Consider the following 52,936-nt stretch of genomic DNA (forward strand, 5'->3'; position numbering starts at 1 on the left):
AGGGTTAACAGCAGATTACCCCTTTCAAGAGATAGCGTTAAAGGATCATCGAAATCGCATTGCCGAAGTTGTGCAGCAGGATCGGCAGCAACAGGCTTCCGGTCCGCAGACGAAGCCACACGGCGACGAAAGATGGCAGCGCGGTCAGCGCCATTGTCATCGGATCAAACGAGAAGGCACCGTGTGAAAAGCTGAACGCGTGCGCCATTCCAAACAGCAGGCAGGACAGGACGGCGCCCCAGCTCCAGTCGACGCCGAGAAAGCGCTTCGTGCCGGTGAAGGCTTGGCAGAGAGCGAAGAGCAGGATCCCGCGGTAGAACAGCTCTTCTTCCAGACCTGGCATGGTCAGTTGAAAGGCGATATCCTCGCCTGTCGTCGGCCCACCCGGAAAGGCCAGGGCGATCACCACGAAGAGGGCGCAATAGAGCAGGGCGACCGGCAGGGCGGACTTCAGACTGCCTGGCGTCTGAAGCAGCGTGAAACCGCTGCGACGCCATCCGAAGCCGGCGAGGCCGCAATGGCCAGTGTGGCGGCCAGAGCCAGCAGCTTGCCCTGCCAGTTCCACGAACCGCCGATCACATCCGGCAGCAATCCATATAGGCGCGTCAGCAGAGCATCGTTGATCGCCACCAGCAGGGCCGCCGCCATCAGCCATCGCCATGAAAAGCGTCGACGGTCCATCGCCCCGACGCAAGCTCCGACCACGAGGAGGAGCGACAGAACGCCTCCCAAGCCAATCAATCCGTTCATCCGCATCTCCTCAACCTGTTGATGGCGAAGGTGCTATTTTTGAATGGATCGAGGCGTCTTCTCAGAACTCGGCTTTTCGCTCCTCAGAACCTGTCATCGCAGATTCCGAAGCAGGCGCGGTCTGCCTGGCGGCAGTTCGATACTGGCTGGGCGCACAGCCTTCGATCGCCCGAAACGCGCGGTTGAAGCTGGGCAATGAAGCGAACCCGCTGTCCAATGCGATGGCGATCAGCTTGTCATCAGCGCGGCCTGGCTCGCCCAGCAACCGGCGCGCTTCGGCGACACGGTAGTGGTTCAGAAAACTGCGGAAATGATCGTGACCCAGTTCGTGATTGATGCGGACGGCGCGCTCCGGCGCGTCCATGCGTGCGACGAACCCCGCAAATGTCAGTTTGGGATCTAGGAACACGCGCTCGATCTCCATCAGGGTCTTAAGCCGGCGACGAAGGCCGTCATCCCGCGCTCGGCTTGATTGGATGGCGACGAGCGACACGCCTCTGTCAGCGACGCCGAAGGTGAGCAGGTCCGTCCGCACGGTCACAAGCTCACCCGCCAACCACAAGCCGAACGCCAGAACAGCCCCATTCTGGCTCATCGAAAAGGCGAGCGGACGCCATGAGAAACCGAACAACAAATCCGCCGACAGATCGACGAACAGCATCCCGCCGAGAAGGACCGCCACCATCAGGCGCGCGTCGTGACGTTTCTGGATCAGGTCGTCCGATCGTTCGGCCAGCAGCCGCCAGACGAGATGACCGATGATCGCAAAGCCCAGCGGTACCAGCAGACGCGACCATTCGATTTGCGCCAGAGCTTTGCCGAAAAGTCCGCGATCAAGCCCGGCGATCAGTCCCCATGCCAGACCAATGGCCAGCACGCCCCCCTTCAGCCGAAACCGGCTGTCGAAACACGACAGGCAAAACCACCACAGAAAGATGACCGTGAAGCCGCTGACCAGATTGGCGACCGCGCCGACCCCGCCATCGGGCGATAGATCACCGAGGGGCGTATTGCCGATGACGAAACCGGAAACGCAAACCGCCATCGGCGCGAACAGAATGGCGGGCAGGCCGATCCGCCGTCGCTGGCGTAGCAGCAGCCCTGCCAGAAGAAGGATCGTCACCACCGCGCCGGCCCGGATGGCGACGTCGATCTGGGCGAGGATCATCGCGTCACGCCGATGGACGGCGAGGCGTCAGCCTCACTCCGCGCCCGTCCGCCGCGCGTTCGGATCGACCGCGACCGACACGGGTGCGCCGACGCTGATGATGACGCCCTCGTGGCCTTCCTTGGCGATGGAATAGGTGGCGGCGTCCTTCAGCAGTTGCTCCTCGCACTGGCGATCGCCCGCCCGGCCCAGTTCGGCGCAGCCGCGCTTGGCCGCGTCGGTCCAGCCCAGGACGCGGCGCGTCGCCGCCTCGGCCCGCTTGATCGCCGCCTCGTCTTCTGCAGCGGCCTGCGCGATCAGGGCCTGGCGCGCGCCCTGCTGGTATTGCAGCTCGGCCTGGCCCGCCATCTTGCGCTCCCAGACCTTGTAATAGGGACAGCCCACCAGCCCGCCGCCGATCAGCAGCACGAACAGCAGGATCGTGACGATCACCGCGCTGGCGGACATCTTGTAGGTTTCTGCGGCCATGACGTTTTCCCCCTCGTTGGTGCGATCCTAGCCGGCGGTCCCGCCGGCCGCCAGCCACGGCGTGACCTTCTCGACCAGACCCTTCGAGGGGCGTCGCGGCCGCCCGTCCAGATGGATGCACACCGCCGTCACCTCGGCCCGGCACAACACCTCGCCGGCCCGCTCCACGCTCTGGCGGATGATCAGCCGCACGCCTTTCACCTGCTCATAGACGGTGCGCACCACCAGGGCGTCGTCGATCCGCGCCGGTTTCAGATATTTGATGTTCAACTCCGACACCACGAAGGCCAGCGGCTCGGCCTCCTCCAGCAGATCGGCGTGCCCCACCCCGATGGCGCGCAGGAAATCGGACCGCCCCCGCTCGAAATAGCGCACATAGTTGGCGTGATAGACCAAGCCGGTGAAATCGGTGTCCTCGTAATAAACGCGCACCGGCAACAGGTGATCGCGCCCCTCGAAGCGGCCGGCGGTGGGTTGGTCGGAGATTGCGGTCACTGAAACCTCGTGCGTCGTGCAGTCGCCATAGCCAGTCCGATCGCGACAAGCCATCCGATCACGGGCGAAGCGCCATATCCCACCACCGGCGCCGGATAGGCACCCAGCAGATTGGCCGCCGACAGACCGATCCAGAATCCGGCCATGGCCAGTCCGACGGCGGCTCCGATACCGCGCGCCCGCCAGCCCATCCACAGCAACGGGGCCGACAGCACGACCAACGCCAAGCCCGCCGCCACGCCGAGGATCGGCGACATGGCCCAAACCGTCGGTACGACATCCTCGACATAGGGAACGCGCGGCAGGGCCTGCGAACGCGTCAGGCTCCAGAGCGCCAAAATCCAGGACAGGGCCGCCAGCGGCGCCAGCGTCTTCCACGACCCTCTCGCCGCCGCTAGCAGCCCGATCGTCCCCAAAGCGAAGGCCAGGCTGACGGCCCCGTCGAAGCCGAGACCGAACGTCAGGATCGTCAGGCCAGCGGCGCCTGCCGTCCACACATCGTCTGCATCCTGCGCCACGAGCCAGAGCAGCGGCGCGCCCAGCAGCGAAGCGGGGTGAATCAGAACCGGCCCCAGCGCCAGCCAGCGATGCGCGCCCTGCATCTCCACGCCCGTCGTAAGCATCAGGACGGCGACGACCAGGATCGCCGCCGCCGAGATCAGCCTCGGACCCCGGCCCGGCCGCGCCGTCCGCGACGCCGCCCAAAGCGCCACCGCCCCGATCAGAAACGCCGCGCCCTGGACCACGACCGACGCCGTCCCCGCCCCGGCCGCCCGGATCGCCAGCAGGCTGATCGCCGCCGTCGCCGTGATTTGTGCGATCAGGGCGAGTGCTGACCGCTTCAACCGCCGACGGATCACGGCTGGCGGTTCGGCGCGGCCATGAAGCCGGGGCAGTAGCTTTGGCGCATTTCGCGAAACTCGGTCGGCAGGGGGTCGTCGCTGAACAGAATGCGATTGGGGATGGAGACGAAGCCCACCGCCGGCCCGCCCGCGAGCCGTCCGACATAGCCGCACACCGATCGCCTTTGTCCGTTCTCGGCGTAGCGCAGCTCGGCGCCGCGCCCCGCCTGCGTGCGGATCTGGCGCATCACCCGCGCATCGGCCGGCTCGGGCGACGGGGTGTGCGCCGGCTGCATCAGCATCCAGACGCCGACCGCGCACAGAGCCAGAACCAGCGCCGCCGCGATCATCACACGCTGCTGAAGCGGGCTGCGATGGCGCATCACCCTCATGCGGCGGGCGTTTCCAGGGTGAAGTCCAGCGGCGTGTCGGCGGCGGGCAGGCAGGTCCGATCCACCGGCTTGGACGGATCACGCAGGAAGTCGCGCGCCATCTTGCGCGTGCAGGGGCTGGCGTTGATGACGCCGTGGGTCGCGTTGGTCACGATCACCACCTGGCTGTTCGAATAGCCCTTGGCGGCGGCCTCGGTCAGCGGCGGCGGGCAGCCTGGATCGATCTCGGCGGCGACGAACAGGGTCGGGATGTCGGTCCGGACCGGCAGATTCTCGATCGGCAGCGCCGGCCGCTCGCCCACCGCCGCGCAGACGTCGAACAGCCGCGACAGCGACGGGACCAGCACCTCGGCGACCGGATCACCGGCCGCCCCGGCCGCCAGCCGCGCCTTGGACTCGAACGGCAGTTCTTCCTTGCACAGATGGGCCATGTGCTGGCCCTCGAAATAATAGGTGCGGTCCTCGGCGATCTCCGCGACCGGCGTCAGGTCGCCGGCGATGATCTTGTCCAGATCGACCGGCAGGCTGCGCACGCCTGTCGCGCTATAGGTCGTGTCCATCAGAAAGGCCGACAGGTCGTCGACGTTGAAGGTGCGCCCGTCCTTGCCCTTCACCGGCCCGGCCAGCCATTTGCGCGCCTCGGCCTCGAACCGCGCCTGAAGGTCCGGATGCTGCGCCGCGCAGGCCGCCTGGGCCGCGCATTTGGCCAGGATGATCTTAACCGCCGCCGACACCTGTTCGGGCGTGCCGACGGCCCAGTTGCCCTCGGGCGGCCAGGGGCTGTCCATCACGGCGGCGCGCACGATCTGGGGCTGGTGGGTGATGACCGCCGCCTCGATGCGCGGCCCGTACGATCCGCCCCACAGGTCGATCTTGGCCAGACCCAGGGCCTGGACCATGTCCTTCACATCGTCTGCGATGGCGGCGGCGTTGTACTGGTTCAGGTCGATCCCTTGCGCCTGATAGCCCTTCAGACAGGCGATCAGCCCGTCGCGATCCTTGTCGGACGGCGGCCCCGCATCGGTCAGTTCGACGCCTGGACAGTCCATCGACGGGTTGCTCGCGCCGCCGCCGCGCTGGTCGAACAGGATCACGTCCTGATCCACCGCAAAGGCTTCCGGATTGCGACGAAGCGCCGCCAGCATCCGTCCCGCTCCCGGGGTCAGGGCCCCGCCCGGTCCGCCGTGGAACATCACCATCGGCGGCAGCGCTTGGCCCGCGGCGTCCTTGTAGGGCGCGCTGGCCTTGAAGATGACGACGGCGATGTCGATGCGTCGATCGCTGACCGAGCCGTCGCGCGCCTCGTCCACCGTCAGGGTCCCGCACCGCACCTCGCGCAGGCCCGTCGGCCAATCACTGGGACAGGCCTTGTCGGTGAAGACGGGGGCCGCCGCTCGCGCAGGCGGCGCCAGACTGGTCAGGCCGGCCGCAAACGCCATCACGGCCAGGGTGCGCAGGATCATGGGACGACGGCTCCGGTTCGCCCCCAGCAAACCCCCGCCCGCCCCGCTTGGCAACGCCTATTCGAACAGGTCGCCCGGCACGGGGCCGGCGGCCGGTTGCGCCGGCGCGCTGAGGCCCAGATGCGCATAGGCCTTGGCGCAGGCCATGCGGCCGCGCGGGGTCCGCATGATGAAGCCCTGTTGCAGCAGATAGGGTTCGATCACGTCCTCGACCGCGTCGCGCGCCTCGGCGATGGCGGCCGCCAGGGTGTCCATCCCGACCGGCCCGCCGCCATAGTTCTCGATCAAAGCCTTCAGGAACCGCCGGTCCAGGCTGTCCAGCCCGGCCTCGTCCACCTCCAGCCGCGCCAACGCCCGCGCCGCCACCAGTTTCGAGATCATCTCGGCCCCTTCCGCCGAGGCGAAATCCCGCACCCGGCGCAGCAGGCGCCCGGCGATGCGCGGCGTGCCGCGCGCCCGCGACGCGATCTCGCGCGCCCCCGCCTCGTCGATGGCTGCGCCCATTTTGCGCGCCGTGCCGCGCACCACCGCCGTCAGTTCGTCGGGGGTGTAGAACTCCAGTCGCAGCGGAATGCCGAACCGGTCCCTGAGCGGCGTAGCCAACAGGCCCGCCCGCGTCGTCGCCCCCACCAGCGTGAACGGCGCCAGGTCGATCCGCACCGAGCGCGCCGACGGCCCCTCGCCGATGATCAGGTCCAGCACATGATCCTCCATGGCCGGATACAGGATCTCCTCGACCTGGGGGCTTAAGCGATGGATCTCGTCGATGAACAGGACGTCGCGCGGCTCGAGGTTGGTCAGGATCGCCGCCAGATCGCCCGCCTTGGCCAGGATCGGCCCCGAGGTCGCCCGAAATCCCACGCCCAGCTCGCGCGACACGATCTGCGCCAGCGTCGTCTTGCCCAGTCCCGGCGGTCCGAACAGCAGCACATGGTCCAGCGCCTCGGCCCGCCCGCGCGCCGCATCGATGAAGACCTTCAGATTACCCTTGGCCTGCGACTGGCCGACGAATTCCGACAACGTCTGCGGCCGCAGCGCGCGGTCGAAGGATTCGCCGGTCTCGGCCTCGGGGGAGATGACGCGGGTCATGTCGATGCGGCTCTCATCGGCCCAACTCCTGCAGCGCCGCGCGGATCACCGCCGACAGCTCCGCCTCTTCGCCCAGACGGATCAACGCCTGATCCACGGCCCGGCGCGCATTGACCTCGGCGACGCCCAGTCCAAGCAGGGCCGACACGGCCTCGCCGGTGATGGACGGAACGGGCGGTGCGATCTCGACGTGCATGCCGGGTGCGACCGGCGCAAAACTGACGTCGCCCAAGGGCTTGCCCTTCAGCTCGGTCACGATCCGCAACGCCAGCTTCGGCCCCACGCCGTTGGCCCGCGCCACCGCCGCCTTGTCCTCGCGCGCCACCGCCGACGCCAGTTCGCCGGGCGGCAGAACGTCCAGCACCGCCAGCGCCGCCTTGGGCCCCACGCCCTGAATAGCCAGCAGGGTCGTGAAGGCCCGCCGCTCGTCGCGCGTCAGAAATCCATACAGGCGCGGCCCCGCATCCTCGCTCCACTGCGAATGGACATGCACCGTCGCCTCGTCGCCCGGCGCCGGCAGCCGCCCCAGCGTCCGCGCCCCGCACGACACGACATAGCCCACGCCGGCGCAGTCGATCAGGCATTCCGCCTCGCCGACCTCGGCCAGCACGCCTCTCAACCGCCCGATCACGCCGCCCCCCGGTGCATCGCTTCCAGCAGGGACCGCTTCCGGAGTTGCGCATGGGTGATCGCGACGGCCAGGGCGTCGGCCGCATCCGCCTTCACGTCGCCCGCGGTCGGCAGCAGCCGTTTGACCATGAAGGCGATCTGGCTCTTGTCCGCATGGCCCGCGCCCACCACCGCCTTCTTGATCAGGTTCGGCGAATATTCCGCCACCGTCAGACCCGCCTTGGCCGGCGCCAGCATCACCGCCGCCCGCGCATGACCCAGCTTCAGCGTCGAGGACGGGTTCACATTGACGAACACCTCTTCCACCGCCGCCTCCTCGCAGCCGTGGTCGGCGCAGATCGTCCCCAGCGCCTCGAACAGATGCAGCAGCCGCTCGCTGAACGGCGCGGTCTCAGGCGGGGCCACCACCCCGTGCGCCACCCACCTCAGGCGCGCGCCATCCGACACCACGACGCCCCAGCCGGTGCGTCGCAGACCGGGGTCCAGGCCGATGATTCTGACAGGTTCGTTCGCCATCCGTTCCCCTCATGCCGCAAAGAGGGTTATCGGGCAATGAACGGTTTCAGTCGTCGCGCGGGTCTAGGCTGTAGGCGACCACGCCCGGTATGGCGCACAGCTGTTCCGCCAGCCGCTTCAGCTGGCCTTCCTCGGCAGCCTTCAATCGCCAAGTCCGTCGAACGGTCTGTCCATCGATCAGCTCGAACCGGTCGTGTCGCGCGTCCGCGTCTATGGCTTTCAGCGCCGCCTCGATCGCCGGCTCCGGCGACGCCTCGCGCCGCTCCCAACACACTTCGGCGTCCACCACCGTGCGCGCGGGCAAACGCCCGTTGATCAGCCTGAGCCCAATCAGGATCAGCGCCGTGACCACCGTCGCCGCCGTCCCCAGCGCATAAAGGCCTGCCCCGAACAGAATGCCGATCGCCGATGTGATCCACAGCGACGCCGCCGTGGTCAGCCCATGGATCGAAAATCCGGTGCGGAAGATCACGCCTGCGCACAGGAACCCGATCCCCGTCAGCACGCCGTGCGCCATCCGCGTCGGGTCGGTGACGATGTTCTCGTCGGGCAGGGCGCGGAACGCCCAGTCGGCCTGCGACATGGCCGCCAGCATCAGCAGGGCCGACGCCAAGCTGACCAGGATATGCGTTCTCAGGCCCGCCGCCCGGCCCCGCCATTCGCGCTCGAAGCCGATGACCCCGCCCGCGATCACCGCGCCGAGGATCGGCAGGACGGCGCCTTCCAGACTACCCAGATTCATCCGCGCTCAACGACGGGCCGAGCGCGGATGTTCCTTGGACGGACGATGCTGCGACATCGTGGTCGCAGCGCCCGCCTCAGCCGTGCTTTTCGATATAGGTCTCGGGGTCCTTGTTCACCGGCTTGACGCCGGTGATGTACTCGGCCTCGAAGGCGGCGAACTTCACCGCCAGCTCATGGCGCGTCTCGACGTCGGCGTTCATGCGGAAGTCGGTCAGCCCCTGCCGCTCTTCCTCGCCCATGTGTTTGGAGTTGACGACGTTCGCCTCGCCCACCGCGTCGAACCAGGCCTTGGTGCCGACCTTGTGCTTTTCGACCGCCTTGACCGCGTCGCGCAGCTTGTTGTGATCCTCGATGGCGTCTTCGGTCTCGCCCTCGACCGAGCCGTCCTCGGCGTCGTTGGCGCCCTCGCCCTGCTTCAGCAGCTCGGGATAGAAGAACCGTTCCTCGGCCTCGGCGTGCACATCCAGGAACGCCGACAACCGCGACCAGACGGCGCTCAGCGCATCGGTGTCCTTGGGGTCGATCTGTTCGATGATCGCAAACAGCCGACGCTGTTCGGCATGGTCGTCGAGGATCAGCTGGGTGATGTCCATAGGGGGCTCCAGGCGTAACGGTGAAGCCTCGTTACGCCCGGCGCACGACCCGGTTCCGTGCGAACGACTCGCGGTCGTTCGGGATCAGCCCGCGTACTTAGCCGCGTCCTCGTCGGAGATGTCCTCGTTGGAATAGACCGCCGACACGTCGTCCTCGGCGTCCAGCGCGTCCAGCAGCTTGAACAGGGTGCCGACGGCCTCACCGGTCACCGGCACTTCGGACTGCGGCTTCCAGACGATGGCGGTGGACTTGGGATCGCCCAGCACCTTGGACATGGCCTCGGCGACGTCGTTCAGATCCTCGAAGGCGGTCCAGATCGTGTGGCCCGGCGCGTCCTCATAGATGTCGGGCTTGACCAGGTCGCTCTCGACGTCCTGGGCGCCGGCCTCGATGGCGGCCTCCATCACGGCGTCTTCCGAACCGGCCTCTGCGGCGTAGGTGATCTTGCCCACCTTGTCCCACATGAAGGCGACCGAGTTCATCTCACTCAGCGCGCCGCCGTTCTTCTTAAAGGCCGCGCCGATGTTGGACGCCGCGCGATTGCGGTTGTCGGTCAAGGCCTCGACGATGATGCCCACGCCGCCCGGACCCCGGCCCTCGTAGCGGACCTCTTCCATCGTATCGACGTCGCCGCCGGCGGCCTTGTTGATGGCGCGCTGGATCACGTCCTTGGGCAGGCTTTCGGCCTTGGCGTTGTTGACCGCCAGGCGCAGGCGCGGGTTCGCCGCCGGATCCGGCAGGCCCGACTTGGCCGCCACGGTGATGTCGCGCGACAGTTTGGAGAACAGCTTGGAGCGCTGCGCATCGGCGCGCCCCTTGCGGTGCATGATGTTCTTGAATTTCGAGTGGCCGGCCATGGGATCGTCTTTGAGCGTTCTGAACCTGAGCCGCGCCTCCTAAACGAAGAGCGGCATCCTGTCACGATACGCCGATCGGGGGCGACAGGGGTGGAACCTGTACCGTTTGGGCGTATTGATCCGGGCAAGACAGACGGAGCGTAAAGCCATGACCGCAGACGACACCATCTATGAAGCCGAAGGCTATATGGACGAGGACCTGCACGAGGCCGACATTGTCGAGTGGTACGAAGCCCGCCCGGTCACCGTCTCCACCGCCGTCGCCACCGGCGCCATCGTCACCGCCTTCACCCTGGGCGCCCTGACCGCCGTCGGCGCCCTGTTCCTGATCGGCCGTCTGGACGACTGAGGCCCTAGACGCTCAAGCGTAAGGCCAGGGCCGCCAGGGCGACGCCCAGGACCGGCAGGGTGAGGACCACGCCCACCTTGAAATAATAGCCCCACCCGATCTTCACACCCTTCCGCGCCAGGACGTGCAGCCACAGCAATGTGGCCAATGAGCCGATGGGCGTCATCTTCGGCCCCAGGTCGCTGCCGATGACATTGGCGTAGATCATCGCCTCCCTCGCCGCGCCCGTCGCGCCCGAGGCGTCGATCGACAGGGCGCCGATCAGGACCGTCGGCATATTGTTGGCGATGGCCGACAGGAAGGCGGTCAGGAACCCGGTTCCGAAGGCCGCGCCCCAGACCCCGCCTTGCGAGAATCCGTCCAGCAGGCCCGCGATCTGGCGCGTCAGACCGGCGTTGCCCAGCCCATAGACGACCAGATACATCCCCAGAGAGAAGATCACGACCTGCCACGGCGCCTCGCGCAGCACCTTCGTCGTACTGATGACCGCGCCGCGCCCCGCCACGAAGAGCAGGACGACCGCCCCCGTCGCGGCGACGGCGGACACCGGCACCCCTCGCGGCTCCAGCACGAAGAAGGCGATCAGAAGAAACGCCAGGATGATCCAGCCCCAGAGGAAGGTCGCGCGGTCCTTGATCGCGCTGGACGGCGCGGCTAACCGCTCCACGTCATAGGCCTTGGGAACATCGCGCCCGAACACCGCGAACAGCACCATCAGCGTCGCCGCGATGCTCGCCAGGTTCACCGGCGCCATGACCGCCGCATAGCGGTCGAAGCCGATGTCGAAGAAGTCGGCCGAGACGATATTGACCAGGTTGGACACTACCAGCGGCAGGCTGGCCGCGTCGGCGATGAAGCCCGCCGCCATCACGAAGGCCAGCGTCGCCTTGGGGCCATAGCCGAGCGCCAGCAGCATGGCGATGACGATGGGCGTCAGGATCAGCGCCGCCCCGTCGTTGGCGAAGACCGCCGACACCGCCGCGCCCAGCAGGACGAACAGGACGAACAGCCTGCGCCCATGGCCGCCGCCCCATCGCCCGACATGCAGCGCCGCCCATTCGAAGAAGCCGGCCTCGTCCAGCAACAGGCTGATGATGATGATCGCGACGAAGGTCGCCGTGGCGTTCCAGACGATGTCCCAGACCACAGGGATGTCGGCCAGGGTGACGAAGCCCAGCAACAGCGCCGCCGCCGCACCGCCCATTGCGCTCCAGCCGATCTGCAGGCCCTTCGGCTGCCAGATCACCAGGGTGATGGTGACCGCGAAGATCAGAAAGGCGACGATCATGGGCGGCTCCATCCCGGCCGACCGACGACCGCAGCGCCCCCTCTAGCTTGCATGACACCATATTTCCAGTATCTTGGAATAATGGAATCCGAACCGGCCATTCTCGCGCTCGCCGCCCTGGCGCAATCCACGCGACTGGACGCCTTCCGGCTGCTGGTCCGCCATGCGCCGGACGGCCTGCCGGCCGGAGAGATTGCGGACCGGCTCGCCGTTCCGACCAATACGATGTCGGCGCATCTGGGCGTGCTGTCGCGCGCCGGGCTGATCGCGTCCCAGAGGCGCAGCCGGTCGATCATCTACCGCGCCGATCTGGATCGACTGGGCGAGGTCGTGCTGTTCCTGCTCAAGGACTGCTGCCAGGGCCGCGCCGAGCTTTGCCAACCCTTGCTGGCCGAACTGGCCCCCTGCTGCGACTGAGGCCCAATGGACGTCGTCATCTATCACAACCCCGCCTGCGGCACGTCGCGCAACACCCTGGCCCTGATCCGCCACGTCGGGATCGAACCGCATGTGATCGAGTATCTGAAGACCCCGCCCAGCCGCGCGCTGGTGGCCCAACTGGTCGAGCGGATGGGTGGATCGGTGCGCGATATCCTGCGCGAAAAGGGCACGCCCTACGCCGACCTAGGCCTGGGCGACACAAGCCTGTCGGACGACCAACTGCTGGACGCCATCGCGGCGCACCCGATCCTGATGAACCGCCCCATCGTCGTCTCACCCCTGGGCGTCAAACTGTGCCGCCCGTCCGAGACGGTTCTGGACCTGCTGCCCGACCCTCTCGCCGAGCCTTTCGTCAAGGAAGACGGCCAGGTCATTCTCGACGCCTAGGGGCGGGCGCGAGGTCTATGACGCGCGTTGCCCGTCCAGCCAGTCCAGACGTCTGAGCTGCAGGTTGATCGCCAGTTCGATGCGGGGCCGCTCGATCGGGTCCAGCGACATCACATACTGACGCAAGGCGGCGATTTCCGCCTCCACCGTGCGCCTCAGGACCGCCATGGCCTCAGCCTTTCGGACAGGCGGCAGTCGGTCCCACATGCCTGAGCGCAAGCGGAAGGGATCCAGACCGACACTGGCGGCGCGCTCGGCGTCGCAAATCCAGTCTTCCATCACCGCGACTCCCTTGGGCGTCAGGGACAGAAGAACCGTGCCCCGGCCCGAGCCCGTCTCGACCGCTTCGATCACGCCTCGATCCGTCAATCGTCGAATGGCCGGATAGACGGCGCCGGCGCTGCCTCTCCATTCCAGAGACATCGACTCTTGGAACGCCTTGCGGACCTTGAAGGCGGTCGAGGCTCCGCGATGGTGGATTTCCGACAGGATGGCGCCTTCCAGCTCCGTCAGGCGTCCTTGCCGATTGTTCATTTGACCCGATCCGACTCGATAGTCCTAATCGGACTATCGACGTCTATGGAGGAATGCATGATCCGGTCCCTGTTCAAACGCGCCATGGCGGCGTCCTGCCTGGCCGGGGTCAGCCTATCGGCTGGCCTCGCTGCGGCGCAAGCCGCACCCGTCGCTCAAGCGACCCCTCAGGCGACCGCCCCGGCGCCGGCGGCCGCTGTGGCCCGCATTCCGCTCTATGTCTCGGACGGCCGCGCGCTTCTGATGATGCGGATCAACGGCGGCCATCCTGCGCCCGTCGTCTTCGACACCGGCACCAACGGCAATCTGATCTACAAGTCCTACGCCGACGACATCGGCATGCCGAATGTGGGACCGTCCCAGTCCAGGGACGGCAGCACGGGCCTGATGGTGCCCGGCTATACGACCAGTCTGAAGGGCGTGACCCTGGGCGGCTATGAGATCACCGAGGGCCCCGCCACCGTCTTCGAGTTCAGGGACGAGGACGAAGTCGGCATCTTCGGCCCCAACAGCTTTCCCGGAAAACTGGTCGAGATGAACCTGGCGAAAGGCGAGCTGCGCGTTATGGCGCCCGATGCGCCCCAGCGCCCCGAAGGCCCCGGACACGCCTATTCCGACGACGAACGGCTGCCGGTCGTCGCCCTGGATCTGCCGGGCGCCTCGGTCGAGGCGACCCTGGACACCGGCAACGACAGCGCCTTCCTCCTGCCGCTGTCTCTGGTCAGCCAGATCAAGCTGAAGGGCGAGCCGCGCAAGATCGGCATTGCGACCTCGGCCGCCGGAACCCAGCCGGTGTACGAGGCCCAGGCCGATTGTCCGGTCAAGGTCGGCGGCGTCGTGGTCGACAGCCCCAAGCTGCACTTCATCGAGGGCGGAACCCCCAATATCGGCCTGCCCATGATGCGCAAGTTCCGGTTCGTCTTCGACCCCACCAACGAACGGACCTGGGTCCTGGCGGGCGACTGACGTTCAGGGCGGTCCGATGCCGTCAGGCGTCGGACCGTTCAGGCGTCTGCGGGACGCGATCCGTCAGCAGCTTCAGGACCTTGGCGGTGATGGCCAGTTCCTCGTCCGTCACGCCCGCCAGCAGTCGGGTGCGATCCTCGCGCGCGACACGATCGGAGGCGTTCAGCGCCTCCAGCCCCTTGGGCTCCAGCCGGATCAGATTGGCGCGTCCGTCGCCGCAAAACGGATGACGCGACACCAGACCTTCTTCGATCGAGAGCTTGATGCGGCGTGACAGCGACGCCTCCGATATCCGCAGGATCGCCGCCAGCTCCGACTGCGTCAGCCCCTTGGGCTTGGACGCCAGAACATACAGGTGCGCGCGCTGCGCCGCCGTATAGCCTCGGCCGCGAAACAGCGCATTGGCCCGCGTGATCCACGCCCGGGCCACGAAGGCGATGCGCATGGACACGACCAGTTCCAGGCTTCCGCGCGGATCGTCCCCGGTCGTCGATGCATCCGCCTCCGTAAGGCTCAGATAGAAGGCGTCATCGAGATCGGCGGGGTCGGAAGGCATTGGCATCACGCAAACAGGCGCTGGATTTCAGGCGAAGGGCGACAGCCCTACCCCGCGCGCAGGTTCTCCACCACGCTTCTCAGCCGCGCCGGCAGCGGCTTGGGCCGGCGGGTTTCGGCGTCGACATAGACGTGGACGAAATGGCCGATGGCGGCGGGAACATCCACGCTGCGCTTGAAGACCGCAAAGCCGTAGGTGACGCTGGAGGTGCCGATCGCATCGACCTTGATCCCGACCTCGATCACATCGGGAAACTTCAGCGACGAGGTGTAGCGGCAGCCGGAATCCACCACCAGGCCGATCGATTCCGTCAGCGCATTGGCGATCAGCAGGTGGGCGTTCACCGCCGAGTCGACGAACTCGTAGAATTTGGCGTTGTTGATATGGCCGTACTGGTCGTTGTCGGCCCAGCGGGTGGAGACCATGTGAAAGGCCTTGTAGGTCGCCCGTTGCGCCAGCGCGCCCTCGTCTCGTTTCGGCATCGTCGTCTCCCTCGGCGACGCGAACCGTCGCTCTCGATCCCGACGCTCTAGCTTGGACGACGTTAGGTCAAGCGCCTATCGATAGGAGTCTGATCACGAACGCGCTGGCCGACAGCGCCCCAGAGGGCCGACCGATATGAGCCTCCAGACCCGCGCCGCCGTCCTGTCCCGCATGGGCGCCGTCCACCCTTACGCCGACAGCCGCCCCCTGTCGGTCCAGACCGTCACGCTGGACCCGCCCGGCCCCGGCGAGGTGCTGGTCGCGATCAAGGCGGCGGGCCTGTGCCACTCGGACCTGTCGGTCATCAACGGCGACCGCCCTCGTCCCCTGCCCATGGCCCTGGGGCACGAGGCGGCGGGCGTGGTCAAGGCGCTGGGGGACGGCGTCACCGATCTCGCCATCGGCGATCACGTCGTCATGGTCTTCATGCCGTCGTGCGGCCATTGCGATCCCTGCGCTGGCGGCCGTCCTGCCCTGTGCGAGCCGGGCGCCGCCGCCAACGGCCGGGGCGAGCTTCTGTCCGGCGCCCGCCGCATTTCCCGCGAGGGCGAGCCGGTCAACCACCACCTCGGCTGCTCCGCCTTCGCCGAGCGAGCCGTCGTCTCGCGACGCTCCCTGGTCAAGATCGATCCCAACCTGCCGTTCGAAGAGGCGGCCCTGTTCGGCTGCGCCGTCCTGACCGGCGTCGGGGCCGTTGTGAACACCGCCGGCGTCAAGGCGGGCCAGAGCGTCGTCGTCATCGGCCTGGGCGGCGTGGGCCTGGCCAGCGTGCTGGGCGCCCTGGCCTCGGGCGCCAGCCCCGTCGTCGCCGTCGACCTGTCCGAGAACAAGCTGGCCCTGGCCCGCACCCTCGGCGCGGTCGAAACCGTCAACGCCGCCGACCCCGATGCGGTCGATCAGGTCCGCGCCCTGACGAACGGCGGCGCCGACGTCGCCTTCGAGATGGCCGGCTCGCTCCGGGCGCTGGAGGCGGCGTGGAAGATGACCCGGCGCGGCGGAACCACCGTCACTGCCGGCCTGCCGCCGCCCGATGCGGCCCTTGCCGTCAATGTCGTCTCCCTCGTCGGCGAAGAGCGCACGCTGAAGGGCTCCTACATCGGAACCTGCGTCCCCAGCCGCGACATCCCCCGCTACGTCGCCCTGTATCGCCAGGGCCGCCTGCCGGTGGATCGCCTGATGAGCGGCGTCATTCCCCTGGATGACATCAACGCCGGTTTCGACCGCCTCCACGCCGGCGAGGTCGTGCGGCTGATCGTCAAACCCTGACGACACTGTAATCCCGCCGCCCGGTTTCGGCCGCAAATCCGCAGACCAATGTCCGCTCAAGCTTCAGCGGAGATCTTCCATGCGCCCGTCTCGCCTGTCCTGCGCCGCCGCGATGTCGGCCGTCGTCCTCGCCTTTGCCGTTCCGGCCCTGGCGCAGGAGACCTCGCCTCAAAACAACGCCGAGATGGCCGCCATCTTCGCCGCCGACCAGGCCGTGCGTCAGGTCGCGCCCGAAAAATTCCGCGACCGCGCCTTTGTCAACGAGATGCTGGCCGCCGACGCCGCGCGCCGGGTCCAGACCCGCGCCCTGCTGGACGCCGGCGCGCTCCAGACCGGCGAGGACTACCGGGCCGCCGCCTTCGTCTTCCAGCACGGCTCTACGCCCGAGGATTATCTGCTGGCCCATAGCCTGGCCGTCGCCGCTGTGGACAAGGGCTCGCCCGAAGGCGCCTGGATCGCCGCCGCGACGCTGGATCGCTATCTGCAGATGACCGACAAGGCCCAGATCTACGGCACCCAGACCCGCAAGACCCGCGACGCCCCGGCCACCCTCGATCCCTACGACCGCGCCCTGATCCCCGACAGCCTGCGCGCCGTCTTCGGCGTCCCGCCCCAGTCGGAACAGGACGCCCGTCTGGCGGCCGTCAACGCCGCGGCGGAGGCCGCGGCGTCCAAGCCCTGATTGCTCAGTTCGCGGCCGGCTTCGGCGGGGCGTTCTTCACATACTGGTCTAGCCAGCGGGTCATCTCCCACAGGGTGTGGCCCACGGATTCCCGCGCGCGGTATCCATGCGCCTCCAGCGGCAGGGTGACGTAACGCGCCGTCGCCCCCAGCCCCTTCAGCGCCGCATAGAAGCGCTCGGACTGCACCGGGAAGGTGCCCGAGTTGTCGTCCGTCTCGCCGTGGATCAGCAGGATCGGTTCGTTCAGCTTGTTCGCATAGGTGAAGGGCGACATCTCGGTATAGACCTCGGTCGCCTCCCAATAGTTGCGCTGCTCGGACTGGAAGCCGAACGGCGTCAGGGTGCGGTTATAGGCGCCCGACCGCGCGATCCCGGTGCGGAACAGATCGCTGTGCGCCAGCAGGTTCGCCGTCATGAAGGCGCCGTAGCTGTGGCCGCCGACCGCGATCCGGTCGCGGTCCGCCACGCCCATGCCGACCACGGCGTCGACCGCAGCCTTCGCATCGGCGACCAGCTGCTCGACATAGGTGTCGTTCGGCTCGGCCCCGTCCTTGCCGATGATCGGCATGGAGGGGTTGTCGAAAATCGCATAGCCCTGGGTCAGCAGGAACAGATGGCTGGACCCGCCCGGCCGTACGAACCGGTTCTGCACGTCCACCGTCTGGCCCGCCACCGCCGCATCGGTGAATTCGGCCGGATAGGCCCACATCAGCATCGGCAGCGGCCCGTCGCGGTCCTTGTCGTAACCGGCCGGCAGATACAGCGTCCCCGACAGCTTGACCCCGTCGGCCCGCTCATAGGTCACCAGTTGCCGCGTCGCCTCGGCCAGTTGCGGCGCCGGATCGGGGAAGTTGGTCAGCCGCGTCGTCTGGCCCGTCGTCAGATCGCGGATCTGCAGGTTGGGCGGATCCAGCCGCGTCTCGCGCTGCGTCACCACCCGCTTGCCGTCCGCATCCAGGAAGCCGACCACGGCCTCGTAATCCGTATTGGCCGAGGTCCACAGCCGTTCGCTGCGTCCCGTCGCCGGGTCCATGGCGGCCAGGAAGGGGAACTCGCCCTGCGGCGTGGCGCCGGCGCCTGACATCAGAATGCGCCCCTGCGGATCGAAACGGATCACCGAACGGCCCTGCGCATTCGGCTGGGTCACCGGCTGGCCCGGATTGTCGTAGCGCGCCTGATAGTTCCGCTCCAGCAGCACCCGGCCCTCGCCAGGATTGGACGGATCGACCACGAACCGCGTCTCGTGCCGGGTGTTGAACCAGCGGCTGTTGACGATGGCTAGGTCGTCCTTGCCCCAGACGACGCCGCCAAACCGTTCCTTCAGGTCGATCAGCTTGACGGGCTCGGCCGTGAACGGCGCCGCCTGCATGAAGACCCGGTCCCGGAACTCGGCCGCCTTGCGGATGTCCCCGCCGTCCAGCGCCTCGACCCAGGTCAGGGTCGCCGGCGCATCGGCCCGCCATTCGACCGAGCGCGGCCCCGGCGCCACGGCGTCGAAGGCGGTCGGCACATCGTCCCTCAGCGGCAGGTCGGCGACCGTGCGCACCACGCGACCGTTCAGATCCGTCACCACGATCTCGGTCGGGAATAGGTCGTCCGGCACCGCATAGGAGTAGGGCCGCTTGGCGATCTCATGCAGGATGTATTTGCCGTCCGGCGACACCGACGCGTCCAGATAGACCGCCGGCGCCCCGATCGTCCTTGCACGGCCGTTCAGCGGAACCAGCGTCAGCTGGCTGGTGAAATAATGGTCGAACAGGGCCTCGTCGCCAGGGTTCGACAACAGGTCCTGATAGGTCCGCACCGGCGCGACCCGCCCGGCCGTCTCCTCGATGTTCGGCCCCGTGGGCGCCGCCGTCACGTCCGGCGCCGGACCGCGTCCCGCCGGCACCGCCTCGACCAGCAGGCCCGAACTGTCGGGCAGCCACTCATAACCCGTCCCGCCGGTCATATTGACCACCGGATCGGTCAGCTTGCGCGCCCGCGCCGAGGCCACGTCCACCACCCACAGCTCCAGCCCCGTCGGCCGGTCCAGCACGAAGGCCAGCGACTTGGCGTCCGGCGAGAACCGCGGCGCCGTGAACCGCGCGCCGTCGGGCAGGGCCACGACGCGAGGTTGCCCGCCATCCACCGCCTGCAGGCTCAGACCCGTCAGCCACGCCACCCGGCTTTCGGCCGCGCCATTGTTCCTCGGATTGATCCGCGTCCCCGCCAACCGCAGCATCGGCTCGGCCAGGGCCTTGATGCTGGGCAGGTTGGACCGGTCCATCAACACCAGCGTCCGCCGATCCGGGCTCAGCATCGACGACGGCGTCGGCTTGGCGTCCAGGATGTCCGCGATCGGCGCCGGCGGCTGCTGATAGACCATCGGCCCCGCAGCCGGCCCCGCGTTCTGGGCTAACGCCCCACCCGACACGCCGCTCAGCAGCACCGCCGCCAGAACCAGCCCAACCCCACGTCCACGCATCATCATCGTCTGAAGTCCCCACAAATCCCGAACCCCAGACCTAACCCCGCCTTTCCACCGCCGACAACCCGTTTCGGCGTTACAGTGTCACATTGGCGCGGCGACGCCTGCGCCTGGCCCAGTCGATCCTCGACATATCGCTGATATTCCAGATTGCCGCAGTCGGGCTTCGGCGTTAAGTTTCGCCGGAAACATCGGGGGGTGTGTCATGGCGACTGCGAACAGGATGGGCGGGGCCGACCGCACTTCGGACCGCGTCTTTCCGGGGCTGGCCGTCGTCATGGCGCTTGTCGTCGTGGCAGGCTTTTCGCTTCAGCTCGCCATGGGCCGTTCCAGCTTCGAGGCCCCGCTGCTGGTCCACGCCCACGCCGTGGTCTTCATGGGCTGGGTCGTCATCTTCCTGGTTCAGAACCTGTTGATCGCCACGGGCCAACTGCGTTGGCACCGACCGCTGGGCTGGCTGGCGGCTGCATGGCTGGCGCCCATGCTGATCCTGGGCTGGCTGGTCACCGAGGCCATGGTGCGTCGGGGCGACGTGCCCTTCTTCTTCCGGCCCTTGCAGTTTCTGGTCTTCGATCCCCTCTCGCTCGCGACCTTCGTCGGCCTCACCATCGCGGCGGTGTGGCTTCGTCGGTCGACGGACTGGCATCGCCGCCTGCACTATTCCGCCATGGCGATCCTGCTGGGGCCGGCGGTCGGTCGGCTTTTGCCCATGCCCTTGCTGATCCCCTGGGCCTGGGAGGCGACGACGCCCGTCACCCTGGCGTTTCCGGTCATCGGCATGATCATCGATCTGGCGAAGACCCGCCGGATCCACCCCGCCTGGTTCTGGGGTCTGGGGGTTCAGATCGCCATGATCGCGGCGATCGAGGCACTCACCTGGTCGCCGCTCGGCCTTCAGCTTTACCAGACCGTCACGGCCGGTTCTCCCGGCGCGGCCGTCGCGCCGCTGGCCTTCCCCACGCCCCCCCGGTCCGCCGCCAGGGGTCTGAGCACGACGCAGAGGCGCAGACCGCGTCCCTACCCCGCCAGCAGCGCCTCGACCTGATCGCGCTCCGGCGCCGAGGGCTGCGCGCCCGGGCGGGTCGCGGCGAAGGCTCCGGCGGCGCAGGCGAAGCGCAGCGCCTCGGCCGGGTCCATACCTTCCAGCAAAGCGACGGTAATGGCGGCGACGAAGGCGTCGCCGGCGCCCGTCGCATCGACCGCCTCGACGGCGGGCGGGGTCGCCCAGGCCATCTCGACGCCGCGCTGATACATGGCCGCGCCCCGCGCGCCCTTGGTGACGACCACTCGGCCGCCGCCCCGGTGCAGGCCATCGCCATAGAAGGCCGCCTCGGTCTCGTTGACGACGATCAGGTCGGCGCGGCGCAGCAGCAGTTCCGACACCGGCGCGGCGGGCGCCAGGTTGGCGCAGACGAAGCCGGTCGCCCGGCCCACCGCCGCCTCGACCGTCTCGATCGGCAGCTCCAGCTGTACGATCAGCGCCCCCTCGATCCGCTGGGGCAACTGTTCAGGCGTGACCATGTGGTTGGCGCCGGCCGCCACCACGATCTGGTTCTCGCCGGTCGGATCGACGGCGATCAAGGCGACGCCCGTCGGGGCCGCCACATCCACCTCCACCCCGGCCAGATCGACGCCCAGATCCTCCATCAGGGCCAGGGCCTCGCCGGCCATGGCGTCGTTGCCGACACGCCCGATCAGGCTGACCTCGGCCCCCAGCTTCTCGGCCGCCAGCGCCTGGTTGGCGCCCTTGCCGCCGGGATGGCGCGCCAGGGTCGCCCCGGTCACCGTCTCGCCCGGCGCCGGCAGTTGGGGCGCGGTGGCCACCAGATCCAGATTGATCGAGCCGACGACGGTGATCCTCATGCGCCGGCCTCCAGCGCCTGAGCCTTCAGAGCTTGGGCCTTCAGAGCTTGAGCCTTCAGCTTGGCGACGATCAGGTCGAACACCCCTTGCGCGTCAGCCGCGACGGCCCAGAGATGCCGCGCCGTCGCCGGATCGATCCGGAACTCGACCGCCGTATGCCCGCGCGTCAGATCCGAACCCGTCTCCACCTCGATCCGGCAGGGCTTCGTCTCGAACAGGTCAGGCTGGATCAGCCAGGCGATGGGACACGGGTCATGCAACGGCGCCCCCCAATCGAAAGTGGGCCAGCCCACGATCTCGCGCTCCACCCGCTGCGAGAACCGCAGCGTCGACGCCGCCGCCCGCGCGGCCTCGCTGTCGATGGCCTCTATCGCCGCGATCCGGGCCTCGGTCGCGCGCACCTGATGGGTCGCATCCAGGCCGAAGGCGACGACCTGACACCTCGATCCGAACACCACCGCCGCCGCATCCGGATCGGCCCAAATGTTGAACTCGGCGGATGCGGTGACATTGCCGCCTTCCGACCGCGCCCCCCCCATGACGACCACCGGCCCCAGCCGTTCGGCCAGCCGCCGCTCGCGCCGCATCGCCAGCGCCAGATTGGTCATCGGCCCCAGAACGGCGATGGCGACCGAACCTTCGGGCCGGCTCATCACCAGATCGACGATGGCGTTCGCGGCCGGCCCGTCGCCGACGATCCCCGTCGGTTCGAACGGCTCCAGATCGCCCAGACCCTCGACGCCGTGAAACTCGCCCGCCCCCGCCGGCGGACGTTTCAGCGGCCGCTCCGCCCCGCCGAAAACCGGCACGTCCTCGCGCCCGGCGATCTGGCGGATGATCCGCGCATTGCGCTGGGTCTTCGCGCCGGGGACATTGCCCCCGACCGTGGTGACGGCCAGCAACTCCAGCTCGGGCGCGGCGAAGGCCAGAAACAGCGCCACGGCGTCGTCCACGCCGGGGTCGCAATCGATGATCAGGGACTGAATAGACACCGCCCATGACTAGGCAGGCCGGCCGCGCGGAGCAAGCCGCAACCGCGCCTCAGACCCGACACGCTTCCACGCACGCCTGGGCCAGCACCTCGGCCGAATCCGTCAGGGGGACCGGCGCATCCTCGGCCTTCAGCAACAGCGGAACTTCGGTGCAGCCCGCGATCAGCCCGTGCGCGCCCGCGTCCGCCAAGGCCTGGGCCAGCCGCAACATCCCTGCCCGCGCCGCCTCGCCGACATCGCCGCGCTTGACCCCATAGACCAGCGCCATGAAGGCCTCGCGGTCCGCGCCCTCCAGCAGCACCGTCTCGAGCCCGCGCGCCGCCAGCGCCTGCGTGTAGAGCCGCTCGCCCCCCGGCGTCGCCAGCACGCCGATCCGCTTAACTCCAGAGGCCGCCGCCGCGTCCGCCGTCGCCGCAATCATGTCGATGAAGCCCAGGCCCTTCGACTCGCACGCCGCGCGGATCCCGCCGGCCTGGGCGTGGGCGGTGTTGCAGGGCATGGCGATCACCTCGGCCCCCGCCGCCGCCAGCCCCTCGGCCATCTGCCCCAGCACTGCCTCGGCCTCGCCCGGCCGCGTGTTGCGATCGGGAACCTGGGGGTTCAGGTCCATCACCACCCGGATATGATCGGCGTCCCCGTCCGCCGGCGTCAACGCCTGCACCCGCGCCAGAAACGCCACCGTCGCCGCCGGTCCCATGCCGCCGATCACGCCCAGGATCTTGCTCATCGCATCACGCCCCATCCCACGACCGCCGCGGCGGCCAGAACTGCCGGCACGGCGTAGCGGCTCTGCCAGGCCCACGCCACCGCCAGGGCGCCCGCAAAGATCGCTGCAGCCGCCGCCATCGACGGCGCCCGCTGCAAGGTCGCCCAGCCCAGCTCCACGCTGGTCGCGGCGATGATCCCTACGACGGCGGCCGCGACCCCGGCCAGACCGTCGTGCAGCCGCCGGTCCTCGACCACCGCCTCCAGCCGTTCATAGAAGATCATCGAAAAGGCGAAGGCGGGCGCGAACACCCCGGCCGTCATCGCCAGCGCCCCGCCCCAGCCCGCGACCACGAAGCCGACAAAGGTGCAAAAGATCACCAGCGGCGCCGGGATCACTCCCGCAAAGGCGATCCCGTCCAGAAACGCCCCATCGTCGATCAGCCCGCGCCCCACCGTATCGGCGCGCACATAGGGAATGGCGGTATAGGCGCCGCCGAACGTCAGCAGCCCCGCCTTCAGCCCCGTCCAGAACATCGCGACCCAGCCGCCATCGCCCGCCGGCCCCGCCGTCTGTCCAAACACCGGCCCGCCGTCCCCCAGCCCGTGCATCGCCAAGGCTGCGAGAACCGCCAGCGCCACGACCCCGACGGCCAGGCCGACCCGCCCGACCCGGACCAGCAGATAGGCCGCCCCGCCCGCCGCCAGCACGATCCAGAAGGCCGCTCCCGCCAGGGTCGCCGCAAAGCCGACGACGGCGACGGCCCACAGCCAGCGATCCTCCAGAATATGCGATCCGATCTTGCAGACGGCGCGCACGATCACCGCGACCACCGCCGACTGAACCCCCAGGAACGCCCCGGCCAGCAGGCCCACGACCGGCGACAGCGCCACATAGGCCCAGCCGATCCCCAGCATCAGGATCAGCCCCGGCAGCATGAACCCCAGGCCCGCCAGCAGACCGCCCATCCGCCCCCGCGCCCGCATGCCCATATGCACGCACAGCTCGTGCGCCTCCGGCCCCGGCAGGATCTGCAACACCGCCAGCAGCCGGTTGAACCGCGCGCTGGACATCCACCGGCCCTGATCGACCAGCTCGCGCCGGATCATCGCGATCTGCGCCACCGGCCCGCCAAACGCCAGCAGCCCGAACCGCAGGAACCGCAGAAACACCGCCGTCAAAGACAGCGCCGGCGGAACAGGTTCGATCTCGCGCACCGTCACCCGCCGCCCCCGTCTTCACCGCTTCGAGCCCGCGCGATCCGATAGGGCCCCGCACGCATCGCCAGCGGCCGTCCCTTCCAGCTCAGTCGCACCGCGCCCTCGTCCACCAGGGCGTCCACCGCAGCGTGAACGTCAGGCATCGCCTCGCGCCACGCGCCGGCTTCGCCCGCAACCGCCCGCGCGACTTCGCTGGGGCAGACGGTGGCGTCCTCGGACCGGGCGGCCAGCAGCGCCAGCGTGGCCTCGCGCGGATCCATGACGGACGTCGCGCCTACAGCGCCCCTTCGATCTCGGTCTGATAGCCGAACAGCCCCTGCGCTCCGCCGGTGTGCAGGAAGACCACTGTCTCGCCCTTGAATTGTCCGGCCCGCGCCAGGGCGATCAGCCCCTTCATCGCCTTGCCCGAATAGACCGGGTCCAGCACGATCCCGTCCAGACGCGCGGCCAGGGTCAGGGCGTCGATCACCCTCTGGTCGATCAGGCCATAGCCCTCGCCGACATAGTCGCAGTCGGCGACGACCATCTCCCGCGTCACCCGGCCCGGCTGGCCCAGCAGGGCGGCCGTCTCCTCGGCCAGTTTGAAGACGTTCGCCTCTTGCCTGTCCTTGGGCGCCCGCACCCCGATGCCCAGCACGGGAATGTCCGCCCCCATGACCGCCAGCCCGGCGACCAGGCCCGCGTGGGTGCCCGCGCTGCCCGTCGCCGTCACGATGCGGTGGACCTCCAGATCCATCTCATCGGCCTGGACCACGATCTCGCGCGCACAATCGACATAGCCCAAAGCCCCCGTTGGGTTCGATCCGCCGCCGGGAATGACATAGGGCTTGCCGCCCCGCGCCCGCACCTCGGCCACCGTCTTCTCCAGCTCGGCGACCATGTCCGTCCCGCCCGGCACGGTGCGCAGGGTTGCGCCGAACAGCCGGTCCAGCAGCACGTTGCCGTTGCCGACATAGTCCGTCGCCTTGGACCCCGTCCGCTCTTCCAGAATGATCTCGCAGGCCAGACCGTGGGCGGCCGCCGCCGCTGCGGTCTGGCGCACATGGTTCGACTGCACCGCCCCTTGCGTCACCAGGGTGTCGGCGTCCTGTTCGAACGCCGCGCCCAGCAGGAACTCCAGCTTGCGGGTCTTGTTGCCGCCGCCGGCCAGGCCGGTGCAGTCGTCGCGCTTGATCCACAGATCCAGACCCAACTCCTCCGACAGGCGAGGCAGCGGCTCCAGCGGCGTCGGCAGATGGGCCAGGCGGATGCGGGCGAAACGGGCGAGATGCATGGGACGGTTTCCTGTTCGACGTCTTGATAGCCCGCGCCCGTGACATTCAAAAGCGCCAGCCCAGCCCACCGGCCCAAGCCGCCCGCCCCTTCGCCCCGCCCTCGACCTCAGCCCGGCGCGCCGGCCTCGGCCACACGCGTCGGCGCAACGAAAGCGGCGTCGCACAGGGCCTGGGCGAAGGCGTGGGACGTGACCGCCTGCCGGTCCATCAGGGCGTCCAGCACCCCGGCCCCCGCATCCACCGTCACGACCAGCGGATAACGCCCGACCACCTGACCGCCCTGCGCCGGATCGCGCAGTTCGGCGGTCGCCCGCATCCGGTGTTCGGCGGGATCGCCGGCCAGAATGGCCAGGCGCGGCGCCCGGCTCAGCGCCTCGACATGGATGCTCAGGTTCAGCCGATGCCGGCCGCCGGCGCACAGCCCCATTTCGTTCAGCACCTCGTCGTTGAAGGTGTCGGCGAAGTCGTCCTCGGCATCCAGCCAGCCGGTCGTGGTCGTAACGCTGCCGATCCGCGCCTGCTCGGCCATGGCGGGCGACAGGGCCATCGGCTCGCCGCCGACCTCCACCGAGGCGCAGGCCATCAATCCCGCGCACGCCAGAAACGCCAGGATGGCGGTCGTCTTGATCTGTTTCATCGTTCCCTCTCCCTCGATGACGCGACTAAGCTTGGCTGCGAATGAACGCCGCCTGAACGCCGTTCGACAAGCGGTCCGGAGCCAAAGCCGACGTCCAAGCGTTGCCGCCGCATGACCGCCGCCGCGCCACCCTTGGATCTGCAACGCGAGCGCGCCTATGTCCGCGATCTGGGCCGCGCCTTCGCCGGCGCCCTGGTGTTCAACATCCCGCTGTTGATGACGATGGAGATGTGGGCGCAGGGCGTGATCATGGACCGCTGGTTGCTGCTGACCTTCATCGTCGCCGGCCTGCCGCTGCTTTACGGCCTGGCCTATTACGCCGGCTTCTCCAAGCGGCGCGGGCCGGTCAACGATGCGCTGGACACCGCCGTGGCCCTGGCCGTCGGCTTCATCACCGCCTCTGTGCTGCTGATCCTGTTCGGCGTCGTCGAATGGGACGCGCCGCCGCGCGAGGGCCTGGGCATGGTCGCGCTTCAGGCCATTCCCGGCGCCATGGGCGCGCTTCTGGCCCGGCGTCAGCTCAGCGGCGACGGCGGGGGAGACACGGATGAGGATCAGGCCTCCTATTTCGGCGAACTGTTCCTGATGGCGGCCGGCGCCCTGTTCTTCGCCCTGAACGTGGCTCCTACCGAGGAGATGATCCTGATCGCCTACAAGGCGACGCCCGCCCACATCCTGGCCCTGATCGCCGTCTCCATCCTTCTGCTCCACCTGATCGTCTTCAAGGCGGGCTTCGCCGGCCAGGAAGAGGCCGATCATCCGATCAAGGCCTTCCTGCATTTCACCCTGCCCGGCTATGCCATCGCCCTGGCCGTCAGCCTGTTCACCCTATTCCTGTTCGGGCGCACCGACGGCCATGCCGTCGCCGGCGTGGTCCAGACCATGGTCGTCCTGGGCTTCCCCGCCGCCATCGGCGCCGCCGCCGCCCGTCTGTTGGTCTGACCCCATGCCCACGAAGAAGAAGCCCGCCGCGTCGACCCGCCCTCTGTTGCAATGGGGCATGGCCTTGCTCGGCGCCGTCATCACCCTGACCGCCATCGGCATCGTGGTGTGGGAGGCGCTCCAGCCCACGGCCCCGCCCGCGCTCAGCGCCCGCATCATCGCCGTGGACGTCACCGCCGCAGGCCAGGTCGCGACCGTCCGTGTCCAGAACGACGGCGACGACACCGCCGCCGCCGTGGACATCGAAGGGGTTCTGGGCGACCAGACCGCGACCGCCAGCCTGGACTACGTCCCCGGCCACGGCCACGCCAAGGCCTACCTCCGCTTCGACACCGATCCGCGCGCGGCGGCCGTCTCGGTCAAGGGCTGGTCGGCGCCCTAGAGGGCGCTCACGCCGCCTGGGCCAGCACCGCGTCCTGCATCCGCTCGACCGTCTGCTGGGGCGCGCCGGCGCCGTCCACCGTGGCCCGCAGCGTCTCTTCCAGCGCCGGGGTCACGCGCACGCTGGCCATGGCCCAGCCGGAAAAGCCGCGCGCCGGGATCAGCTTGCGCTCGATCACCACCACCTCGTCATGACGCGGATCGCCCGCCAGGCGCGTCATCAGCCGGTCCAGATCCTGCGCCGCCCCCTCCAGCACCTGCAGGAACCGCCCGTCGTGGATCAGCAGCGCCCCGGTCAGGTCGTCGCGTGCATTGTTCCGCTGCGACGTGGCCAGGATGTCCACCTGCATCAGCAGGCTGTCGGCATTGCCCCGCGCGCGGCTGGTGTAGAGGACGCGTTCCAGGTTCAGGCTCATATCCTCGTTTCACTCCGCCGACGCCGGCGTCCGGCCCAAGCTTTGCGCATAGCCCAATAAATCCGCCGCGCCTACAACGACTTATGTGCGGTTTCGGACAACTCGACATCCGCCGCGACGCGGGTTAGCCTGCAGGCGTTCTCCGGGGGGTCGCAATCGAGCGGCTGAGATAGAGGTTTCTCCTCTGACCCGTCGAACCTGATCCGGGTCATGCCGGCGAAGGGATGAGTAACGCTATCGGTCCTGACGTCACAGGACCCCTCGCGCCCGACGTCGGCGGACCTCAAACCGTTTGAGGCCGCCATGAACATCCAAGTCACCCCGCCCGCCCTGCCCGAAGAGCCCAACGTCGACCTCGCTCTCAAGGACGCGCGCGAACAGGTGATGAAGGAGACTGGGACCATCCCGACCGGCGAACGGGCCGGCAGCCGCAAGGTCTATGTCGCCGGCGAACTCTATCCCGACATCCGCGTCCCCTTCCGCGAGGTCGCCGTCCACCCCTCGGCCAACGAGCCGCCGGTGACGATCTACGATTCCTCCGGCCCCTACACCGACCCGACCGTCACCATCGACATCAAGCGCGGCCTGCCCCACGTCAAATCCAGCTGGCAGCTGGATCGCGGCGACATCGCCCCCGTCGCCAATCCGCGCGAGGTCAAGCCCGAGGACAACGGCCATGCGTCCGGCCGGCATCTGGCCCCGCGCTTCGACACCTCCCACCACCGCGTCTTCAAGGGCGTCGAGGGCCGCCCGGTCACCCAGTACGAATATGCGAAAGCGGGCGTCATCACGCCCGAGATGGAATATGTCGCCATCCGCGAGAACCTGCGCCGCGAGCAGAACAGCCCCTGCATCCGCGACGGCGAGGACTTCGGCGCCTCGATCCCCGACTTCGTGACGCCCGAGTTCGTCCGGCAGGAGATCGCGCGCGGCCGCGCCATCATCCCGCACAACATCAACCACCCCGAGGTCGAGCCGATGATCATCGGCCGCAACTTCCTGGTGAAGATCAACGCCAACATCGGCAACTCGGCGGTCCTGTCCTCCGTGGACGACGAGGTCGACAAGCTGGTCTGGGCCACTCGCTGGGGCGCCGACAATGTCATGGACCTGTCGACCGGACGCAACATCCACAACATCCGCGACTGGATCATCCGCAACTCGTCCGTCCCCATCGGCACCGTGCCCATCTATCAGGCGCTGGAGAAGGTGGGCGGCGTCGCCGAGGACCTGACGTGGGAGGTGTTCCGCGACACCCTGATCGAACAGGCGGAACAGGGCGTGGACTATTTCACCATCCACGCGGGCGTGCGCCTGCCGTTCGTGCCGATGACGGCCAAGCGGGTGACGGGCATCGTCTCGCGCGGCGGCTCCATCATGGCCAAATGGTGCCTGTCCCACCACAAGGAGAGCTTCCTCTACGAGCATTTCGAGGACATCTGCGACATCATGCGCGCCTATGATGTCAGCTTCAGCCTGGGCGACGGCCTGCGCCCCGGCTCCATCGCCGACGCCAATGACGAGGCCCAGTTCGCCGAGCTGCGCACCCTGGGCGAACTGACCAAGATCGCCTGGGCCAAGGGCTGCCAGGTCATGATCGAGGGCCCCGGCCACGTGCCGATGCACAAGATCAAGCAGAATATGGACGAGCAGCTGAAGCACTGCCACGAGGCGCCCTTCTATACGCTCGGGCCCCTCACCACCGACATCGCGCCGGGCTATGACCACATCACATCCGCGATCGGCGCGGCCATGATCGGCTGGTTCGGCACGGCCATGCTCTGCTACGTCACGCCCAAGGAGCACCTGGGCCTGCCGGATCGTCAGGACGTCAAGGACGGCGTCATCACCTACAAGATCGCCGCCCACGCCGCCGACCTGGCCAAGGGCCACCCCGCCGCCCGCCTGCACGACGACGCCCTGTCACGCGCCCGGTTCGAGTTCCGCTGGGAGGATCAGTTCAACTTAGGGCTCGACCCCGAAACCGCCCGCAAATACCACGACGCCACCCTGCCCAAGGAGGCCCACAAGACCGCCCACTTCTGCTCCATGTGCGGCCCCAAGTTCTGCTCGATGAAGATCAGCCAGGACATCCGCGACGCCGCGGCGGCCCAGAACGACGCCGGCGCCTCCCTGTCGGAAGCCGAAGCCGGCATGGCCGAAATGAGCGCGAAATTCAGGGCTGGGGGCGGCGTGGTGGAGGTTAAGGTTTAGGGGCTACACAATCGGTGGTCGTAGGCTTAGGCTTACCTCTAGGAGGGCCAATGAGAAACGACCAACGACAGTTTCAAGTCTATGATCTAGAAATCGCCGTCACCAAAAAGGGTGCTTCGGTGCCGAACATGCAGGCCGTTATGGATGCGTGGCAAAGGCGATACGCGGCGGGGCAGCTCCATTCGATCCGAGGTCGAACAGCGACACTTGTAATCGGCGGGATCAATGTAGATCAAGCCGCACAGACTGCTACGATTTTAGTACGTCTGTCAGATCAGATGGCGCCAAACAGCGTTTATTCAAACCCTGCAATGGGCGGTTTTAATGAACACTTGAAAGCAGCGCAGGAGGGGGCTGATTTCGGCTGCCACGTGTTGCTTTCCACCGCCCCAGAAGCTGGCTCACCAAACGTGTACACATGTGCCGTTGAGAAAGTAACTGGCCTCGCAGCCAGCCTCGTCCAGAGAATGCTCTCGAAGCTTCTGCACTACGAGTATCGTCAGAATCCCTCATTCTATCAGTACCCTCACCCGGGCGGCGGACGAGATGCGGCAGGAAACCCTCGAGTAGAGCGCTGTCGCCCGCATATCGAAATGCGCGGCCGCCCCTCGGAGACGCTCATTGACGACATCAATCGAGGCCAACTGACAGGAGTGTCCTTGGTCAAGGCTGAACAGGTTGCACCGATCGCGGGCGCTGCATTTCTCAGCAAGAAAAAAACCGAGCTTCAACTTTCGATTGACCACAACAACATGCCGGCCAACTTGTGGAATGGTCTTGTTACCGCACTTCGTCGCAACTCGCAGGCCTACGACTCAGCGAAAGTCTCCTACAAGGTGCCTGGCGTGAGCCGTACGGTCACTGTTGAGCTCGACGCTAGCACCGGCCAGCCGCTCGCAGATCTCTACGTCGAAGCTTTTGAGATTTCGAACCTGCGACCGATTCTGGCGCAGTCGTCACGCACGATCGTTCCCCATCTTGTTCAGGCTGCAATGCCGCAAGTTATCGCAAGGCGGACGATCTGATGGCACAAACCATCTCTTATGAACTTACCCGCGCTTGGGCTTATAGGCGCATTTCTCATCGCAGGATGTGGATTTACACACGCGCGCTGCCTTTGGTTTTAACGACCGTGGTTGGTTTCCTGTGGCTGGCACTTCCTGAAAAGCCAAACCTTGTAGGAGGACAAAGCATTTCGTCCTCAGCGCTTGCAATAATAGCTACCCTTCCAGGCTTCTATTTCGCCGGGCTAGCGGCTGTGGCCACTTTCGGTGGATCAGGCATGGACAAAATAATGCCCGCCCCCGCACCAACGCTGAAGACGGCCGTGAGCAACGGAATAATAGACAATGAACTTTCAAATAGGCAATTTTTGTCTTATTTATTTTCATATCTAGTATTTGTATCATTTGTTTTATGCATAATTCTTCTTATTTTCTCAAATTTTGGTCAATCGATTGAATTGCTAAGGAAATCTGCTGAGTCTATTGAAACTTATGGAAAAGTGGGTTGGTTATTTCTTTCGGCAGCAACATCCTTGGCGGTTCTGAGCCTCGCAGCCTCAATGATAATCTCCACTCTCCACGCTGTATTTTTTCTGACCGAGAAAATCCATCAGCCGTAGGCGCGACTGCTGAGCGACCTTAAAGCATGCCCACCCTCGTCCTCCTCGCCGGGCCGAACGGCGCCGGCAAGACCACCTTCATCAACCGCTTCCTACATCAGCGGGCGGAGGCGTTTCGGTTCGTGAACCCGGACGCGGTCTCCCTCTCCCGTTGGGAGAGGGCTTGAGCGCCTGAGAGCCGTCAGGCGATCAGACTTGCGCGAAAGGGTGAGGGTCGGACCTCGCCGCAGACGCACGACCCTCACCCGTTGGCTGCTTCGCGCCGCCCTTCGGGTCAGCCGAGACGCATCGCTGGCGCTCTGCGGGCTTCAAACCCTCTCCCAACGGGAGAGGGAATGCACAGCTAGCCCCCCCCTACCTATGCACGACGTCCCGGCCCCGGCCGTTGAAATCCCTAGCCTTTCGCGAAATCGGCGGCCTCTACCCGATCACGCTGCGGGGCGGCCTTAGACTGGCGGCGCGTCCTGTGTCGGGCGCGGGCGACAGGCCGGGGATGGGATGGACGACGACCACAGCTATGACGACGGCGGGTTCGAGGGGCCGCGCGATCCGTTTTACGATGCGATGACCCAGCAGGCGCTGGATCAGATCCGCATCCTGCGCGAGGCGGGTCTGGAGCAGACGTATCGCGACGCCCTGCATCACGATTCCTCGCCCGAGGCCGAGGCGGCCTTCTGGCGCGCGCACGGCCTGCCGATGCATCTGTTGCGGCTGCCCGATCTGGTCACCTCGGACCCCGCCGCGCGCGCGGCCGACCGGGTGCAGAACCGGGGCTATCGCCGCCTGTCGAAAGAGGCGTGGGAGGCGGCGGGCACGGCCTATCTGGCCGGGTCCTCGGCCGAGGAGGTCAGCGCCGTCTATGGCATGGCGGTCAGCACCTTTCGCGCCCGCGCCAGGGACGAAGGCTGGCGGCGCGAGGATCAGCCCGATCCGCTGCGCGAGCCGATCGACCTGGAGGCCGAGACGGCCGACGGTTTGCCCGACTATGGGGCCATGGCGGCCCACGCCCTGGTGCGGCTGAACCGGGCGCTTCAGGCCGGGCGCGCGCTCGAGGCCGCGCGCTGGGTGCGGCTGCACGCCGACCTGATCCGGATGGCGGCCTCCCCGCCGCCGTCCCCGCCCGCGCCGCCGCCCGCCAAGCTCCCGCCCCAACCGAAGGAACCGGACCTGGGCGAACGCGCCGCCGCCGTCGCCGAACAGGTCGGCCTGATCGCCCGCGAGGCCTGCGCCCTCAAACGCGGCGATTACGCCGGCCGCGACGCCCTGATGGCCCGCCTCGAGGCGCTCGACGACCTGAAACCTGCCCCGACATCAGACGAATTAGACGAAATAGACGGTGTTTTTGTCGCCCGACCGCCGGACTGACCGTCTCCTCCCCATCGCCTGCGATGGGGAGGGGGACCGCGCCCTTCGGGCGGGGTGGAGGGGCTCTTGAGGCCCTACAGACGTCGATTTTACAGAAGGAACCCCTCCGTCACGGCGCCAGGCGGCGCCGCGCCGCCTCTCCGCTGCGCAGGGAGGAGACGGCCTAGACCTCCGACGCGATCTTGCGCAGGGCCTCTTCGAACACCGAGGCCGGCTGGCCGCCCGAGATCAGATATTTGCCCTCGACCACCACGGCCGGGACCGAGGTGATGCCGCGCGCGCGCCACAGGTCTTCGGCCTGGCGCACGGCCTGGGCGCAGCGGCCCGAGGCCAGCACCTCGCCCGCCTCGGCCCGGTCCAGCCCGGCCTTTTCGGCGGCGGTGGTCAGGACGCCGGCGTCGGTCAGGTTCTTGTTCTCGGTGAAGTGGGCGGTGAAAAGCGCCTGCTTCAGGGCCTTCTGCCTGTCCGGCGCCGTCTCATGCGCCCAGTGCAGCAGCCGGTGGGCGTCGAAGGTGTTCCAGATGCGGCTGTCGTCGGTCATGCGCATGTCGAAGCCCACCTCGCCCGCCCGCTCGCGGATCATGGCGCGGTTGGCGGCGGACTGCTCAGGCGACGCGCCGTATTTGCGGCCGATGTGTTCGACGATGTTCTCGCCCTCAGGCGCGATCTGGGGGTTCAGCTCGAACGGCTGAAAGGCGATGTCGGCGGCGATCCCCTCGTCCTTCAGCGCGTCCAGGGCCGTGTCCAGCCCGCCCAGCCCCACCACGCACCAAGGGCAGACGACGTCCGAGACGAAGTCGATCTTCAGGGTCTTGAGCGGAGCGTTCATGGCGCGGCCTTCTGGAACAGCGTGTGTTGCATAAGGATATGGCGACGCCGCGCCGCGCGACAAGTCTCAGCCCAGGCTCAAATCCCTGGGCGGGCGAATCCGGCGCCAGCGCGCCTCCACGAAGGCGAAGGCGCCGAAGGCCATCAGCCCCGCCGCCGTCAGCCCCAGGATCCACGACCCGCCCGGCTGGGCCTCCAGCGCGTCCAGCGCCGCCGCCGTCGTCGTCACCTCGCCCGAGCGCGCATGCAGCCCCGCCAGAACCACGAACACACCCAAGGGCAGATAGGCGAACCCCCGCGCCGCATAGCCCGCTCGCGCCAACGCCGTCGCCGTGCCGCAGAAGGCCTTGGGGCAGGCCAGGGCGTCGTCGAAGTCGTCGCGGACGGCCCTGACGATATTGCCGACGCCGACGCCCAGCACCACCAGCCCGGCCCCGATCAGCAGCACCTCTCCGAACGGCATCCCCAGCAGCATGGCCGCCTTCTCCTGATTCTCGGCCACGCTCTCGGCTTGGGCCGCCGAGGCGTTCGTCGCCTCGCCGAACTCGTCCAGATATTCGAACACCCCCGACGCCAGCACGCCATAGAACAGGCCGCTGACGGCCTGGCCCGCCCGCGTCGTCCAGCCCTTCAGATCGCTGCCCTCGTGATCCGCGTCGAACACCGCCTGCAACACCCGCCAGCCGACGAAGGCCCACAGGCCCAGCCCCAGCAGCACCAGCCAGACCTTGCCGAACGGCTGCTCAGCCAGCCAGCCCGCCGCCCCGCTGGTCCCCACCGCGTCGCCGATCCGGTCCGTCGCCGCCAGCAGGGTCAGCGCCCCGGCCGACAGGTAAACGAAGCCTCGCGCCCCATAGCCGACCCGCGCCGCCCATTCGATCAGGGTCGCCAGCGGCGGCAGGCGAAGGGTCTTGGCGGCGTTCATGATGTCTCCCACGTCAGGACGCCCTCAACGCGCCGGCCAAGGCAAAGGCTCCGCTTCGACCCTGTGTCGACATCCGACAGACACCGACGGGCGTATGCCGCTACGGTTCGCGTCCTTGGGAGGCGTTCAGTTGAACATCTACGAGTTTCACTTCTTCGACGAGGCGGATCGCCGCCCCCTTCTCGACTTCTTCGACGGGGTCGACGACGCATCGGCGTTGGAGGCGGCGAGAACGCAGCTGTTGCATCACGCCTCCTGCGCGGGTGTGGAGGTGCTGGAGGCCGGTCGTCTGGTCGGGCGCGTCACCCGTTGAAGCTCGTTGGCGCTCTGCTCGCTGGCGTACACAACGCGATAAACACACGACTTTTCCCCAGAAAGCCGCGCGACATATAGCAACGCTGTGTCGAGTTTCGACAGACGCCGCGCTCAGATCGCCTTATGCGCGAACTCATGAACCGCCTTTCGCCTGGCAACCGATTGATCCAAGGGCTGAACCCCGACGATCGCGACGCTCTTCTCGCCATCGCCACCCCGGTGGAATTCGCGCCCGGCCATGTGTTCAGCGAGCCTGATGACGCCATCGAACACCTGCATTTCATCGATGACGGCTTCTGCTCCTCGGTCGCGGTGCTGGAGGACGGCCGCACCGTGGAGACCGTGATGATCGGGCGCGAAGGCGTGCTGGGCGTCGTCGCCTCGGTCGTGCCGCATTATGCCCACACCCGCAGTGTGGCCCAGGTCGCCGGAACGGCGCGCCGGGTAGACGCCGCCAAGTTCCGCGCCCTGTCGGCGCAACGGCCGGGCGTTCGCGACGCCGTCGCCGAATACATGGCCCGACTTCAGGGCGAGTTAGAGCAATCGGCCGCCTGCAACGCCCTGCACCACGCCGGCCAGCGGTTCGCCAAATGGCTGCTGCGCTGCCACGATCGGGTCGAGGGCGACACCCTGAACCTGACGCAGGAGTATCTCGCCTCCATGCTGGGCTCGCAGCGGACCACGGTGAACGAGGCGGCGCAGGGGCTTCAAAAGGCGGGCGCCATCGCCTATTCGCGCGGCCGGATCACGGTGCTGGATCGGGCGGCCCTGGAGCGGGCGGCGTGCGAATGCTACCGCCGGGGCGGAGACCGGCAGCCCTAGTCGACCTGGGCGGCCGGCAGTTCGAGGACCGCCTTCAGCCCGCCCATGTCGCTGTCCGACAGCATCAGCCGCCCGCCGTAGGCGCGCGTCAGGTCGTCAACGATCGACAGGCCCAGGCCCGAACCTGGCGCGCTTTCGTCCAGCCGCGCGCCGCGCTGCATGACGGTGTCGCGCTGATCCGCCGGCAGGCCCGCGCCGTCGTCTTCGACCACCAGGATCATCTGGCCCAGACCGCTGCCGCCCGCCGAAACGCGCACCCGGCGTTCCGAGAATTTGGCGGCGTTCTCGATCAGATTGCCCAGGATTTCCTGCAAATCCTGACGCTCGCCCAGGAAGGACAGGCTGTCGGGCGCACGCCAGTCGATCTCGACATTCTTGTCGCGGAACACCTGTTCGATCATCACCGCCAGTTCGTCCAGCACCTCGGCGACGGGCGTCGTCTCGCCCAGACCGTGGGCGGCGCGGGCGGCGGCGCGGGCGCGGCGCAGGTGGTGATCGACCTGGCCCTGCATGATCTTGGTCTGGCGTCGCACCAGCTCTGGCAGATCGCCCTCGCTCGTCCCCGCCTCGGCCAGCATGACGGAGATCGGCGTCTTCAGCGCATGGGCCAGATTGCCGACGTGGGTGCGCTGGCGATCCACGACCTCCTGATTGTGGTCCAGCAGGCGATTGACCTGCTCGGCCAGCGGCTGGATTTCCTGCGGATAGGAGCGACCGATCCGGGCGGACTTGCCCTTGCGCACGTCGGCGATCTCGTTGCGCAGGTCGAACAGGGGACGCAGGCCGATGCGCACCTGAATGAAGACCGCCGATACGAGTCCCAGCCCCAGGATCAGGAAGGCGATCCAGGTCACGCGCGCGAACTGGCGCGTGTCCGCATCGACGTCGGAGCGATCCAGCGCGGCGATGAAGATGACCGGATGTTCGTGCCGGGGGATGGACTTCATGCTGGCGGCGACCCGCAGCGGCTCGCGGGTCTCGGCGTCGTCCTTCGGGCCGGTGGTGTTGAAGGTGATGACGTCGCCGAAAGCCGCATCCAGGCGCGCGGGCAGGTCGGCGGGCAGGGCCAGGTCATAGCGCCACAGCGAGGTCGAACGCGCCAGGCTGACCAGCCGTCCGTCGGGGCGAACCTCCATGATCTGCCAGTATTTGCCCGACAGCAGCCGCAGAGTTCTGGCGTCCTGGATCTGTGGAATGGCTTCGCCCTGCGGCGTGCGGCTGGCGCCGACCACGATCTCGTCGATCGTTTCGTTGAGCATGGCGCCCAGACGCCGCAGGGCGGATTCCTGAAAGGCCTGGGTCAGCACCAGCGCTGAAATGACCAGAGCGACCACGATCCAGGCCGAGGCCAGCCAGATCAGCCGGCGCGTCAGGGAGCGACCTGGGCGACCGAACCAGCGGCCCCAATCGTGGAGCCCACCAGCGTTGGGTTTCGAAGCCGTCGCCTCGGTCACGCCGGGTCGGATTCGCCCGCCAGCGGCGTCAGCCGATAGCCGAGGCCGCGCACGGTCTCGATCCGGTCCGATCCGACCTTCTTGCGCACCCGGCCGATGAATACCTCGATGGTGTTTGAATCACGGTCGAAGTCCTGATCGTAGAGGTGTTCGACCAGTTCGGTGCGGCTGATGACGCGCCCCTGATGCATCATCATGTAGTGCAACAGCCGGTATTCCAGCGAGGTCAGGCGCAGGGGCTCGCCGTTGACGCTGGCCCGCGCTGCGCGGGGATCCAGCCGCAAGCCACCGCACGACAGGGTCGCCGAGGCGATGCCCGCCGAGCGGCGCAGCAGCGCCCGCAGACGCGCCAGCAGCTCTTCGGTATGGAAGGGTTTGGTCAGATAGTCGTCGGCGCCGGCGTCGAAACCCGCCACCTTGTCCGACCAGGCGCCGCGCGCCGTCAGGATCAAAACCGGCGTCGTCTTGCCCTCTCGCCGCCAACGCTCCAGCACCGACACGCCATCGATCTTGGGCAGGCCCAGGTCCAGGACGATGACGTCATAGGGTTCGTTCTCGCCCAGATAGTGGGCTTCCTCGCCGTCCGGCGCATGGTCCACGGCATAGCCCGCGTCGCCCAGCGCCGCCTTAAGCTGACGCGACAGATCCGCGTCGTCCTCGACCAGAAGCACGCGCATCAGTTCGGCCTGCGACGTTGATTGTTGTTGTCGGGACGCGCCTGTCCGGTCTGACCATCGACCACGACCTCCCGCACGCGTCCGTCGCGTTCGACCAGGACGGAATAGTTGCCGTCGCGGCGCGGTTGGGTGTCGATGGGGCGACCGCCGCCGGCCTCGCCGCCACGACGACGGGCCTCGTCGGGACTGACGCGCGGACCACGGTCCTGCGAGCGTTGATCCTGATCACGCGACTGGGCCTGCGCCGACATCGTCATGACGGGCGCAAAGGCCAGACCGAGAGCCAGGGCCAGGGCCGGAGGGGCGATCAGGAGAGGGGCGGGTTTACGAAACATGGCGACCGATCTAGTCCCGATCATCTGAACGGGCGCTGAATACGTCGTATAGTTTAAAGCGAACGCTGCTCCAAACCGGAGACCAAATCAGAAGACGGCGGTGTGACGTCTTTTTCATCCAGATGAACCGAACCTGATCGATCCTGTTCAGAACCGGCTCAGTCGCCGGGTGCTCAGATCGCCTCATCGCTGGTCACCCCGACCGGCAGAACATTTGAGGAGATCGCCATGCGCAAGCTCATCGTCCCCGCCATCGCCCTGGCCGCCGCCTCGGTCGCCGCGCCGTCCTTCGCCCAATCCTATCATCACCGCCCGGCCCCGCCCCATCACGCCAGCTACGGCTCGTGGCAGTCGATCAACGCCCGCCAGGCCAACCTGGATCGTCGCATCGATCAGGGCGTCCGCAACGGCCAACTGAGCCGTCGCGAAGCCGTTCGACTGCGCGGAGAGTTCAACAGCATCCTGCGCCTGGAAGCCAACTATCGCCGCGGCGGCCTGACCGCGTGGGAACGCCAGGACCTGGACCGTCGCTTCGACCGCCTCTCGGCCCAAATCCGCTACGAACGCCGCGATTACGACAACCGTCGGGGCTGATCATCTCGACGAAGACAGTTGGAAGCGCGGCCGCAAGGCCGCGCTTTTCTTATTTGATCTGAAGCCGCACAGCCGTGGGCTGCGCGGCACATCCTCAAGCATCCTTGCATTAAAAAGTCCGCCGCCGGCCCTTCACACGTCGCCCGCGCTGCGACCGATCCAGATTTCCTTGGTTTTATGAATCCTTTAGGTCGGCGGCCCGGACTCGCATCGCGCCATTATGCCGCCCGGTGGTCTGTTCCCGCTCGAACTTGAGCGAGGAGGCCGGATTGGCCGATGTGATTTTTCTGGCGGTGGGTGCGGGGACGTTCGCCGTCTTCGCCTTGCTGGCCACAGCATTGAAACGGGTGTGACGATGATCGCCATGCTCTGGGGGGCGGGGGCGCTGGTCGTCGCCGTTTACATGGTCGCGGCGCTGCTGCGGCCCGAGCGGTTCTGAGGAACCGGGACGGATTTCATGAACATGCAAGGATGGGGCGAGATCGCCCTGACCCTTGGGCTGGCCGTAATGCTCGGCTGGCCCATCGGCGTTTATATGTCGCGCGTCTGGAATGGCGAGCGGACCTGGCTGGACCCGGTGCTGAAGCCGGTCGAGGCCGTCTTCTACGGCGCCGCCGGCGTCGATCCTAAACGCAGCCAAGGCTGGCTGGGATACGCCGGCGCCCTTTTGGCCTTCAACCTGGCGGGCTTTGTGCTGCTGTATGCGATCCTGCGTCTGCAGGGCGTGCTGCCGCTGAACCCGCAAGGGTTCGCAGGCGTGTCGCCGCATCTGGCCTTCAACACCGCCGTCAGCTTCGTGACCAACACCAACTGGCAGAGCTATGGCGGGGAGGCGACTCTGTCGACCTTCACCCAGATGGTCGGCCTGACGGTGCAGAACTTCGTCTCGGCGGCGACGGGCGCGACGATCGCGGCGGCCCTGGCGCGGGCCTTCGTGGCCAATCGCGGCGAGGGGGTCGGCAACTTCTGGGCCGATCTGACGCGCACGACCCTTTATGTCCTGCTGCCTGCCGCCCTGATCTTGGCCGTGGCCCTGTCGGGTCTCGGCATCGTTCAGAGCCTGGCGGCACATGTGACGGCGACCGGCGTCGAGGGCGGATCCCAGACCTTGCCGCTGTTCCCGGCGGCCAGCCAGGTGGCGATCAAACAGCTGGGCATCAACGGCGGCGGCGTCTTCAACGTCAACGGCGCCCATCCGTTCGAGAACCCGAACGCCATCACCAATCTGCTGACCGCCGTGGCGATCAACGTCATGGGCTGGGCGGCCTTCTTCGCCTTCGGCCGCACGGCTATGGCGGGACGCGACATCCGCGCCCTGGCGGCGGCGGCCCTGATCCTGCTGAGCGCCGCCAGCGCGGCCATGTATGTGATCGAGACCCAGCCGGCCCCGGCTCTGGTCGCGGCCCATGTCGACAGTTCGGTCAACATGGAGGGCAAGGAGGTCCGCTTCGGCGCCCCCGCCTCGACCGTCTGGTCCGTGGTCACGACCGGCGCCTCGAACGGCTCGGTCAACTCGATGCACGCCAGCTTCATGCCCTTGGGCGGCGGGTTGCAGATGTTCCTGATGCAGTTGGGCGAGATCCTGCCCGGCGGCGTCGGTTCGGGCATCGCCATCATGGTCGTCATGGCCCTGCTGTCGGTCTTCGTCGCCGGCCTGATGGTCGGGCGCACTCCGGAATATCTGGGCAAGAAGATCGAGGCGCGCGAGATCCAGTTCGCCATGATCGCGGTGCTGATCCTGCCGCTGGCGATCCTGGGCTTCACCGCCGTGTCGGCCGTCTTCCCGACGGCGCTTGCGGGCCTGCTGAATAAGGGGCCGCACGGGTTGTCGGAGATCCTGTACGCCTACACCTCGGCGGCGGCGAACAACGGCTCGGCCTTTGCGGGTCTGACCGCCAACGCCCACTGGTGGAACACGACCTTGGGTCTGGGCATGCTGTTCGGGCGGTTCATTCCGGCCGTCGCCGTCCTGGCCATCGCCGGCAGTCTGGTGGTCAAGCCCAAGCTGGCGCCCAGCCCCGGCACCCTGCCGACCGACAACGGCCTGTTCATCGGCCTGCTGATCGGCGTGATCCTCATCCTCGGCGGCCTGCAGTTCCTGCCCGCCCTCGCCCTGGGACCGATCGTCGAGCACTTCCAGGTGCTCGCGGCGGTCGCCGGCGCCTGATCCTTCGGACATCCTGACATGACACAAGTAACTCTGGATCCCCGCGAGGGCGGCCGTGCGTCGCCTCTTGCGGGCGGCCTCTCGGGACAGATGATCGGACGCGCCGTCGGCGAAGCCTTCGTCAAGCTGAACCCCGTCAAGCTGATCAACAATCCGGTCATCTTCACCACCTGGATCGTGGCGCTTCTGTCCACGCTCTCGGCGGCCGCAGCCATCGCGAGCGGTCAGTCGGCGGGCTTTGCGGTGCAACTGGCGCTGTGGCTGTGGGCTACGGTCCTGTTCGCCAATGTCGCCGAAAGCATCGCCGAAGGGCGGGGCAAGGCGGCGGCCGACAGCCTGCGCGCCACCCGCGTCACGACAAAGGCCAAGCTGATCGTCGATCCGAAGACCGGCAGCGTGGTCCCGACCAACGCCTCTGAGCTCGAAGTCGGCTCGATCATCCTGGTCGAGGCCGGCGATGTGATCGCCTCTGACGGCGAAATCATCGAGGGCGTCGCCTCGGTCAACGAGGCCGCCATCACCGGCGAGAGCGCCCCGGTGATCCGCGAAAGCGGCGGCGACCGGTCCGCCGTGACCGGCGGCACCACCGTCGTCTCGGACTGGATCAAGGTGCGCATCACCGCCAAGCCCGGCTCGACCTTCCTCGATCGCATGATCGCCATGGTCGAGGGCGCGGACCGCCGGAAGACGCCCAACGAGCTGGCCTTGGCGGTGCTGCTGGCCGGCCTGACCCTGATCTTCCTGATCGCGGTCGTGACCCTGGTGGGTCTGGGCGCCTATTCCGGCGTCGATCTTGATCCGATGGTGCTGGGCGCCCTGTTCATCACCCTGATCCCGACCACGATCGGGGGCCTGCTGTCCGCCGTCGGCATCGCCGGCATGGACCGGTTGCTGAAGGTGAACGTGCTGGCCACCTCGGGCCGTGCGGTGGAGGCGGCAGGCGACGTCGACACCCTGCTGCTCGACAAGACCGGCACTATCACCTTCGGCAACCGCATGGCGACCGAGGTCATCCCGGTTCCGGGCGTGCGCCCCGAGGCCGCCCTGGCCGCCGCCGTCATGGCGTCGCTCGCCGACGAGACGCCCGAAGGCCGCTCCATCGTCGAGCTGGGCCGCAACGCCGGCGTCTCGGTCGATCAGCCCGCCGGCGCCGTCGCCATTCCCTTCACCGCCGTCACCCGCCAGTCGGGCCTGGACGTCGGCAAGGACAGCTGGAGGAAGGGCGCGGTCGATGCCGTGCTGAAGGATCTGAACCTCAACGACGGTTCGGCCCCAGCCGAGTTCCGCCAGGCCGTGGACCGGATCGCCCGTTCGGGCGGCACGCCCCTGGCCGTCACCCATAACGGCGTCCTCGTCGGCGTCATCCACCTGAAGGACGTGGTCAAGCCGGGCGTGAAGGCGCGCTTCGCCGACCTGCGCCGCATGGGCCTGCGCACCGTGATGATCACCGGCGACAATCCGGTGACGGCCGCAGCCATCGCTTCGGAAGCCGGGGTGGACGACTACCTCGCCGAGGCCACGCCCGAGGACAAGATGCGCCTGATCAAGGCCGAGCAGGCCAAGGGCCGTCTGGTCGCCATGTGCGGCGACGGGGCCAACGACGCCCCGGCCCTGGCCCAGGCCGATGTCGGCGTCGCCATGCAGACCGGCGCCCAGGCCGCGCGCGAGGCCGGCAACATGGTCGACCTGGACAGCGACCCGACCAAGGTCATCGAGATCGTCGAGGTCGGCAAGCAACTGCTGATCACGCGCGGCGCCCTGACGACCTTCTCGGTCGCCAACGACGTGGCCAAGTATTTCGCCATCATCCCGGCGATGTTCGTGGTGGCCCTGCCGTCGCTCGGCGCGCTGAACGTCATGCGCCTGCACAGCCCCGAGAGCGCCATCCTGTCGGCGGTGATCTTCAACGCCCTGGTCATCGTCGCCCTGATCCCGCTGGCGCTGAGGGGCGTCAAATACCGGGCCATCGGCGCTGGCGCGCTTCTGGGTCGCAACCTGCTGATCTACGGCCTGGGCGGCCTGATCGCCCCGTTCGTCGGCATCAAGCTGATCGACCTGCTCATCTCCGGCCTGGGTCTGGCGTGATGCGTCGGGAGGTCTCTCGCATCCTGCAACTCGTCGTGGCGGTGCTGGTCATCGCCGTGATGTGGGGCGTGGCGACGCTGCAGCAGACCGATCCGCGCACGCGCTCCAACCCCATGGCCATTCATCCTGTTCGAATAGAGAAATCCAATGCGTAAATCCTTCTCCAAGGCCTCGGGCCGCAACGACGCCTGGTTCGCCGCCGCCTGTATCGTCGGCCTCGCCGGTCTGGGCCTGTGCAGCGAAGCCAAGGCCCAGGACGTGTCGGCGAACGTCGCCGTCACCTCCGACTACGTCTTCCGCGGGGTCAGCCAGACCCAGGAAAACCCCGCCCTCTCGGCCGGCGTCGATCTGACCAGGAACGGCTTCTACGCCGGCGGCTGGGCCTCCAACGTCGATTTCGGCGACGACACGGACGCCGAGGTCGATCTTTATGCCGGCTATCGGCCGGAGGTCGCTGGCTATGCGCTGGACTTCGGCGTGATCGGCTATCTCTACGCCGGTCAGCCGGACGGCGCCGATTATGACTATGTCGAGCTGAAAGCCGCCGCTTCGCGCGCCGTGGGGCCGGCCACCCTGGGCGCCGCCGTCTACTATTCGCCCGACTTCTTCGGCGCGGCCGAGGACGAGGCGACCTATGCCGAGGTCAACGGCGCGGTCAGCCCGGCCGACAAATGGACCGTCTCGGGCGCCGTCGGGCATCAGTGGGTGTCGTCGGACCTGGACTACACCACCTGGAACCTGGGCGCGGCCTATCAGCTGACTGACAATCTGGCGGTGGACCTGCGTTATCACGACACCGATCAACACGACTTCGGCGACATCTACGGCGCACGCGCCGTAGCCACGCTGAAGGCGACCTTCTGAGGCGACGACCATGGTCAACCAACTTCGCCCGGCCCTCGTCATGACGGCTTTGTTCACCGTGCTGCTGGGCCTGGCCTATCCGCTGGCCGTCACCGGCATCGCCCAGGTCGCCTTCCCGGACCAGGCCAACGGCAGCCTGGTGCGCGACGCCGGCGGGCGGGTCGTCGGCTCGTCCCTGATCGGCCAGCCTTTCGTCGGCGCCACCTATCTGCATCCGCGCCCGTCGGCGGCGGGCGACGGCTATGACGCCGCCGCCTCGTCCGGCTCCAACATGGGGCCGTTGAACCCGGACCTGATCGCGCGCGTCGCCGAAAGCGCCCAGACGATCCGCGCCGAGGACGGCCCCGGCGTCATCCCCGCCGATGCGGTGACGACCTCGGGTTCGGGCCTCGACCCGGACGTGTCCCCGGCCTACGCTCGGCTTCAGGCCGCGCGGATCGCCCGCGCCAGAGGCGTTTCCGTGCAACAGGTCCAGAGCATCATCGACGCGCACATCGAGGGGGCCTTCCTGGGCTTCATCGGCCAGCCGCACGTCAATGTCCTGCTGACCAACCGCGCGCTGGACGCCCGCTTCGGAGCGGAGGGCTGATTGCCCGAAACGGCGCCCGCAACGCCCGCGACTTCAGCCGTTCCGCGCCGCAAGCGCGGGCGGCTGAAGGTGTTTCTGGGCATGTCGCCCGGCGTGGGCAAGACCTATGAGATGCTGCGCGCCGCACGCCGTCGAAAGGCCGAGGGGCTGGACGTCGTCGTCGGCGTGGTAGAGACCCACGGCCGCAAGGAAACGATGAGCCTGCTGCGCGGGCTCGACGTCATGCCGCGCGCGCCCATTGAACACCGCGACCGCGCCTTGATGGAGTTCGACCTCGACGGCGCCCTGGCGCGACGGCCCGAACTGTTGCTGGTCGACGAATACGCCCACTCCAACGCGCCGGGTTCGCGCCATCCCAAGCGCTGGCAGGATGTGGAGGAGCTGCGCGACGCGGGCATCGACGTCTGGACCACGCTGAACATCCAGCATCTGGAAAGCCTGTCCGACGTCATTCTGCGCATCACCGGCGTGCGCCAGCGCGAGGCGGTGCCCGACAGCGCCCTGACCGGCGCCGACGACATCGAGGTCATCGACATCACGCCCGAAGACCTGCGGGTGCGTCTAGCTGAAGGCAAGGTCTATGTGCCCGAGACGGCGCGGGTGGCGTCCGAGAACTTCTTCAAAATCGAAAACCTGACGGCGCTGCGCGAACTGGCCCTGCGACGCGCGGCCCAGACGGTCGACGACCAGTTGCTGACCCACCTGCGCGAGCGGGGCGTATCAGGGCCGTGGGCGGCGAACGAGCGGATCCTGGTCTTGGTCGGCGGCGACGCCATGACCGCCTCGCTGGTGCGGACCGGTCGGCGGATGTCGGACATGATGATGGACGCCCCCTGGTCTGTGGCCCACGTCGAACGGCCCAGCGGATCGCGCGCCGACGCCCGCTCGGCGGGACGATTGTCCGAGGCTTTCAAACTGGCCGAACAGCTGGGCGGACGCCCGGTGACGATCAGCGGCGACGACGTGGTGCGCGCCGTTCTGGACCACGCCCACCGCAACAACGTCACCCAGATCGTCATCGGCAAGACGCGCGGCGGGCGGTTCGCCGAATGGACCGGCCGGGCCCTGGCGACCGAACTGCTGCGCAAGGCCCAGGGCGTCGCCGTCCACGTCGTGACCGAGGGCGATCTGGCCGCGCCCGAATCGGCGGCCAAGTCGGGCGTCCGGGCGGCGCTGGACTGGCGCGGCTATCCGGCCGGGGCGGGGTTCGTCCTGGCGGCGACGGGGGCGGCTCTTTTGCTCGATACCCGGTTCGAGCGGGTCGATCTGGGCGTCATCTATCTGGCGGCGGTGGTGGCGGCCGGGGTGCTGAACGGGCTGCGGCCTGCGCTGGCGGCGGCGACCCTGGCCTTTCTGACCTACAACTTCCTGTTCCTTCAGCCCCGCTACAGCTTCCTGATCGGTTCGCCGACTGACTTCCTGACGCTGCTGCTGTTCTGGGGCGTGGCCCTGGGCACAGGCGCCCTGGCGGGGCGGGTGCGCGAACAGGCCAGAGCCGCGCAGCGGCGCGCCGCCGCCGTCTCGGCCCTGCTGGCCGCCAGCCAGACCCTGTCGGCGGGCCAGGATCGCGCGACCACGGCCCGCAGCCTTGCCGAACAGGCCTCGGCCGCCGCCGGCGCGGGCGCCGTCGTCCTTCTGCCCGACGGCGAGGACATCGTTCTGACGGCGGCCAGTCCCGAGGGCGTGACCCTGGCCCCCGACGCCATGGCCGCCGCCCGCTGGGCCTGGACCCACGGCGAGGTGACGGGCCACGGCACCGGCACCCTGCCGCAGACCCACTGGCGGTTTCAGCCCCTGCAGGGCGTGCGCGGCCGGGCCGGCGTGGCGGGCATCGACGCCTCGGCCGTGGCCGCGGGGTCGGACGAGGAACGCCTGGCCATGGCCCTGCTGGACCAGGGCGCCGTGGCGCTTGAGCGTGCCGATCTGGCCGGTCAGGCGCTGGAGACCGAGACCCTGCGTCGCGCCGATCGTTTCCGCGCGGCCTTGATGAACTCGGTCAGCCACGACCTGCGTACGCCCCTGTCCACCGTCCTGGGCTCCGCGACGACCCTGATCGACTATGGCGCGACCCTGAAGCCCGAGGTCCGCGATGACCTGCTGCTCAGCATCCGCGAGGAGGCCGAACGGCTGTCGCGCTATGTCGGCGACCTCTTGGACATGACCCGGCTGGAGGGCGGCGGGCTGAACGTGCGCACAGACTGGGTGGACGTGCGCGATATTCTCAACGCCGCCGCAGAGCGGGTGGCGCGTCGGCTGGGGACCCGTCACGTGACCCGCGACTTTCCCTCCCAGTTGAGCCTGGTTCTGTTGGACCAGGGTCTGCTGGAGCAGGCCGTGGTCAACATCCTGGAAAACGCCATCGCCTACAGTCCCGACGGCACGACCATCGAACTGGCGGCCTATGAGGATCGCGGCGCCGTCGTCATTTCCATCGAGGACGAGGGCCGAGGCATCCCGACCGCCGAGCTGGAACGGGTGTTCGACAAATTCCGCCGTATGGAGGAGCCGACCGACCGCGCCAAGGGGGCAGGTCTTGGCCTGGCCATCGCCAAGGGGTTCGTCGAGGCCATGCGCGGCCGCATCGCCGCCGCCAGCCCGATCCAGGACGACGCCGACGGCAAACGCGGTACTCGCATCCTGATCAGCCTGCCCAAGTCCATCGCCACCCACCCGGATCTGCTGTGATGTCCGCCGTTCGCCCCCAGGTTCTGGTCATCGACGACGAGCCGCAGATCCACCGCTTCCTGGCGCCCGCCCTGGACGCCGCCGGCTATGAACCCCGTCGCGCCGACAGCGGTCAGGAGGGCCTGCGCGCCATCGCCCTTTGGAGCCCCGACGCCGTGGTGCTGGACCTCGGCCTGCCCGACATGGACGGCAAGGACGTTCTGACGCGGGCGCGCGACTTCTATCAGGGGCCGATCATCGTCCTGTCCGCCCGCGACCGCGAGGCCGAGAAGATCACGGCCCTGGACCTAGGCGCCAACGACTATGTCGAAAAGCCGTTCGGCGTCGGCGAACTGCTGGCGCGCATCCGCGCGGGTCTGCGTCAGGGCGCGCTGACGCCGGTCGCGGGCGGGGTGGTTACGGCCGGCGATGTCGTCATCGACCTGGACCGCCGCATCGTCACACGCGCCGGTGAGCGGGTGAAGCTGCGCCCCAAGGAATACGACGTCCTGGCCTACCTCGCCCGCAACGCCGGCAAGGTCCTGGGTCATGCCGACCTGCTCAAGACCATCTGGGGCGCCGGCCACGCCGACGACGTGCAGTATCTGCGCGTCGTCGTCGGCCAACTCCGGCACAAGCTCGAGGCCGATCCGGCTCAGCCCGTCCTGCTCGTGACCGAGCCGGGCGTAGGCTATCGGCTGGCGGACTGAGCCCTTCGGCGAGAGGGTTCGGCTGTCTTTTCAGATGCAGCCTCATAATGGCCGGCGCGTTGTCTGCGAAACCCATGTATAATCCAGGCCCCCTCCCCCCGATCGTCTATCACCCGGCCTACAGCGCCGAACTGCCATCGGGTCATCGCTTTCCGATGCAGAAGTATGCGCGCCTGGTCGAGGTGCTGAGAGAGGAAGGGCTGATCGGACCGGAGGGGCTGTGTGAGCCCGAACCTGCGGATTACTCGCTGCTCGCCGCCGTGCACGATCCCGACTATGTGCGCCAGGTGCTGGACGCCTGCGTTCCGCCGAAGGTCGAACGGGTCATCGGCCTGCCCATCACGCAGAGCGTCGTCGAACGCACGCAGGCCGCCGTCGGCGGTACGCTGACCGCAGCCCGTCTCGCCCTTTGCCATGGCCTCGCCTGCAATACAGCCGGAGGCAGCCATCACGCCGGCCCCATGGGCGGCGCAGGCTTCTGCGTCTTCAACGACATCGGCGTGGCCGCGCGAGCCCTGATCGACAGTGGCGAAGTCGGACAGGTCCTGGTGGTCGATCTGGACGTCCACCAGGGCGATGGAACCGCCTTCATCTTCGAGCACGAGCCCCGCGTCTTCACCTTTTCCATGCATGGCGAAAAGAACTTTCCGGTGCGGAGGGGGCCCAGCGATCTGGATATCGACCTGCCCGACGGAACCGGCGACGCGGCCTATGTCGCTAGGCTCAAAGACGTTTTGCCCCACCTGCTTCAACGCGTTGCGCCGGATCTCGTCTTCTACATCGCCGGCGTCGATCCGCACGAAAGCGACCGGCTGGGGCGGCTGTCGCTGAGCGACGAGGGATTGGCTGCACGCGACGCCTATGTGCTTGAAACCTGTCTGGCGGTCGCGCCGGTCGTCGGCGTCATCGGCGGTGGATACGACCACGATATTGATCGTCTGGCGCGCCGCCACGCGACACTCCACCGCGCGGCCGCCCAGGCCTGGCGGCGCGGTCTGGGCCGGCGGGAGGCTTGATCGTGGCAGACCCGGCGCCGCTCATCATCACCGCAGCCCTGGACGACGGCGCCTTCGACTGGTTCGACGGCTTGCGTCAGGCGCACTTTCCCCGCCACCGCAACGTCGTCCCGGCCCATCTGACCCTGTTCCACGCCCTCCCCGGCGCGCAGGAAGACTTCGTGTTGGAGACGCTGAAGTCGGCGTGCCGACGCCAGGCGCCCATCCGCCTCGATGTGCGCGGCCCGTGGCCCCTGGGGCGTGGCGTGGCCTACCGCCTGGCGTCCGCCGATCTGGACCGACTGCGTAGACAACTCGCGGAGGCCTTTTCGCCCTGGCTAACCCGCCAGGACCAGGCCCCGTTCCGACCGCACATCACGATCCAGAACAAGGTCGAGCCCCCAGACGCCAAACAGTTGCTTGAGTACCTTAAATTGGAGTTCGAGCCGTTCGACATTCTCGCTGAAGGCCTGCTCGTCTGGCGCTATCTGGACGGCCCGTGGGAGGCGATTGATCGGATCCCATTCGATAGCGAGCTGCCCCTCGACGATTAGAATGCACCCGACAGCGCGATGGCGACCCCGGCAGGACTCCAACCTGCGACCTCGGCTTTAGGAAAGCCTTGCTCTATGCAGCTGAGCTACGGGGCCACGCAGGACGCCGTAGCGGGTCGGGGCGGCGGGGGGAAGTCGGGGCGGCGAAAAAGTCGGGCGGCGGTCGTTCGACTCCGGCGTCGGGCGTTTGTGGTTAAGGCTGCTTAACCTACCAGATATCGCGGTGAACAAAGGACGAAACGGGCGATGTCAGCGATTCGGTCCTGATTCGTTTCGCCCTTGTTCCGCGAGAACGGAACGGCCGTTAACCGACGGGCGGAATGTGAGCGGTCAGGGCGCGCAGGCCCTCCAAAAGGCGGTCGGAATCGGCGCTGGTCTGGCCCTGCGCGGTCAGGGTCAGGCGAAGCGCGCGGACATGAACCTCGACCGAGGGCCAGGACCAGCTGCCGGCGCTCTTCATCCGGTCGGCGATCTCGCACAGGCTGAAGGCGGCTTCGAAGAAGGTCGGGACGTCCAGATAGCCGGCCATGTCGACCATGGCGGAGGCGAAGGCATAGACCTGGGCCGGGGCGTCCGACGGACGGGTAGCGCACAGGGCCTCGATGGCGTCGACATTGGCCGTCAACAGGGTGAAGACGTGGTCGCGCTGTTCATCCAGCGCCTGGTTGGCGCGCGACTCGGCCTCGACGATCAGACGACCGCCGGGCCGCGCCATCTGACGCTGGAGCGAGGTGTGGACGCGGCGGACGGTGGGCGTCTTGGGCGCGGCGGCTGGCTCGGTCACAGGCTGACCTTCATCGGCTTCATCAGCATGTCGATGTCGTCCTGATCCATGTTTTCCTCGACCGCCTCGCCCAGATCGCCGGACAGGTCGCTTGAGCGGCGGCCGTCGGTGCCGGGGGGCGGCCCATAGTTGCGCACCCTGCGGTCGGGCCCGATGTAGTGTTCGGCCTCGACGAAATCCCGGTCCTCGCCGCCCAGCCAGATGATCCGTTTCAGCAGCAGGGACGGCGACAGGGGTTTGGCGACGATGAAGCTGGCGCCGCAGTCGCGGCCCTGCTGGACCTTGGCCTGGGAAGCGTGGCCGAGGATCATGATGACGGGCACATAGCGGGTCGGCGTGGGGGCGTCGCGCCGCAGCCAGCGCACGAAGTCATAGCCGTCCATGTCCGGCATGATGCAGTCGATCAAAATCAGATCGACCGAGCGGCGCGCCAACAGTTCGACGGCCGCCTGGGCCGAGGCGCACTTGATCTGCTCCTTGCAGCCGAAGCCCTGGACGATGGAACCCAGCATATCCAGCGACGTGGGCTGGTCGTCGATCAGAAGGACCGTCGTGTGCGCCAGATTGACCCGATCGCTCTTGGCCATGGCGTCAGAACAGCATGAGGTCGCCGGCGTCGGCGTTCGATTGCGGGCGATGCTCGCCGGCGGCGGGACGAAGGCGGCCGGCCATGTCGGCCAGCGACAGGCGGCTGACGGCCTCGGACGGGCTGGCGCCGCCGCCCAGCATGCGCAGGACGCCGGACAGAGCCTCGAGACGCTGGGTCAGGGCGTCCAGGGCCTGGGCCTGGGTCAGGGCATTGGGCCGTTCCTCGGGCGGGGCGCGGCGGACCAGATCGCTGACCAGGGCCTCGATCCCGTCGATGCCTTCGCGCACCAGCATCAGCTCGTCGGCGACGGCGGCCAGCAGATCGGCGTGTTCGGGCGGGGCGCTCATCTTCAGAACAGTTCCAGGGCGCCGGTGTCGACCGGAGCCATGACGGGCACGGGCTTGGGCGCGACGACATCGGTGACGGCGCGCTGCAGGGCGCGGCCGGTGACGGGCCAGTAGTGCAGGCGCCGACCGCCGTCGCCGCGCAGGCTGCCGCCGACGACAGGGATGCCTTCATCGCGCAGGAATTTCTCGGCGAAGTCGGCGTTGCTGCGCCCGACGTCGCGCAGGCTGTCGAACATGCGGCCGCCGCCGAACAGCTTGGCCTCCAGCCGGTCGCGACGGGCGCCGGCCTTGAGCATGTCGTTGATCAGCAGCTCCATCGCATAGGCGCCGTAGCGACGCCCCGCGTCGGTGCCCGCGCCCGAGCCTTCGGGCAGCAGGAAGTGATTCATGCCGCCGACGCCTGCCAACGGATCACGCACGCACATGGCGACGCAGGACCCCAGGATGGTGCTGAGCACGACATTGGGATCGGACGTGATGAAGTGCTCGCCCTGACCGACGTGAACGCGTTTTTCGACCGTGTCCTTCAGGGCGGCGAAACTCATGTCAGGGGACCGAAAACGGCTTCCAGCTTGCCCTTCAGCTGGGCGACGGTGAAAGGCTTGACCAGGTAGTTGTTGACGCCGAACTGCACCGCACGTTGGACCAGCTCGCGGTCGGCGCGGCCCGTCAGCATGATGAAGGCGGTCTTGGAGGTGGGGGGATGGGCGCGAACGGCGCGCAGCAGGCCCAGACCGTCCAGGTTCGGCATATTGTAGTCGGAGATGATCAGGTGCGCGGGCTTGGACACGATCTCGCGCAAGGCGATTTCGCCGTCGGCGGCCTCGCGGATCTCGCGCACGCCGAGTTGTTGCAGGCTGGTGCGGACCAGCGAACGCATCGTCATCTGATCATCGACGACCAGGCAGTGAAGTGAGGCGGCGGCGGGCATAGGTTACGCTCCCGATTAGGCGACTGACCGCGCAGCCGGATCGGCGCACAGTTCGAGAATGGCGGGGGACAGGCGGTGCAACGGCAACTGCCGCTCCACGGCGCCGATTTCATGGGCGGCCTTGGGCATGCCGTAGACGACGCAAGTCGCCTCGTCCTGGCCCAGCGTGCGGCCGCCGGCCTGGCGCATCGTCAGCAGGCCCTTGGCGCCGTCACGGCCCATGCCGGTCAGGATAACGCCGGTCATCGGACGCTTCAGCCGGGCGACGGAGTCGAACATCACATCGACCGACGGGCGGTGGCCGTTGACGGGATCACTGGCGATCAGGCGGCAACGGGGCGTCAGGCCGCCGGACACCTCAAGATGGGTTGCGCCGCCGGGGGCCAGATAGATGTGGCCCGGCTTCAGCGGGGCGCCGTCCACCGCCTCAGTCACGGTCGGGGCGCAGACACGGTCCAGGCGGGCGGCGAAGCTGGCGGTGAAGGTCGCCGGCATATGCTGGGTGATGACGGTCGCCGGGCAATCCAGCGGGAAGCCGCTGAGCACGGTCAGCAGAGCCTCGACCCCCCCAGTGGACGAACCGATGGCGAGAATCTGTTGGGGGTCGGCGTGATAGGCGCGCGGCGCCTCGGCGGCGGCGGGC

64 protein-coding genes, 1 tRNA gene and 1 riboswitch (1 of these 66 running past the window's edge) are annotated in these 52,936 nt (G+C 67.8%); of the genes, 26 read left to right on the forward strand and 39 right to left on the reverse strand.

The window, feature by feature from the left end; genetic code table 11:
• Window positions 1–37 precede the first annotated feature (37 nt).
• From PFY01_RS15030 to PFY01_RS15095, 14 genes are all read right to left on the reverse strand, one after another.
• Entirely contained in the window at window positions 38–565 is a 528-nt protein-coding gene (locus PFY01_RS15030) for a CPBP family intramembrane glutamic endopeptidase, BDIM_20840 family (protein WP_420197077.1), read from the reverse strand.
• Window positions 451–750 carry a hypothetical protein gene (locus PFY01_RS15035; protein ID WP_271041873.1) on the reverse strand — a complete coding sequence of 100 codons (300 nt, stop codon included), beginning with the start codon at window positions 748–750 and terminating at the stop codon, window positions 451–453. The genes PFY01_RS15030 and PFY01_RS15035 overlap by 115 nt, the downstream gene beginning before the upstream one ends.
• Before the next feature lie 61 nt (window positions 751–811).
• Window positions 812–1,918 (reverse strand): AraC family transcriptional regulator, encoded by a 1,107-nt coding sequence (locus PFY01_RS15040; RefSeq protein ID WP_271041874.1) that lies wholly within the window; start codon window positions 1,916–1,918, stop codon window positions 812–814.
• Window positions 1,919–1,951: 33 nt separating this feature from the next.
• A complete protein-coding gene (locus PFY01_RS15045; RefSeq protein WP_112861274.1) occupies window positions 1,952–2,386 on the reverse strand; it encodes a hypothetical protein in 435 nt (144 codons plus the stop codon).
• 27 nt (window positions 2,387–2,413) lie between these two features.
• Window positions 2,414–2,872 carry a tol-pal system-associated acyl-CoA thioesterase gene (gene ybgC / locus PFY01_RS15050; RefSeq protein WP_271043078.1) on the reverse strand — a complete coding sequence of 153 codons (459 nt, stop codon included), beginning with the start codon at window positions 2,870–2,872 and terminating at the stop codon, window positions 2,414–2,416.
• Window positions 2,873–2,877: 5 nt separating this feature from the next.
• Window positions 2,878–3,741, reverse strand: coding sequence for a hypothetical protein (locus PFY01_RS15055; protein ID WP_271041875.1), 864 nt, complete (start codon window positions 3,739–3,741; stop codon window positions 2,878–2,880).
• Window positions 3,738–4,106 carry a hypothetical protein gene (locus tag PFY01_RS15060; protein WP_271041876.1) on the reverse strand — a complete coding sequence of 123 codons (369 nt, stop codon included), beginning with the start codon at window positions 4,104–4,106 and terminating at the stop codon, window positions 3,738–3,740. Before PFY01_RS15060 ends, PFY01_RS15055 begins: the two co-directional genes overlap by 4 nt.
• Before the next feature lie 5 nt (window positions 4,107–4,111).
• Window positions 4,112–5,578: an alpha/beta hydrolase gene (locus PFY01_RS15065; protein ID WP_271041877.1), complete on the reverse strand. Its 1,467-nt coding sequence runs from the start codon at window positions 5,576–5,578 to the stop codon at window positions 4,112–4,114.
• A gap of 57 nt (window positions 5,579–5,635) precedes the next feature.
• Window positions 5,636–6,667, reverse strand: a complete 1,032-nt coding sequence (ruvB, locus tag PFY01_RS15070; protein ID WP_271041878.1) for a Holliday junction branch migration DNA helicase RuvB — start codon at window positions 6,665–6,667, stop codon at window positions 5,636–5,638.
• 13 nt (window positions 6,668–6,680) lie between these two features.
• Window positions 6,681–7,298, reverse strand: a complete 618-nt coding sequence (gene ruvA, locus PFY01_RS15075) for a Holliday junction branch migration protein RuvA (protein WP_055753941.1) — start codon at window positions 7,296–7,298, stop codon at window positions 6,681–6,683.
• Window positions 7,295–7,813, reverse strand: a complete 519-nt coding sequence (gene ruvC / locus PFY01_RS15080) for a crossover junction endodeoxyribonuclease RuvC (RefSeq protein WP_055753940.1) — start codon at window positions 7,811–7,813, stop codon at window positions 7,295–7,297. Before ruvC ends, ruvA begins: the two co-directional genes overlap by 4 nt.
• A gap of 46 nt (window positions 7,814–7,859) precedes the next feature.
• Window positions 7,860–8,555 (reverse strand): MgtC/SapB family protein, encoded by a 696-nt coding sequence (locus tag PFY01_RS15085; protein WP_271041879.1) that lies wholly within the window; start codon window positions 8,553–8,555, stop codon window positions 7,860–7,862.
• A gap of 76 nt (window positions 8,556–8,631) precedes the next feature.
• Window positions 8,632–9,150, reverse strand: coding sequence for a hemerythrin domain-containing protein (locus tag PFY01_RS15090; RefSeq protein ID WP_271041880.1), 519 nt, complete (start codon window positions 9,148–9,150; stop codon window positions 8,632–8,634).
• 84 nt (window positions 9,151–9,234) lie between these two features.
• Window positions 9,235–10,008 (reverse strand): YebC/PmpR family DNA-binding transcriptional regulator, encoded by a 774-nt coding sequence (locus tag PFY01_RS15095; protein WP_055753937.1) that lies wholly within the window; start codon window positions 10,006–10,008, stop codon window positions 9,235–9,237.
• A 148-nt stretch (window positions 10,009–10,156) separates the two neighbouring features.
• Between PFY01_RS15095 and PFY01_RS15100 the strand changes: the two genes are divergently transcribed.
• Window positions 10,157–10,357: a hypothetical protein gene (locus PFY01_RS15100; RefSeq protein WP_055753936.1), complete on the forward strand. Its 201-nt coding sequence runs from the start codon at window positions 10,157–10,159 to the stop codon at window positions 10,355–10,357.
• Window positions 10,358–10,361: 4 nt separating this feature from the next.
• On the opposite strand, the gene PFY01_RS15105 is transcribed toward PFY01_RS15100, so the two are convergent.
• Window positions 10,362–11,645, reverse strand: coding sequence for an arsenic transporter (locus tag PFY01_RS15105; RefSeq protein ID WP_271041881.1), 1,284 nt, complete (start codon window positions 11,643–11,645; stop codon window positions 10,362–10,364).
• Between the two features lie 81 nt (window positions 11,646–11,726).
• On the opposite strand from PFY01_RS15105, the gene PFY01_RS15110 reads away from it, so the two are divergent.
• The gene (locus tag PFY01_RS15110; RefSeq protein WP_017506449.1) at window positions 11,727–12,062 is read left to right on the forward strand and encodes an ArsR/SmtB family transcription factor; all 336 of its coding nucleotides are present in this window, start codon (window positions 11,727–11,729) and stop codon (window positions 12,060–12,062) included.
• 6 nt (window positions 12,063–12,068) lie between these two features.
• On the forward strand, window positions 12,069–12,473 hold the full coding sequence (gene arsC, locus PFY01_RS15115; RefSeq protein ID WP_271041882.1) for an arsenate reductase (glutaredoxin): 405 nt from the start codon (window positions 12,069–12,071) through the stop codon (window positions 12,471–12,473).
• A 15-nt stretch (window positions 12,474–12,488) separates the two neighbouring features.
• Here arsC and PFY01_RS15120 read toward each other — a convergent pair whose 3' ends face one another.
• Complete coding sequence (locus PFY01_RS15120) at window positions 12,489–13,007, reverse strand: PadR family transcriptional regulator (protein WP_271041883.1); 519 nt, start codon at window positions 13,005–13,007, stop codon at window positions 12,489–12,491.
• A gap of 57 nt (window positions 13,008–13,064) precedes the next feature.
• Between PFY01_RS15120 and PFY01_RS15125 the strand changes: the two genes are divergently transcribed.
• Window positions 13,065–13,973 carry a retropepsin-like aspartic protease gene (locus tag PFY01_RS15125; RefSeq protein WP_271041884.1) on the forward strand — a complete coding sequence of 303 codons (909 nt, stop codon included), beginning with the start codon at window positions 13,065–13,067 and terminating at the stop codon, window positions 13,971–13,973.
• Between the two features lie 22 nt (window positions 13,974–13,995).
• On the opposite strand, the gene PFY01_RS15130 is transcribed toward PFY01_RS15125, so the two are convergent.
• Window positions 13,996–14,529 (reverse strand): MarR family winged helix-turn-helix transcriptional regulator, encoded by a 534-nt coding sequence (locus PFY01_RS15130; RefSeq protein ID WP_194943549.1) that lies wholly within the window; start codon window positions 14,527–14,529, stop codon window positions 13,996–13,998.
• A gap of 47 nt (window positions 14,530–14,576) precedes the next feature.
• A complete protein-coding gene (locus tag PFY01_RS15135) occupies window positions 14,577–15,011 on the reverse strand; it encodes an acyl-CoA thioesterase (RefSeq protein WP_017506452.1) in 435 nt (144 codons plus the stop codon).
• Between the two features lie 136 nt (window positions 15,012–15,147).
• On the opposite strand from PFY01_RS15135, the gene PFY01_RS15140 reads away from it, so the two are divergent.
• Entirely contained in the window at window positions 15,148–16,278 is a 1,131-nt protein-coding gene (locus PFY01_RS15140; RefSeq protein WP_271041885.1) for a zinc-dependent alcohol dehydrogenase family protein, read from the forward strand.
• 79 nt (window positions 16,279–16,357) lie between these two features.
• Entirely contained in the window at window positions 16,358–16,960 is a 603-nt protein-coding gene (locus PFY01_RS15145) for a hypothetical protein (RefSeq protein WP_271041886.1), read from the forward strand.
• A gap of 4 nt (window positions 16,961–16,964) precedes the next feature.
• On the opposite strand, the gene PFY01_RS15150 is transcribed toward PFY01_RS15145, so the two are convergent.
• Complete coding sequence (locus PFY01_RS15150) at window positions 16,965–19,433, reverse strand: prolyl oligopeptidase family serine peptidase (RefSeq protein ID WP_271041887.1); 2,469 nt, start codon at window positions 19,431–19,433, stop codon at window positions 16,965–16,967.
• A 202-nt stretch (window positions 19,434–19,635) separates the two neighbouring features.
• Here PFY01_RS15150 and PFY01_RS15155 point away from each other — a divergent pair, with 202 nt between their 5' ends.
• A complete protein-coding gene (locus PFY01_RS15155) occupies window positions 19,636–20,475 on the forward strand; it encodes a hypothetical protein (protein ID WP_271041888.1) in 840 nt (279 codons plus the stop codon).
• Here PFY01_RS15155 and PFY01_RS15160 read toward each other — a convergent pair.
• From PFY01_RS15160 to PFY01_RS15190, 7 genes are all read right to left on the reverse strand, one after another.
• Entirely contained in the window at window positions 20,448–21,293 is an 846-nt protein-coding gene (locus PFY01_RS15160; RefSeq protein WP_184279455.1) for a ribokinase, read from the reverse strand. The genes PFY01_RS15155 and PFY01_RS15160 overlap by 28 nt on opposite strands.
• Window positions 21,290–22,285 carry a nucleoside hydrolase gene (locus tag PFY01_RS15165; RefSeq protein WP_271041889.1) on the reverse strand — a complete coding sequence of 332 codons (996 nt, stop codon included), beginning with the start codon at window positions 22,283–22,285 and terminating at the stop codon, window positions 21,290–21,292. The genes PFY01_RS15160 and PFY01_RS15165 overlap by 4 nt, the downstream gene beginning before the upstream one ends.
• Before the next feature lie 49 nt (window positions 22,286–22,334).
• The gene (locus PFY01_RS15170; protein WP_271041890.1) at window positions 22,335–23,012 is read right to left on the reverse strand and encodes an aspartate/glutamate racemase family protein; all 678 of its coding nucleotides are present in this window, start codon (window positions 23,010–23,012) and stop codon (window positions 22,335–22,337) included.
• A complete protein-coding gene (chrA, locus tag PFY01_RS15175; protein WP_137722419.1) occupies window positions 23,009–24,208 on the reverse strand; it encodes a chromate efflux transporter in 1,200 nt (399 codons plus the stop codon). Before chrA ends, PFY01_RS15170 begins: the two co-directional genes overlap by 4 nt.
• Before the next feature lie 2 nt (window positions 24,209–24,210).
• Window positions 24,211–24,471, reverse strand: a complete 261-nt coding sequence (locus tag PFY01_RS15180) for a DUF3253 domain-containing protein (RefSeq protein ID WP_271041891.1) — start codon at window positions 24,469–24,471, stop codon at window positions 24,211–24,213.
• Between the two features lie 14 nt (window positions 24,472–24,485).
• The gene (locus tag PFY01_RS15185) at window positions 24,486–25,484 is read right to left on the reverse strand and encodes a D-cysteine desulfhydrase (protein WP_271041892.1); all 999 of its coding nucleotides are present in this window, start codon (window positions 25,482–25,484) and stop codon (window positions 24,486–24,488) included.
• A 107-nt stretch (window positions 25,485–25,591) separates the two neighbouring features.
• The gene (locus tag PFY01_RS15190; protein ID WP_271041893.1) at window positions 25,592–26,122 is read right to left on the reverse strand and encodes a hypothetical protein; all 531 of its coding nucleotides are present in this window, start codon (window positions 26,120–26,122) and stop codon (window positions 25,592–25,594) included.
• A 111-nt stretch (window positions 26,123–26,233) separates the two neighbouring features.
• Here PFY01_RS15190 and PFY01_RS15195 point away from each other — a divergent pair, with 111 nt between their 5' ends.
• Complete coding sequence (locus tag PFY01_RS15195; protein ID WP_271041894.1) at window positions 26,234–27,064, forward strand: TIGR02587 family membrane protein; 831 nt, start codon at window positions 26,234–26,236, stop codon at window positions 27,062–27,064.
• Window positions 27,065–27,068: 4 nt separating this feature from the next.
• Window positions 27,069–27,446: a hypothetical protein gene (locus tag PFY01_RS15200; RefSeq protein ID WP_271041895.1), complete on the forward strand. Its 378-nt coding sequence runs from the start codon at window positions 27,069–27,071 to the stop codon at window positions 27,444–27,446.
• Between the two features lie 7 nt (window positions 27,447–27,453).
• Here PFY01_RS15200 and PFY01_RS15205 read toward each other — a convergent pair whose 3' ends face one another.
• Window positions 27,454–27,861, reverse strand: coding sequence for a BLUF domain-containing protein (locus PFY01_RS15205; RefSeq protein WP_271041896.1), 408 nt, complete (start codon window positions 27,859–27,861; stop codon window positions 27,454–27,456).
• Between the two features lie 133 nt (window positions 27,862–27,994).
• Window positions 27,995–28,104, forward strand: a riboswitch (TPP riboswitch).
• Window positions 28,105–28,245: 141 nt separating this feature from the next.
• Between PFY01_RS15205 and thiC the strand changes: the two genes are divergently transcribed.
• The 4 genes from thiC to PFY01_RS15225 all read left to right on the forward strand — a co-directional run bounded on the left by thiC (window position 28,246) and on the right by PFY01_RS15225 (window position 33,064).
• Window positions 28,246–30,075: a phosphomethylpyrimidine synthase ThiC gene (thiC, locus tag PFY01_RS15210; RefSeq protein WP_420197078.1), complete on the forward strand. Its 1,830-nt coding sequence runs from the start codon at window positions 28,246–28,248 to the stop codon at window positions 30,073–30,075.
• 50 nt (window positions 30,076–30,125) lie between these two features.
• Window positions 30,126–31,100 (forward strand): hypothetical protein, encoded by a 975-nt coding sequence (locus PFY01_RS15215; RefSeq protein WP_271041898.1) that lies wholly within the window; start codon window positions 30,126–30,128, stop codon window positions 31,098–31,100.
• Window positions 31,100–31,699 (forward strand): hypothetical protein, encoded by a 600-nt coding sequence (locus tag PFY01_RS15220; RefSeq protein ID WP_271041899.1) that lies wholly within the window; start codon window positions 31,100–31,102, stop codon window positions 31,697–31,699. The genes PFY01_RS15215 and PFY01_RS15220 overlap by 1 nt, the downstream gene beginning before the upstream one ends.
• Window positions 31,700–32,197: 498 nt before the next feature.
• Window positions 32,198–33,064 (forward strand): hypothetical protein, encoded by an 867-nt coding sequence (locus tag PFY01_RS15225; protein ID WP_271041900.1) that lies wholly within the window; start codon window positions 32,198–32,200, stop codon window positions 33,062–33,064.
• Between the two features lie 163 nt (window positions 33,065–33,227).
• On the opposite strand, the gene PFY01_RS15230 is transcribed toward PFY01_RS15225, so the two are convergent.
• Window positions 33,228–33,893 (reverse strand): DsbA family oxidoreductase, encoded by a 666-nt coding sequence (locus PFY01_RS15230; protein ID WP_271041901.1) that lies wholly within the window; start codon window positions 33,891–33,893, stop codon window positions 33,228–33,230.
• Window positions 33,894–33,959: 66 nt separating this feature from the next.
• The gene (locus tag PFY01_RS15235) at window positions 33,960–34,817 is read right to left on the reverse strand and encodes a DUF1206 domain-containing protein (protein ID WP_153923352.1); all 858 of its coding nucleotides are present in this window, start codon (window positions 34,815–34,817) and stop codon (window positions 33,960–33,962) included.
• 130 nt (window positions 34,818–34,947) lie between these two features.
• Here PFY01_RS15235 and PFY01_RS15240 point away from each other — a divergent pair, with 130 nt between their 5' ends.
• Together PFY01_RS15240 and PFY01_RS15245 are read left to right on the forward strand one after the other, a co-directional pair.
• A complete protein-coding gene (locus PFY01_RS15240; RefSeq protein ID WP_271041902.1) occupies window positions 34,948–35,130 on the forward strand; it encodes a hypothetical protein in 183 nt (60 codons plus the stop codon).
• Window positions 35,131–35,267: 137 nt separating this feature from the next.
• A complete protein-coding gene (locus PFY01_RS15245; protein WP_271041903.1) occupies window positions 35,268–35,954 on the forward strand; it encodes a Crp/Fnr family transcriptional regulator in 687 nt (228 codons plus the stop codon).
• Here PFY01_RS15245 and PFY01_RS15250 read toward each other — a convergent pair.
• From PFY01_RS15250 to PFY01_RS15260, 3 genes are read right to left on the reverse strand one after another with little or no spacing between them, the layout of a single operon-like run.
• Complete coding sequence (locus PFY01_RS15250) at window positions 35,951–37,408, reverse strand: sensor histidine kinase (RefSeq protein WP_271041904.1); 1,458 nt, start codon at window positions 37,406–37,408, stop codon at window positions 35,951–35,953. The genes PFY01_RS15245 and PFY01_RS15250 overlap by 4 nt on opposite strands.
• On the reverse strand, window positions 37,405–38,085 hold the full coding sequence (locus PFY01_RS15255) for a response regulator transcription factor (protein ID WP_017505887.1): 681 nt from the start codon (window positions 38,083–38,085) through the stop codon (window positions 37,405–37,407). The genes PFY01_RS15250 and PFY01_RS15255 overlap by 4 nt, the downstream gene beginning before the upstream one ends.
• The gene (locus PFY01_RS15260; protein WP_271041905.1) at window positions 38,085–38,420 is read right to left on the reverse strand and encodes a hypothetical protein; all 336 of its coding nucleotides are present in this window, start codon (window positions 38,418–38,420) and stop codon (window positions 38,085–38,087) included. Before PFY01_RS15260 ends, PFY01_RS15255 begins: the two co-directional genes overlap by 1 nt.
• A gap of 228 nt (window positions 38,421–38,648) precedes the next feature.
• On the opposite strand from PFY01_RS15260, the gene PFY01_RS15265 reads away from it, so the two are divergent.
• The 11 genes from PFY01_RS15265 to PFY01_RS15315 all read left to right on the forward strand — a co-directional run bounded on the left by PFY01_RS15265 (window position 38,649) and on the right by PFY01_RS15315 (window position 49,642).
• Window positions 38,649–39,014: a hypothetical protein gene (locus PFY01_RS15265; RefSeq protein ID WP_271041906.1), complete on the forward strand. Its 366-nt coding sequence runs from the start codon at window positions 38,649–38,651 to the stop codon at window positions 39,012–39,014.
• A gap of 355 nt (window positions 39,015–39,369) precedes the next feature.
• A complete protein-coding gene (locus PFY01_RS15270; RefSeq protein WP_082503478.1) occupies window positions 39,370–39,453 on the forward strand; it encodes a potassium-transporting ATPase subunit F in 84 nt (27 codons plus the stop codon).
• 18 nt (window positions 39,454–39,471) lie between these two features.
• The gene (gene kdpA / locus PFY01_RS15275) at window positions 39,472–41,181 is read left to right on the forward strand and encodes a potassium-transporting ATPase subunit KdpA (protein WP_271041907.1); all 1,710 of its coding nucleotides are present in this window, start codon (window positions 39,472–39,474) and stop codon (window positions 41,179–41,181) included.
• 18 nt (window positions 41,182–41,199) lie between these two features.
• Window positions 41,200–43,266, forward strand: a complete 2,067-nt coding sequence (gene kdpB, locus PFY01_RS15280; protein WP_271041908.1) for a potassium-transporting ATPase subunit KdpB — start codon at window positions 41,200–41,202, stop codon at window positions 43,264–43,266.
• Window positions 43,266–43,421, forward strand: coding sequence for a hypothetical protein (locus PFY01_RS15285; protein ID WP_153923133.1), 156 nt, complete (start codon window positions 43,266–43,268; stop codon window positions 43,419–43,421). Before kdpB ends, PFY01_RS15285 begins: the two co-directional genes overlap by 1 nt.
• The gene (locus tag PFY01_RS15290; RefSeq protein WP_271041909.1) at window positions 43,414–44,130 is read left to right on the forward strand and encodes a TorF family putative porin; all 717 of its coding nucleotides are present in this window, start codon (window positions 43,414–43,416) and stop codon (window positions 44,128–44,130) included. Before PFY01_RS15285 ends, PFY01_RS15290 begins: the two co-directional genes overlap by 8 nt.
• Before the next feature lie 10 nt (window positions 44,131–44,140).
• Window positions 44,141–44,719 (forward strand): K(+)-transporting ATPase subunit C, encoded by a 579-nt coding sequence (gene kdpC, locus PFY01_RS15295; protein ID WP_271041910.1) that lies wholly within the window; start codon window positions 44,141–44,143, stop codon window positions 44,717–44,719.
• On the forward strand, window positions 44,720–47,404 hold the full coding sequence (locus tag PFY01_RS15300; RefSeq protein ID WP_271041911.1) for a sensor histidine kinase: 2,685 nt from the start codon (window positions 44,720–44,722) through the stop codon (window positions 47,402–47,404).
• A complete protein-coding gene (locus tag PFY01_RS15305; protein ID WP_039246385.1) occupies window positions 47,404–48,093 on the forward strand; it encodes a response regulator in 690 nt (229 codons plus the stop codon). The genes PFY01_RS15300 and PFY01_RS15305 overlap by 1 nt, the downstream gene beginning before the upstream one ends.
• Window positions 48,094–48,167: 74 nt before the next feature.
• On the forward strand, window positions 48,168–49,109 hold the full coding sequence (locus PFY01_RS15310) for a histone deacetylase (protein ID WP_271043079.1): 942 nt from the start codon (window positions 48,168–48,170) through the stop codon (window positions 49,107–49,109).
• Window positions 49,110–49,111: 2 nt separating this feature from the next.
• Window positions 49,112–49,642: a 2'-5' RNA ligase family protein gene (locus PFY01_RS15315; protein WP_271041912.1), complete on the forward strand. Its 531-nt coding sequence runs from the start codon at window positions 49,112–49,114 to the stop codon at window positions 49,640–49,642.
• Between the two features lie 19 nt (window positions 49,643–49,661).
• Here the strand turns inward: PFY01_RS15315 and PFY01_RS15320 are convergent.
• From PFY01_RS15320 to PFY01_RS15350, 7 genes are all read right to left on the reverse strand, one after another.
• Window positions 49,662–49,738 (reverse strand) — tRNA-Arg (locus PFY01_RS15320).
• Window positions 49,739–49,946: 208 nt separating this feature from the next.
• Window positions 49,947–50,426: a hypothetical protein gene (locus tag PFY01_RS15325; RefSeq protein ID WP_271041913.1), complete on the reverse strand. Its 480-nt coding sequence runs from the start codon at window positions 50,424–50,426 to the stop codon at window positions 49,947–49,949.
• Window positions 50,423–51,013 carry a response regulator gene (locus tag PFY01_RS15330; RefSeq protein ID WP_055753919.1) on the reverse strand — a complete coding sequence of 197 codons (591 nt, stop codon included), beginning with the start codon at window positions 51,011–51,013 and terminating at the stop codon, window positions 50,423–50,425. Before PFY01_RS15330 ends, PFY01_RS15325 begins: the two co-directional genes overlap by 4 nt.
• 4 nt (window positions 51,014–51,017) lie before the next feature.
• Window positions 51,018–51,362 (reverse strand): hypothetical protein, encoded by a 345-nt coding sequence (locus tag PFY01_RS15335; RefSeq protein ID WP_045811565.1) that lies wholly within the window; start codon window positions 51,360–51,362, stop codon window positions 51,018–51,020.
• Between the two features lie 2 nt (window positions 51,363–51,364).
• The gene (locus PFY01_RS15340) at window positions 51,365–51,907 is read right to left on the reverse strand and encodes a chemotaxis protein CheD (RefSeq protein ID WP_055753918.1); all 543 of its coding nucleotides are present in this window, start codon (window positions 51,905–51,907) and stop codon (window positions 51,365–51,367) included.
• Window positions 51,904–52,293: a response regulator gene (locus PFY01_RS15345; RefSeq protein WP_039246211.1), complete on the reverse strand. Its 390-nt coding sequence runs from the start codon at window positions 52,291–52,293 to the stop codon at window positions 51,904–51,906. Before PFY01_RS15345 ends, PFY01_RS15340 begins: the two co-directional genes overlap by 4 nt.
• Before the next feature lie 15 nt (window positions 52,294–52,308).
• Window positions 52,309–52,936, reverse strand: partial view of a protein-glutamate methylesterase/protein-glutamine glutaminase gene (locus tag PFY01_RS15350; RefSeq protein ID WP_271041914.1) — the 3' portion only. 410 nt of this gene lie beyond the right edge of the window; 628 of the gene's 1,038 nt are visible here — the last part of the coding sequence; the start codon falls outside the window, past its right edge; it ends in the stop codon at window positions 52,309–52,311.

It is taken from the genome of Brevundimonas vesicularis (assembly GCF_027886425.1).
Taxonomy (GTDB): domain Bacteria; phylum Pseudomonadota; class Alphaproteobacteria; order Caulobacterales; family Caulobacteraceae; genus Brevundimonas; species Brevundimonas vesicularis_C.

What these genes read in the sequence shown, in the direction of transcription:
- thiC (WP_420197078.1), top strand. Translation starts at nt 28,246, where the DNA reads ATGAAGGAGACTGGGACCATCCCGACCGGCGAACGGGCCGGCAGCCGC.
- PFY01_RS15290 (WP_271041909.1), top strand. Translation starts at nt 43,414, where the DNA reads ATGCGTAAATCCTTCTCCAAGGCCTCGGGCCGCAACGACGCCTGGTTC.
- PFY01_RS15225 (WP_271041900.1), top strand. Translation starts at nt 32,198, where the DNA reads ATGGACGACGACCACAGCTATGACGACGGCGGGTTCGAGGGGCCGCGC.
- PFY01_RS15340 (WP_055753918.1), bottom strand. Translation starts at nt 51,907, where the DNA reads ATGAGTTTCGCCGCCCTGAAGGACACGGTCGAAAAACGCGTTCACGTC.
- PFY01_RS15160 (WP_184279455.1), bottom strand. Translation starts at nt 21,293, where the DNA reads ATGAGGATCACCGTCGTCGGCTCGATCAATCTGGATCTGGTGGCCACC.
- PFY01_RS15145 (WP_271041886.1), top strand. Translation starts at nt 16,358, where the DNA reads ATGCGCCCGTCTCGCCTGTCCTGCGCCGCCGCGATGTCGGCCGTCGTC.
- PFY01_RS15285 (WP_153923133.1), top strand. Translation starts at nt 43,266, where the DNA reads ATGCGTCGGGAGGTCTCTCGCATCCTGCAACTCGTCGTGGCGGTGCTG.
- PFY01_RS15120 (WP_271041883.1), bottom strand. Translation starts at nt 13,007, where the DNA reads ATGAACAATCGGCAAGGACGCCTGACGGAGCTGGAAGGCGCCATCCTG.
- PFY01_RS15045 (WP_112861274.1), bottom strand. Translation starts at nt 2,386, where the DNA reads ATGGCCGCAGAAACCTACAAGATGTCCGCCAGCGCGGTGATCGTCACG.
- kdpA (WP_271041907.1), top strand. Translation starts at nt 39,472, where the DNA reads ATGAACATGCAAGGATGGGGCGAGATCGCCCTGACCCTTGGGCTGGCC.
- PFY01_RS15180 (WP_271041891.1), bottom strand. Translation starts at nt 24,471, where the DNA reads ATGGATCCGCGCGAGGCCACGCTGGCGCTGCTGGCCGCCCGGTCCGAG.
- PFY01_RS15140 (WP_271041885.1), top strand. Translation starts at nt 15,148, where the DNA reads ATGAGCCTCCAGACCCGCGCCGCCGTCCTGTCCCGCATGGGCGCCGTC.
- PFY01_RS15215 (WP_271041898.1), top strand. Translation starts at nt 30,126, where the DNA reads ATGAGAAACGACCAACGACAGTTTCAAGTCTATGATCTAGAAATCGCC.
- PFY01_RS15085 (WP_271041879.1), bottom strand. Translation starts at nt 8,555, where the DNA reads ATGAATCTGGGTAGTCTGGAAGGCGCCGTCCTGCCGATCCTCGGCGCG.
- ruvC (WP_055753940.1), bottom strand. Translation starts at nt 7,813, where the DNA reads ATGGCGAACGAACCTGTCAGAATCATCGGCCTGGACCCCGGTCTGCGA.
- PFY01_RS15195 (WP_271041894.1), top strand. Translation starts at nt 26,234, where the DNA reads ATGACCGCCGCCGCGCCACCCTTGGATCTGCAACGCGAGCGCGCCTAT.
- PFY01_RS15110 (WP_017506449.1), top strand. Translation starts at nt 11,727, where the DNA reads ATGGAATCCGAACCGGCCATTCTCGCGCTCGCCGCCCTGGCGCAATCC.
- PFY01_RS15220 (WP_271041899.1), top strand. Translation starts at nt 31,100, where the DNA reads ATGGCACAAACCATCTCTTATGAACTTACCCGCGCTTGGGCTTATAGG.
- PFY01_RS15095 (WP_055753937.1), bottom strand. Translation starts at nt 10,008, where the DNA reads ATGGCCGGCCACTCGAAATTCAAGAACATCATGCACCGCAAGGGGCGC.
- PFY01_RS15270 (WP_082503478.1), top strand. Translation starts at nt 39,370, where the DNA reads ATGATCGCCATGCTCTGGGGGGCGGGGGCGCTGGTCGTCGCCGTTTAC.
- PFY01_RS15170 (WP_271041890.1), bottom strand. Translation starts at nt 23,012, where the DNA reads ATGAGCAAGATCCTGGGCGTGATCGGCGGCATGGGACCGGCGGCGACG.
- PFY01_RS15335 (WP_045811565.1), bottom strand. Translation starts at nt 51,362, where the DNA reads ATGAGCGCCCCGCCCGAACACGCCGATCTGCTGGCCGCCGTCGCCGAC.
- PFY01_RS15150 (WP_271041887.1), bottom strand. Translation starts at nt 19,433, where the DNA reads ATGATGATGCGTGGACGTGGGGTTGGGCTGGTTCTGGCGGCGGTGCTG.
- kdpB (WP_271041908.1), top strand. Translation starts at nt 41,200, where the DNA reads ATGACACAAGTAACTCTGGATCCCCGCGAGGGCGGCCGTGCGTCGCCT.
- PFY01_RS15135 (WP_017506452.1), bottom strand. Translation starts at nt 15,011, where the DNA reads ATGCCGAAACGAGACGAGGGCGCGCTGGCGCAACGGGCGACCTACAAG.
- PFY01_RS15305 (WP_039246385.1), top strand. Translation starts at nt 47,404, where the DNA reads ATGTCCGCCGTTCGCCCCCAGGTTCTGGTCATCGACGACGAGCCGCAG.
- PFY01_RS15310 (WP_271043079.1), top strand. Translation starts at nt 48,168, where the DNA reads ATGTATAATCCAGGCCCCCTCCCCCCGATCGTCTATCACCCGGCCTAC.
- arsC (WP_271041882.1), top strand. Translation starts at nt 12,069, where the DNA reads ATGGACGTCGTCATCTATCACAACCCCGCCTGCGGCACGTCGCGCAAC.
- PFY01_RS15255 (WP_017505887.1), bottom strand. Translation starts at nt 38,085, where the DNA reads ATGCGCGTGCTTCTGGTCGAGGACGACGCGGATCTGTCGCGTCAGCTT.
- PFY01_RS15090 (WP_271041880.1), bottom strand. Translation starts at nt 9,150, where the DNA reads ATGGACATCACCCAGCTGATCCTCGACGACCATGCCGAACAGCGTCGG.
- PFY01_RS15190 (WP_271041893.1), bottom strand. Translation starts at nt 26,122, where the DNA reads ATGAAACAGATCAAGACGACCGCCATCCTGGCGTTTCTGGCGTGCGCG.
- PFY01_RS15105 (WP_271041881.1), bottom strand. Translation starts at nt 11,645, where the DNA reads ATGATCGTCGCCTTTCTGATCTTCGCGGTCACCATCACCCTGGTGATC.
- PFY01_RS15060 (WP_271041876.1), bottom strand. Translation starts at nt 4,106, where the DNA reads ATGCGCCATCGCAGCCCGCTTCAGCAGCGTGTGATGATCGCGGCGGCG.
- PFY01_RS15130 (WP_194943549.1), bottom strand. Translation starts at nt 14,529, where the DNA reads ATGCCTTCCGACCCCGCCGATCTCGATGACGCCTTCTATCTGAGCCTT.
- PFY01_RS15205 (WP_271041896.1), bottom strand. Translation starts at nt 27,861, where the DNA reads ATGAGCCTGAACCTGGAACGCGTCCTCTACACCAGCCGCGCGCGGGGC.
- PFY01_RS15185 (WP_271041892.1), bottom strand. Translation starts at nt 25,484, where the DNA reads ATGCATCTCGCCCGTTTCGCCCGCATCCGCCTGGCCCATCTGCCGACG.
- PFY01_RS15155 (WP_271041888.1), top strand. Translation starts at nt 19,636, where the DNA reads ATGGCGACTGCGAACAGGATGGGCGGGGCCGACCGCACTTCGGACCGC.
- PFY01_RS15330 (WP_055753919.1), bottom strand. Translation starts at nt 51,013, where the DNA reads ATGGCCAAGAGCGATCGGGTCAATCTGGCGCACACGACGGTCCTTCTG.
- PFY01_RS15260 (WP_271041905.1), bottom strand. Translation starts at nt 38,420, where the DNA reads ATGTTTCGTAAACCCGCCCCTCTCCTGATCGCCCCTCCGGCCCTGGCC.
- PFY01_RS15125 (WP_271041884.1), top strand. Translation starts at nt 13,065, where the DNA reads ATGATCCGGTCCCTGTTCAAACGCGCCATGGCGGCGTCCTGCCTGGCC.
- PFY01_RS15345 (WP_039246211.1), bottom strand. Translation starts at nt 52,293, where the DNA reads ATGCCCGCCGCCGCCTCACTTCACTGCCTGGTCGTCGATGATCAGATG.
- PFY01_RS15040 (WP_271041874.1), bottom strand. Translation starts at nt 1,918, where the DNA reads ATGATCCTCGCCCAGATCGACGTCGCCATCCGGGCCGGCGCGGTGGTG.
- PFY01_RS15245 (WP_271041903.1), top strand. Translation starts at nt 35,268, where the DNA reads ATGAACCGCCTTTCGCCTGGCAACCGATTGATCCAAGGGCTGAACCCC.
- PFY01_RS15200 (WP_271041895.1), top strand. Translation starts at nt 27,069, where the DNA reads ATGCCCACGAAGAAGAAGCCCGCCGCGTCGACCCGCCCTCTGTTGCAA.
- kdpC (WP_271041910.1), top strand. Translation starts at nt 44,141, where the DNA reads ATGGTCAACCAACTTCGCCCGGCCCTCGTCATGACGGCTTTGTTCACC.
- ruvB (WP_271041878.1), bottom strand. Translation starts at nt 6,667, where the DNA reads ATGACCCGCGTCATCTCCCCCGAGGCCGAGACCGGCGAATCCTTCGAC.
- PFY01_RS15235 (WP_153923352.1), bottom strand. Translation starts at nt 34,817, where the DNA reads ATGAACGCCGCCAAGACCCTTCGCCTGCCGCCGCTGGCGACCCTGATC.
- PFY01_RS15100 (WP_055753936.1), top strand. Translation starts at nt 10,157, where the DNA reads ATGACCGCAGACGACACCATCTATGAAGCCGAAGGCTATATGGACGAG.
- PFY01_RS15265 (WP_271041906.1), top strand. Translation starts at nt 38,649, where the DNA reads ATGCGCAAGCTCATCGTCCCCGCCATCGCCCTGGCCGCCGCCTCGGTC.
- PFY01_RS15065 (WP_271041877.1), bottom strand. Translation starts at nt 5,578, where the DNA reads ATGATCCTGCGCACCCTGGCCGTGATGGCGTTTGCGGCCGGCCTGACC.
- PFY01_RS15035 (WP_271041873.1), bottom strand. Translation starts at nt 750, where the DNA reads ATGAACGGATTGATTGGCTTGGGAGGCGTTCTGTCGCTCCTCCTCGTG.
- PFY01_RS15230 (WP_271041901.1), bottom strand. Translation starts at nt 33,893, where the DNA reads ATGAACGCTCCGCTCAAGACCCTGAAGATCGACTTCGTCTCGGACGTC.